Raw genomic sequence first — 57,671 nt, forward strand, 5'->3', positions numbered from 1 at the left:
GAAAAGAAATACTGCACGATGACCACGAAGGCCGACACCGGATCGCCGTGCGCGATAGAGCCGATCGACAGTCCCGCCACCATCATCAGCATGCCGATGAACCAGACCGAAGACGCGGATTGCAACGGAAACAGCGGCAGGCTGCGGTTGCACCGCAGGATCACGGCAACCGTCAAAAACATGTCGCTGGCCGTGAACAGAACCGCCGGATGGCGAAAGGCAGTGAACGTGCTGAACAGCAACGCAGTCATCAGACACGCGAATTCGATCTGCTCCAAAATCGGCTTAGGCCGGCTGATACTGTTGACTGGCACCATATTCTACAATCCAAACGGCGGTGGGTTACCTGGCCCGCAGACTGGTACCCGGAATACAAGGGTAACACCCAAGATACCTTCAAAAAACATGTTTCCGGCTCCCATCGCCCGGCTGCCGGACCGGGTCATGCCGCTCCCGGCAGCAATTGGCCCCTCAACGTCACTTCCAGACCCGTTGCAATGTCCACAACCGGCGCATAGCCGAATGCTGCCCGGGCTGCGTCCGAGGACAGATCGAAGCGGGTGAATGGCGGACTGTCTCCGGGTCGGGTTTCGATCACACCCCGGCCACCTGCGACGGACATGACCTCCTGCGCCAGATCCGCCAAGGAAACCGGACCTCCGCCGGAGATATTGAATACACCGTAAGCTTTGGCCTGGGACGATTGCAAAATCGCCCGGCTCAGGTCATGCGCATGCACGAAATCAATGCTGTTCTTCGGACCTGTTACTGTGATGTTTTGCCCCGCGGCCGCATCATTCAGCATCCGCACAAGAAACTTGTCATCAGGCAGCCCATGACCATAGAGCGCCGAAGGTCTGAGCACGGTCACTCGCGCTCCAGAAGTCTGGGCAAGCTCAGCCAGCCCCGCTTCGGCCAGACGCTTGGTTGTAGCGTAATCACCGCCAAGCGGCCCCGGGGCGGTTTCCGCACTTTCGTCGATTCCGCGGGCATGAGGATCGCGATATACCGACCCGCTGGACACAAAGATGAAGTGCACGTCACGATCTGCCGCCCAACGCGCCGCATTCAACGTGGCTCGGACATTGCTGTCAAACAGCACCTGCCAAGCCGAGCCGTCACCCGCAGGCCCGGCAAGATCAATCCGGGCCGCGCAGTGCACGAATACATCCGCACCTTGCACCAGTTGATCCAGCCTGTCATGGGCGATCGCGTCCTGCAGATCCCAGTCCGACCGGTCGATCCGCGCAACAGGAATGTCACGTCGGCTTAGCCAGGCCACAAGATGGCGACCCAGCAAGCCGGTCGCCCCTGTCAGGGCAACTTTCATGACGTCCCGCCATAGAGGCTGAACTGGGCCGGGATCTGAGGTTCCGACTGTCCGGCCTGATCCAATGTATCTGTCATTGAACGCGGAACGACCAGCTCACTCCAATACCGCAGAACCATGCTGTCCCAAGCGATTTTTGGCTCATAGGCAATGCCGCGATCGGTCTTGAGGTAACATTCGACCGGGTTGAATCCCAGTTGAGCACAGAACGGTGTAGTACCAGAGAACCGGGCATTGATTTCGAACACCTTGGGTACTCCGTCGTCGCCAAGGCGCAGCTGAAAATTGCAGGCCCCTTCGACGTCCAGCTTGCGCGCGATAGCTGTGACATAGTCTTCGATCACCGGATTCCGCTCGGGAATGGCCCGATATGTATCGCCCGACCGAAGCACTCGACGCAGTGCCAGAACCGGCGACAGACTCCCCTTCGCCCCGACGATCGTGCACGTAAACTCGCGCGAGTCATCGCCGATCAGCTCCTGTACGATGGTTGCCGCCGGATCACCGGGGTAGTTGGCCAGCTCGTCCCGAGAATTCACCCGCTCGACCCCGATGGACCGAAACCCGACCGCCGGTTTGGCAATGACCGGGTAGACCAGATCATCCATTTCCAAGGCCTCGGCCATGGGCCACGTGCGCGGATAGGGCAGCCCGATATTCGCCAAAAAAGCCGAGGTCAGTCCCTTGTCATCGGCAATACGCACCGTCTCTGGACTGTTGACCACGACCTTTGTCCCGAAATGTTCCGCGATGCGATCCCGGTTTTCGGCACACAATGCCAGTTCGATATCCGTTCCGGGGAAATAGTAGTCTACGGACTCTGCCTGAAATATCCGCGCCAGTGAGTCGAGATATCCCGGCGAGCGGCACCCTTCGACCAGAAAGGCTTTGTTGCAGGCATAAAGGCCGGCAGATAGGGCAGACATGTCGGCTCCAAGAATACGCAGCGGCAAATCAGAAATCAGCCTGAGCGACTTGATGATGCCCTGGCCCACTCCGCCACCCGCACCTGTAACCAAAACCGTGATCAATTCATTTCTCCATAAATGAAATAAGCCGTTCCTTTGTCCCCTGACTGAGGTCAGTGGCCTGAATATCCGCGCGGATCTGTTCCAGATCAAAGCTGATCGACGGGATGTCGATTCTCACCCGGTCGCCATCCAGCTCGAGGGTCAGGTAAGACAGGCCCGTGCCCCGCCCCTGCCCGACCGCTCCGGGGTTCAGCAGCAGCACTGACCCTTTCGGAATCCTTATCCATTTGCATTGATCCGCAGGTGTCGGTCTTCCGGCTTCGTCGATCATGACGGCAAAGGCCCGGTGCGAATGCCCAAAGACCCCGACCGTTTTTCCCATTTGTCGCAAGACCGCCGCGGCTGGTGCCCATTGATCCGGTTTCGAGACATAGGACCAGTCCCCATAATCGTAAGGGTTGGCATGTGAGAACAGGATCGGCCCCATGCTATGGCGGTCGGCCCAGGGGTATCGGTCGGCCAACGGTGGGTCGCCCCGGACCTCACCATGCGTCCACTCGACGGACTCCAACACAAACCCGGCAATGCTGTCGTAGAAAGACGGGGTGCCTTTATCCAGATCGAAATAGAACTGATCGTGGTTGCCGCGGATGAACACGCAGTTTTGGCGAGCCATCAGTTGGTCGGTCAGTTCCAACACCTGCCGAGGGCGCACACCATATGTCAGCAGATCGCCCAACATGATGACGACATCCGGCGCAAAAGCTTCGGCCTTTTGGATCGCGGTCGCATACGCCGTGGCGTTTCCATGTATGTCGGACAGTACCGCGATCTTCAGCGTACTCATGACCACTCTCCGCCGACCATGTCCGGCAATCCAAATCAAGCGCCGGCCCTGGTTCCAACCACTGCGAACACAGGCGCTCTGAAACACCCTTTAACAAATCAACTGCACAGCCCGGCCGAACCGTTCGACGGTGCAAACTTTCTGGGATGATACCGGCTGAGAACCGTGCCGCAACTCCCTTTGTCCAACCCAGGTCGCGCTGGAACAGTTCGGGTCCGGCCAATCAAGCCAAAGCAAACAATAGCTCAGGAAAATACTAACTGTCGCCTGATCGGACGAAATAAGAAAGGCCGGGCTCATTCGCCCGGCCTTCTGTGGTCAGCCAATGATCGCGTTCAGTGTCGCACTGGGACGCATCACAGCCGCAGTTTTGGCGCGATCGCCATGGTAATAGCCGCCCAGATCAGCAGGCTTGCCTTGAGCGGCCAGCAGTTCGGACAGGATCTGCTCTTCCTTTTCCGCCAGTTCTTTGGCGATCGGTGCAAAATGCGCCGCCAGTTCAGCATCATCCGACTGCGCGGCCAGTGCCTCAGCCCAGTAGCGGGCGAACCAATAGTGGCTGTCGCGGTTGTCCGGCTCGCCAACCTTGCGGCTGGGCGAGCGGTCGTGGTCCAGGATCCCCTGCGTCGCGGCCTCGGCCGCAGCGCCCAAAACGGCGGCCTTGGCGTTTCCGCGGCTGTCGGCCAGGAAGTTCAGCGATTCACCCAGCGCGCAGAATTCGCCCATCGAGTCCCAACGCAGGTGGTTTTCCTCGACCAGCTGCTGAACGTGCTTGGGCGCCGAGCCACCTGCACCGGTTTCGAACAGGCCGCCGCCATTCATCAGCTTGACGATCGACAGCATCTTGGCCGAGGTGCCCAGTTCGAGGATCGGGAACAGGTCGGTCAGATAGTCGCGCAGCACGTTGCCCGTGATCGCGATGCTGTCTTTGCCGGCGGTGATGGTTTCCAGCGATTTGCGGGTCGCCTCACGCGGGGCCATGATCAGGAACTTGTTGGCCACGCCCGCGGCCTCCAGCGCCGGTTTAACGTATTTGATCAACTCGGCGTCATGGGCGCGGTTCACATCCAGCCAGAAAATCGCCTCGGACCCGGTCAGGCGCTGGCGGTCCATTGCCAGCTGGATCCAGTTCTCAATCGGGGCTTTCTTGGCGGTGCAAGCGCGCCAGATGTCACCCTTTTCGACCTCATGCGAATGCAGGGTTTCGCCATTGGCCAGAACGACGCGGATTGTGCCGTCTGCGGGCGCTTCGAAGGTGGTCGGGTGGCTGCCGTATTCTTCTGCCTTCTGCGCCATCAGGCCCACATTGGCGACCGAACCGACGGTGGCCGGGTTCAGCGCACCGTTGGCTTTGAAGAACTTGATGGTCTCGTCATAGACCGGGGCATAGCAACGGTCGGGGATCACGCAGTTGGTGTCGCCCTTCTTGCCGCTCTCGTCCCAGCCCTTGCCGCCCGCGCGGATCACGGCGGGCATCGAAGCGTCGATGATCACGTCCGACGGCACATGCAGGTTGGTGATGCCCTTGTCGCTGTCGACCATGTACATCGAGGGACGCTCGGCCTTGACCGCTTCGATCGCGGCCATGATCTCGGCATCGTCCTTGACGCGGTTCAGCAGATCGCCCAAGCCGGAGTTCGGGTTGACGCCCAGCTGTGCCATGCGGTCACCGAATTTCTCGAACACCGGCGCCAGCCACGACTTGACGGCATAGCCGAAAATGATCGGGTCACTGACCTTCATCATCGTCGCCTTCATGTGCAGCGAGAACATCGTGCCGTCTTTCTTGGTGTCCTCGATCGCGGCATCCAAGAACTCCGACAGGGCCTTGACCGACATGAAAGTGGCGTCCGCAACGGTGCCCTCTTCCAGCGTCCAGCCGTCTTTCAGGACGGTAACACCACCATCCTTGCCCACGAATTCGATCCGCGCATCACCGGCCTGATCGGCAGTGATGGTGGCCGATTTCTCGTTGGCATAAAAATCATTGCCCGGCATCGACGACACCTTGGTCTTGCTGTCGGCCGACCATTCGCCCATCGAATGCGGGTGCTGTTGCGCATAGCGCTTGACTGCCTTGGCGGCGCGGCGGTCGCTGTTGCCCTCGCGCAGAACCGGGTTCACGGCCGAGCCCTTGATCGCATCATAGCGGGCGCGGATCTCTTTCTCGGCGTCAGTCTTGGGATCCTCGGGGTAGTCCGGGATGTCATAGCCCTGCCCCTGCAGTTCCTTGATGGCAGCGACCAGCTGCGGCACCGAGGCCGAGATGTTGGGCAGCTTGATCACGTTGGCCTCGGGGGTTTTCACCAGCTCGCCCAGTGCGGCCAGATCGTCGGGCTGACGCTGCTCTTCGGTCAGGTTTTCGGGGAAGGCCGCGATGATGCGGCCAGCCAGCGAAATGTCCTTGGTGCCGACGCTGACGCCCGCAGCCGAGGCGAATTTGCGGATGATGGGCAGGAACGAGGCACTGGCCAGCTCCGGCGCTTCGTCTACGATGGTATACAATATGTCGAAGTTCGATTTTTCTGCCATGTTCCCTTACCTTTTTTAAGCCTTTCAGGGGCGTGCGATCCGAGAGTTGTGCCGCGTGCGGCGCGGCGTGCGAGGAGCGTGAATGCTGTTCCGCTCCGGGGTGACTCTGATTTGACAGGGCTTCCCTTAAATCACCCGAGGCCCGGGATCAATCGCATCTGAACGCGCATTTTGACCCAGTTTGCGCAAAACTGCGCATATGCCCGTATTTTCAGCCCGCCGACGATACGCGATGCCTTTCCCTTGGCGCGGGCGCTGGCTAAGACGGTTCTCCAACCCGAGATCAAGGAGGCCCCGTTGGACCGTATCGCCCGCACCATCGCCACGGAAATCAATGCCCGCCCCGAACAAGTGGACGCGGCGGTCAAGCTGCTGGACGAAGGCGCCACCGTGCCCTTCGTGGCGCGCTATCGCAAAGAGGTGACGGGCGGGCTGGACGACAGCCAGCTGCGCACCCTGTCCGACCGGCTGGCCTATCTGCGCGAGCTTGAGGCGCGGCGCGAGACGATCCTGAACTCGATCAAGGATCAGGGGAAGCTGACCGACGATCTGGCCAAGTCCATTGCCCGCGCCGAAACCAAGGCGCAGCTGGAAGACATCTACCTGCCCTACAAACCCAAGCGTCGCACCAAGGCGATGATCGCGCGGGAAAACGGGCTGGAGCCGCTGGCCGACGCGATCCTGGCCGACCGCAGCGCCGACCCCGAGGGTCTGGCCCAGGCCTATGTGACCGAGGCCGTGCCCACCACCAAGGACGCGCTGAATGGCGCGCGCGACATCATCACCGAGCGGCTGACCGAAAACGCGACCCTTCTGGGCGAGCTGCGCAGCTTCATGCAGGCCGAGGCGCTGCTGACATCAAAGGTGATCGAGGGCAAGGAACAGGAAGGCGCCAAGTTCAGCGACTATTTCGACCATGCCGAGCCCTGGGCCAAGGTGCCCTCGCACCGGGCGCTGGCGATGCTGCGCGCGTCGAAAGAGGGGATCGTGACGCTGGACATTGCCCCCGACCCCGAAACCGGCGCCGCCCGGGCCGAGGCGATCGTTGCCGCCCATTTGCAGACGCGCGGCGACGGGCCGGGCGATGTCTGGCTGCGCAAGGTCGCAGGCTGGACCTGGCGGGTGAAACTGTCGCTGTCGATGATGGTCGAGCTGATGGCCGATCTGCGCAGCCGCGCGCAGGAAGAGGCCATTCAGGTTTTTGCGCGCAATCTCAAGGACTTGATGTTTGCCGCTCCAGCGGGCCCCCGCCCCACCCTGGGGTTGGACCCGGGCATCCGCACCGGCGTCAAGGCCGCGGTGGTGGACGCGACGGGCAAGCTGGTGGCGACCGACACGCTGTATCCGTTCCAACCCAAGAACGATCTGCGCGGCGCACAGGCCACCATCCTGAACCTGATCGCAACGCACAAGGTCGAACTGATCGCCATCGGCAACGGCACCGCCAGCCGCGAGACCGAGCGGTTGGTGGCCGACACGCTGAAACTGCAACCCAAAGGGGTGCAGGCACCCACCAAGGTCGTGGTGTCCGAAGCCGGGGCTTCGGTCTATTCCGCCTCGGAACTGGCCGCGCGCGAGTTTCCCGATCTGGATGTCTCGCTGCGTGGCGCGGTGTCGATCGCCCGCCGCCTGCAGGACCCGCTGGCCGAGCTGGTCAAGATCGAACCCAAGAGCATCGGCGTCGGCCAGTATCAACACGACGTTGATCAACACCGGCTGAGCCAGTCTCTGGAAGCGGTGATCGAAGACGTGGTGAACGCCGTCGGCGTCGATCTGAACACCGCCTCGGCGCCGCTGCTGGCCCATGTCTCGGGCCTGGGCCCCGGTCTGGCCGAAGCCATCGTGGTGCATCGCGACCTCAATGGTGCATTCCGGTCACGGCAGGATCTTCTGAAGGTCGCCCGCCTCGGCCCCCGCGCCTTCGAGCAATGCGCGGGTTTCCTGCGCATCCGCGACGGGGATGAGCCGTTGGACGCCTCGGCCGTCCACCCCGAGGCCTATGACGTGGCCCGCCGCATCGTGCAGGCCTGCGGCCGAGACATCCGTCAGATCATGGGCAATGACGGAGCACTGCGCGGCCTGCGCGCCGCACAGTTCGTGGATGACCGGTTCGGCCTGCCCACGGTGCACGACATCTTTGCCGAGTTGGAAAAACCCGGCCGCGACCCGCGTCCCAGCTTCGTGACCGCCAGTTTCAAGGAGGGCGTCGAGGAGATCACCGACCTCAAACCCGGCATGGTTCTCGAAGGCACCGTCACCAACGTCGCCGCCTTCGGAGCATTCGTCGATATCGGCGTGCATCAGGATGGTCTGGTGCATGTCAGCCAGCTGGCCGACCGGTTCGTTAAAGACCCGCATGAGGTGGTCAAGGCTGGTCAGGTCGTGCGCGTTCGTGTGGTCGAAGTGGACGTGCCTCGCAAGCGGATCGGGCTGAGCATGCGCAAGGATGGCGGTGCCTCTGCCCGGCAAGATCGCGACCATAGTGGGCAGAACGCGCGCGCTAAGAACACAGGCACCTCGAAATCGCAACGCGCAAAATCATCCGGAAATGCGCAGCACAGCGCGTTTGGGGACGCGCTTCGGAATGCACTGAAAAATCAGTAGCCACCCTGCCCCGCCTGTGCCTCAGGCGGGGGTTTCCGTCTGGAACGCATCGGGCTCCAATTCCTCCCAGAAGGCAAAAATGGCGTTGGCGTTCAAACCTGATCGCCACCCATGTTGCCGGAAGTTCTCTCGGTCTAGCTCGTCCGACAAAGTCGACATGAACAAGCGTTTGTCGGCATCCCGTTGAGTGGGGTTTCGCCGCGAAACCAGGTCTTCGACGATGGCCAGCTTGCGCGCACGCTCGGCGCGCTCCGCCGCGCGCGCGGCATAGGCTTGATCTTCGCGAGCCTTCTCTTCCTCCCGCTGCTTGGCTGCGGCCAGCGCCACGGGGCTAGGCGGTTTCACGGTCTCTGCCGCGGGGGCCTTGTAGTCATCGCGCAGGGCGGCCGAAAGATACCCCAGCGTTGATTTAACGTCCCCCTGCCCGGCTACATAGTCCAGCTTCTGCTGCACATAATCCTCACCATGCTCAGAGATCCACTGACGCGCCAGCCGATCGGACACCCCTTGTTTGCGCAAGGTCTTGTAGACCGCCAGGTTGCGCACCCCATCGCTGTCGTCGATCTCGAACATTGCCTTCTGCGGGTTCGCCTTGATCAGGAACCGAATGTCGGTGACGCTGCGGCCCTTCTTGCGGAACTCGGGCTCGATCAGAATATCCGAGCTTTTGTTCACCTCGGCCACTGCGGGTTTGATGATCTTGGCATTCAGGTGTTTGAAGCTCGTGTAATAGTCGCTGCTGTCCACACCCATCAATTTGCGGAACACCTCGAGCGCCCACCACCCGGTCGACCCGGTGCGCACGAATCGATAACAGTTTTCATACAAGGCCAGCCCGTGCCCCGAGCTGAAATTGCGCTGGATATGCACATTGATCAACGCATAGATCTTCGGATCATACAGCTTCTGCGCCAGGGCCGGGGAATAGGCGTATTCGCAGATCCCGCCCTTGAGCTTGGCGAAACTCAACAAGGACGACACGCCCCACTCTTGCCGACCTTTTTCGTCGAGCATGTCCCATTCGGCCACTGTCTCGGCAAGAGCTCTCAGGCTGGCGCGCAATGTGTCGAAGTCGTTCGAGTTGTAGCCCACCATCATCGCCAGGGTGCGGGCATCGATCGTATGGGTCTGCGCGGTGGTCAGTGAGTCGTAGGCATTGAGAAGCAACACATTGGAAAGCTTTCGCTGCAACAGCGTCAGCTTGCCGCTGATATGGATCGCGGCCACGTTCTTTTTCACCGTTTCCCGACGCAAAGCGCCTGAGAGGTGATCCATGTCCAGTTGTGTATCCGGCATGATTCTGCCCGGCTGCTCGTTTCCAAAGCTTGTGACACAAAAGGTACCCGTGGATCAACTGAATTTGGGTCCCCATATGCAGGACGGAGTGAATCCCGTAGACAGGTACCTATCCGAATCGGCGACCTAGTTATCCACAGAAGCCGCGGCCAATTGGTTCAAACTTGGAGTCGTGACCCGCGTAGGCGGCGATCAACGCAATCGGATTAGACCCTAAATAGTCCACGATAGAGCCGAACCGCGAATCGGTGCCCTACTCCCCGGATTCGGGACCCTTTGATCCTGTATACAGGTGCCTTTTATCCCGAAGCCAGGAACCCTTGGTACTGTATCCGGGTGCCAATGCGACCACAAATATATGATTTATTTATGTTTTCTGTCGTCAAAGAATCTAAAACCCTTAAAGAAAATAAACTCTTTGGTGTGTCCTTTTCTGAGAATAAATGCCGGTTTCGTCGCGAAACCGAACTCTTCGGCATTCTTCTGTGGAAAACTGCTCTTTCGAGGATAGCGCAGAAGGAAAATGTTCGGTACATTTCCTGATATACGCCGGAAAGGCGAACATTATTCGAGGCATCGACAGTGACAAAATCTAAACAACCTGCTCTACCGCCGTACTTCAACCTGGATCCGGCCAAGGCTGCATCAAAGTTACCCGATCCTATCGGGACATCACGATTCGCAAAAGCTGCAACCTTCTGTGCCAAAGGGCGCGAAGATCTAGCCCGCCGCGGGTATGCGCCCGATGGCGAAAAGCGCCTCCGCCGGTTTTCGATTTGGGAGATTACCAAATACCTGATCCCGGTGGCTCCGGCCCACCTGCGCCGCGTCCTCAAGGCAAATCCTGACCTCCCGCAAGGCGAAGGCGAAGCAGGATCGAAATGGTTCACCCTCGAAGAAGTTCTGACCTTGAGGCGCCATTTCGCGGCCGAAGGTGTAAGCACCAAGGAATACCTGCCCTACCGGCCGGAAAATCTGCCGGCAAAAGTTGTTGCCGTTGCCAATTTCAAAGGTGGCGTGGGCAAGACGTCCACCGCTGCTCATCTGGCAATGTCGGCCGCGTTGGACGGTTATAAAGTGCTGGTGATTGATCTTGATAGCCAGGGATCCATGACGTCGATCCTGGGTGGTCGCGTCGCGGATGAATGGCAGACAGTCTTCCCCTTGATCGCAAAAGACTATGCGCGCGCGGTTCAGGAAGAGAACAGGGTCCGCGCCGCTGCCGGTCAACCCGAAATCCCATTGGATGAAACTCTGCAAGAGGCACTGAGGACCCAGCCTCAGGATGTCATCCAGAAGACCCATTGGCCTAACATTGATCTCATTGGTGCTCAACTGAACCTCTATTGGGCTGAATTTCAGATCCCGGTCTGGCGGATGGGCCTTCGCAGTTGGCCGCTGTGGGACGGGCTCACCAACTTCTTGCAGGACGAGGCCGTATTGAATGATTACGACATCGTGTTCCTCGATACTCCTCCTGCACTTGGGTACCTAACGATCAATGCGCTGGCCGCAGCGGACATTTTGCTGGTGCCACTCGGAGCTTCATTCCTGGAATTTGATTCCACCGGGCGCTTCTTTGACATGCTCTACACCACATTCGCCAGTATCGAGGATGGCGAGAACGCGGCACAAAGGGCAGCTGGGTTGCCCGAACTCAAGTTCGAATGGGATGTCGTGCGCGCGATCATCACCCGGTTCGACGCCAGTCAGCAGACGGACATGGCAAACGTGATCCAGGCGTATTTCGGTGACTTCATGAACGCCTATCGGCAGGATTACACCGCTTTGGTGGGGCAGGCCGGAGAACAGGTGAACGGAATCTATGAAGCGGACTACCGTGACTTTAACCGCGACACCTATGTCCGGGGACGAGAAACCTTCGATCGAACTTACGCGGAATTCAAAGAAGTGTTGATCGGGTGTTGGTGGCGCGACGCCCAGATGGGAGGACAGGCAGATGGCTAAACGCAGAAGACTGACGGCGCCGGATGCGGCGGAACTTGAACAACTCGAGGCTGGTTTCGCCGCGAAACCCTCGATCAGCCCGTTCGAGGCCAACCCGTCAACTCCGCCAATTGCGCAGGTCGCGGCAGAGGCCGCGACGCTGAATGGCATGACAGCAGTGACCGACCGCGCAACCCTTGCAAAAGACCAAGGCGACGCTGCGCGTTGGCGGGATGCCCAGGACGCGGGCTTGGTCGCAGAGATGGTGCCCATCGATCAGATCGACGCCGATTTCTTGCGGCGCGACCGCATGGTCGATGACGAAGAGGCAATGTCCGAACTACTGGAATCTCTGCGCTCCAACGGGCTGCGGACGCCGATCGAGGTGACCAAAACCGGGGATGGCTATGGTCTGATTTCGGGCTATCGCCGGTTGGACGCCTTCCGACGCTTGGCCGGCGGGGACCCGAAATTCGCCCAAATTCCTGCGTTCGTGCGGCAGGCTGGCGCAGGGCAGGGCGCGTATGTTTCGATGGTCGAGGAGAACGAACTTCGATCAAACCTCAGCCCGTATGAACGTGGGCGCATCGCTGTCCTCGCTGTGGGGCAGGGTGTGTTCCCGTCGACCGAAGCCGCCGTGGATGTTCTGTTCGCCGCAGCCTCCAAGGCCAAAAGGTCCAAGGTCCGCAGCTTTGCCGTGGTTCACGAAGCCTTGGGCGACTTACTGCAGTACCCGGTTGCGTTGTCGGAAAAGGCAGGTCTCAGGATTGCCGCGGCTATCCGGGATGGCGCGCAGGCCAAGCTGAGGGAGGCCTTGTCCCGGGGTGAGGCCACGGACCCGAAATCGGAACTGACCGTGATAGAGGCTGCGTTGAAAGACGCGCCTGCACCGACTCAGGAAAAGCCGCGTGGGGGCCGCCCGAAACAGATTCAACGGCTGCCTATTCAGACGCTGCCCAAAGGCGGAGAATTGCGAGCAGAGGTATCGGCGGGCGAATTGCGGATACATCTTCGCGGCCGGACTCTGAGCGTAGACGAAGCCGCGCGGTTGTTGGAACGGCTAGTTGAGCATTTGGGCTGACCATTTTTAACCATTGGTTTGGCCTGTGCTTCCACCGGCCAAACCTTCTTGTAAACAGGTACCTTTCCGCCACTTCCCCTGTAGTATGCAAAAAGGCATAATTATGATCATTATGACGGACGCTCGGTTTGTTTCCAATACGCCGGCGTTTGACCATTTTGACGCCGAACCGCCACCGCTATGAGTAGCGGAGAGACAGACTGAAACTTGGGTAGTGTGAACGTCGGCTGGGCCAATTCTGGCTGGATGCGTTCTTGATTGAATCCCGCTTGGCCCGAAGGTGCATTTTGCCAGCCAGTAGACGCAAATTCCGACTTGGGATAGGTTCGTGTTGGGGCGACAATGCGGGCGTTCTGCATTGCATTGGCAATTAATACGCAACGCGCTGACTATAAGGGCCGGCATACGGTCGGACATATTTTAGCTTCGTCAGAAACCAGGTCTCTCTGACTGACGCCGATTGGACAAAAGGCAAAGCACATTGAAGTAATTTCGACCGAGGACTGAAGATGGCTGACATCAAGGCGTGGTTGGAGAAGTATTCCCTTGAGAAGTACCATGATGTGTTCGCCTCGAACGCGATCGAATTGGATGTTCTTGCCACCCTCACAGAAAATGACCTGGTCGAGCTTGGACTGAACCTCGGGGATCGCAAACGCATGATGCGGGCGATCGAGGCGCTTCGCTCGGATCAAGGTGGCGTTTCACATTCCGAGAATGCTCTCACGTCATCGCAAACTGGGCCTCACGCGCCTCAACCCACGGCATTGGAGGGTGTCCCCGAGCGCAGGTATCTGACTTTGGTCTTTGTCGATCTCGTTGGATCGACTGAATTGTCCAGTCATCTGGATCTTGAGGAGTACCGCTCCGTTCTGCACGACTATCAAGCCCTTTGTTTTGATGTCGTGACCCGGCACCAGGGGCACATTGCCCAATTCATCGGAGATGGAGTGGTTGCTTATTTCGGTTATCCGACGGTCGAAGAGAACGATGCGGAAAGGGCTGTTGCCGCCGGACTGGAAATCTGCGGCTCCATTGGTCGTATCAAACACGGCAAGGGTGAGGTCATCGGGGTTCGGGTCGGGATTTCTTCCGGGGAAGCCGTGGTTGACAATCACTCGACTTTGGGAGGTCTGGTGGTCGGTGAGGTGCCGAATTTGGCGGCCCGTATCCAGGAACTGGCGGACCCTGGGACGGTCGCCATCAGCGAGCACACCAAGCTGCTGATCGGGAGCAACTTTCGCTGCGAGTGGAAGGGGAAGCAAAGCCTCAAGGGGTTTGAGAACCCGATCGGCATCTGGAAAGTTCTGAGTGCGGAAGAGCTGATGCTGCGGTTTCAGGCGCGTCCCGGAGTTCAAGGCTCGCCCTTCGTCAACCGGGTCGATGAGGTCGCGACGATCAAGAAGCATTGGCAGGCCGCACTGAATGGAGAAGGGCAGGCGGTGATGGTTTCCGGTGAGGCCGGCATCGGAAAATCGCGTCTTGTCGAGGAAGCGACCCGCGGATTCGAAGAGCAACAATATCTGCGGCTTGGGTTCCAATGCTCGCCCAACCACGAGCGAAGTGCCCATTTCCCGGTTCTCAGCTGGATCAGCCACATGGCCGATTTCCGCAGAACCGACTCCGACCAGCGGAAGCTGCGCAAACTCAGGCAACTGTTTCAGGAATGGTCGGAGGTTCCGGAAGACTATCTTCCTTTGTTTGCCTATGCCATGTCGTTGCCGGTGGAGGCCGAGGAAGACCTGCTGAAACTGCCCTTTGACCGGCTCAAGCAGCAGTTTCAGGAGGCCTTGGTGCAGACCGTTGCTGCGCTGGCGCGGCATCGACCGGTTCTGTTGCTGTTTGAAGACCTGCATTGGATCGATCCCTCGACTGAGGAAATCATCGCTTTGTTGATCGAGCGCTTCAGGTCCATGCCCGTCATGATCATGTGCACGTTCCGCCCGTCCTACCATCCACCGTGGGAAGGCCGGGAGGGTGTCGTCCCGCTGACGATTTCCCGCCTCGACCGGGACCACGTCCACCAGATGCTGGATGCGCTTTTGCAGTCCAAGCAAGTGACACAGACCATGAAAGACCGGATCGCGAACAGGACGGATGGCGTCCCTCTGTTTGCGGAAGAGATGGCACGTATGATCCAGGACGGGTTCTTCGACCAGGCCGACGCCTCCGCAATGCAGATGCAACAGGCACTGCCATCGACGCTCAAGGAACTGTTCTGGGCAATGTTCGACCGGCTCAGAACGGCCCGCGATATCGTGCCGGTCTGCGCCGCCATTGACCGCAACATCCTGCCTGCGATGGTCAGTTCGGTCAGCGGTCAATCGTACGAGGCAACCCTGCGCATGTTGGACGAGTTGGTCGAAGCGCAAATATTGGTGCGCCGCGGGGTCAATATAGGAGGCGCCTATGCGTTCCGCCACGCGTTGATAAGGGACGCGGCCTATGACCTGATGTTGCCCAGTCGGGCGCGGGCGGTGCACAGCCGGATCGCCGAGGTCCTCGACACTTCGTTCAGTGACCTTGTGGGTCAGAACCCTGAATTGCTGGCCCAGCACTATGCCCGCGCGGACATGCCCAAACAGGCTCGGGACGCATGGCGCCGGGCGGCAGTCATCTCGGGCGAGCGATTCGCCAACGAAGAGACCATCCACCATCTCAATGAAGCCTTGACAGAGAACGACAAAATCGCCCCAAGCCCCGAACGGGATCGAGAAGAGATTTCGCTGCGTAAAATGCTGAACGTGGCCCTCAGTACCAGGGCGTTCGGGTCGAAAGAGGTTTTGGCCAATCTGGACCGGTTCCGCCACCTGCTTGACCGTTCTTCAGCCAGTGTGACGGATGCGTTTCTGGCCGTGCATGTGCAGTTCGGTGCTCAGTTGACTCTGGGCGATCCGATGGGCGCGTTGGCTTTGTGTGATTACCTGGAGGAGGTCGCACAGCGCGCGGAAAACCCGACGATGGAGGCGCTCGCGGCGCACAATATCGGCATGAGCAACTTCATGCTCGGCCGTCTGGAGGTCGCCATTTCTGCTTTCGACCGAGCGATTGCGTTACGCGGGGCAACTGATCCGGACGATCTGCTGAATTATCACGAGGCAGACATATACTTGGTTGATCAGGCGATGCGGTGCTGGGCCGTGGCGCTGCAAAGCGGAGACGGCGAAACGTTTCGCGCCGAGCTAACGGAACTGGCTGAGCGGATCAGTCGTGAACCACACGATTTCACGCGTTGCTACGGGCTGAACATCCTGGCGACCATCTATCAGATATTGGGCGACACAAGTGCATTGCTGAATATGGTCAACCGGGCTCTCGAGATCAGTGGGCAACGGGAGTTCCACTACTGGGATGCCTGGGGCCGCATCCTGCACGGCTGGGCGCGGGCATCAGAAGGTCACCCTGCCGAGGGGATCGCCGAGATCTCGGCCGGGATCGACGCCTATGTTGATACCGGTTCAACTCAGATCGTTCTCTACGCTCAGACGTTGCTCGCAGACGCGCACTTGATGGCCGGAGAGATCGCTGAAGGCTTGAAGGTGATCGAATTTGTGCGAGCGGGTGAGAAATCCTGGAGTGTCCGGTACCAGCTCCCATTCACCGACCGGGTCGAGGCGGCCTTGCGCAATGCGCAGTCCGAAGTCGCAATGAAGTGAACCACCCGGTTCGACGCAGTTTTTACGCCAGGTTTTTGGTCTGGACATAACTTCAGCCGAACTGCTGAAAGGTTCGATTATTGAAACATATAGGAAAATTTGATAGTGTTTGATGGCATTGTTTCGATTTTTAGATCAAAAAACTGGGGATAATCATGTTCAGACTTAAGGCTTTAGGCGTTTCAATTCTTGGCGCAGCGATGGCGCTTGCAATCCACGGACCAGCAAAGGCCCAGGAGATTTTGTCCGAAGACGGAACCGTAAAATTTGAAGATGGGATACCGCAGTACTCCGGCGGCACCGAGTTGTTTACCTTTCAGTATCATCAAATCGTCGATGAAAATGATCCTGAGAACCTGCTGTTTTCAGCTGACCGTCAGTTGGTTTCCTTGGATCCCGTTGAACTTTTCCGCGAATACGGAGATTCCACGCGGGTTTTGGAGGCCCCCGGAATGTCGGCGCTTATGGCGCAGTCCCTGGAGGGTGGTTTTGCGTCGTCCTTTTCGGACATGGTTCTGACGGAACTTGCGGTGCTGCAGAAAAATTGTGTCGTCAACGGTGCTCCGATCCAAAGTGCCACCATCAAGCCGGTTTACAGCGTTCTGAGGCTTCACACGAACCCGATTAGAACAAACGCCGTGCTGAACATTTTTTCGTACAAATTGCTGGAATGCAGTGAAGACGGAGTTGATATTTCCATCCCGCTCAAGCGCCGGTGGGTCATCTCGATTGGTTCCGGGTTGGAACAGGGGCCGATCGACAAGACAATCGGCGGGGTCCAGATGACCTACAAGATGTTCGCGCAGGGTAAATCGATCAAGCTGATGGCTTATTACTCCAATCTGACACTGCATGGCGAAAGATGGGGACCGAATATGCGTCTAATTTCCGGGTTTGACCAACTCGGCAATGTCGACCCCAGAAACAAGTACTACACTCCGAAGGCCGCAAGTTGCCTTGATATCGACTTCAAGAACAAGCCGCCGAATGATGTTGACGTTTGGTCTGTTGCGCCCAGCGACATGAGGTTCTGCGCCCGTGGGTGCATCCCCGGAGATGTCAGCGCCACCAAGTAAGGCTGCTTCTGTTCAGGGTTGACCAAACGCAGACCCCGCGCCTGTTTGCCAAGACAGGTCGATCGGGATGCCGCCACGTGGATACTAGTGCCTTCCAATCCGCAACCACCGCTGCGTCGGAAACCTGACCCGGCGCCGGGCAACGAAAACGGTGCAGTTCTCTTGGAAGGAGCCGTGGTTTCGGAACGATCCCAGAAACAGTTTCAGCGACTTCGACCTGACAAGCCAGCCCCCCGAATTCAATCGATCACCAGATGACCATAGTCAGCCTGTCCATTCATCGGGCAGAGCGAAGTGAATTCGGGCGCGGTGAACCTCACGCACTATTCGAAATCGACTTGTGGAATCTGAACCCTTGTTTTGCAACTCGAATACGCTGCAACCGGGATGCGCAGTGTGTAGCGGTGGGCAAGCTACTGCCAAGCCGATCTGTTTCGTGGTCTCTGAGTTTCCTGCCGAGTTTTACGCATTTCGAGGTGGCCGGCGGGTCAGCGCATGACAAAAGGATCAGGAATAGGGTCGTCGCTGGTGCGCAACCAAACGGACTTGATTTTGGTGTAGTCCAATGCAGCCTGCAGCCCGCCCTCGCGCCCATGCCCCGACAATCCATGCCCCCCAAACGGAGCGATCGGGCTGACCGCGCGATAGGTGTTGACCCAGACAATGCCGGCTCGGATTGACCGAACCATCCGATGGGCCCGCGTGAGGTTTTGCGTGAACACGCCCGAGGCCAGGCCAAACCGGGTATCGTTTGCGATCGCGATGGCCTCATTCTCGGTTTCGAAGGAAACGACCGACAGGACGGGGCCGAAGATTTCGTGCGTCATGCAATCAGCATCGCGCGCCCGACTGCAATCCAGAATGGTCGGTGGGAAGTAGAATCCCGCGCGATCAAGTGGCTGGCCGCCGGTGATCAATTGCGCGCCTTGGGCCTGCGACCGGGTGACAAGTTCGGCGGCCCATTTCTGCTGCCGCTGCGTGCACAGGGGCCCGACTTCGGTCGCCATGTCATCCGGTGCGCCGATCACGACCGCTTCGGCCTTTTGCCTCAGACGGTCCAGGACCGCGTCCTTGATCGATGCCTGAACTACAAGCCGCGACCCGGCAACGCAGCTTTGACCCGACGCTGCGAAAATTCCGGAGACCTGAGCGTTGACCGCGCTGTCCAGATCCGCATCCTCGAACACGATAAAGGGCGACTTTCCACCCAACTCCAACGAGGTAGACGACAGATTCTCTGCCGAGTGTCGTACGATATGCCGAGCCGTTTCCGGCCCGCCGGTAAAGGCGACATGGGCAATTCTTTCGTGCCGGGTCAAGGCAGCGCCGACGTCGGGCCCGCCCGTCAGGACATTCAGAACGCCTTCGGGAAATCCGGCCTCGTGAAAGATCCGCGCGAATTCCAGCATTGGGGCAGGGGCCTCTTCCGAAGCCTTCAGCACCACCGTGCAACCGGCCGCCAGGGCCGGGCCGATCTTGACCGCCGACAGGAACAATTGCGAGTTCCAGGGCACGATCGCCGCGACAACCCCCACGGGTTCTCGCCGCAGCCAAACTTCCATTTCTGGCTTGTCGATGGGCAAATGGGCGCCTTCGATCTTGTCCGCGAGGCCCGCGTAGTAACGATAATAATCCGCGACATAGGCAATCTGCGCCGAGGTTTCGCGGATGATTTTTCCAGTGTCGCGGGTTTCCAGCTCGGCCAGTCTGGGCGCGTTTTCAGCAATCAGATCTGCCAACCGGTATAGCAGCTTGCCCCGCGCAGTTGCGGTCAGTGACGCCCATTCCGGGGATCTGAAAGCCTGGTCCGCTGCCACCACGGCCTGGTCCACGTCAGCTTGGCTGGCGGCGGGCATCTGCGCCCAAGCCTCACCTGTGGATGGGTCGACACTTTCGAACCAGGTGTCGCCATCGCGGAAAGTGCCGCCGATATAGTTCTGAAACCGTTGCATCCCGAATTCCCCTATTGAAAGGCCGGCATCACATCCTTGATGAAACGCTCCAACGAGGCCTTTTTGCGTTCAAACGGCATGCTGGAGTCGATCCAGAATGAATACTCGTCATACCCCAGTTCCTCGCTTCTCCGAAGCCGGTCGATCACGGTATCGGCTGTTCCGATGACAAGGTCGCGCTCCATGTTCTGGGGCGAATAGAACGGATGCTCGGCGATATCGGCATCACTCAGCGGGGCAATCAGCCCCTGGGTAACGTCACGCTTGTTCATGAACCATGCGCCGAAATAGCAGTAGAACCGGTTCAACTCGATGGCGGCCTGTTTTACGTCGTTCTGATCTTCGGCCACGTAAGTGTGGCGCAGCAACATGATCTTGGGGCGCGGCATGTCAGGAAACTTTGCGCAGGCGGCATTGAACTTGGCCATCAGGTCGATGACCTCGTCGTCGCCGTTCCACAATGGCGTGACCTGTACGTTGCACCCTGAGCTTACGGCGAATTCGTGGCTGTTGGGGTCGCGTGCGGCCACCCAGATGGGCGGCCCACCAGGTTGCAGGGGCAGGGGCGACGAGGTGGTCTTGGGAAATTGGTGGAATTCGCCGTCATGGGCGTAATCTCCCTGCCAGAGCTGTTTCACGGCAGGGATTAGTTCGCGCATGCGCTGCCCGGCTTCCCACGCATCCATGCCAGGCATCATACGTTCGTATTCGTAACTGTAGGCACCGCGGGCAATGCCCAGATCCAGCCGACCGTCGGTTATGATGTCCGTCATCGCGGCCTCGCCTGCCAAACGGATCGGATGCCAGAAGGGCGCGATCACGGTGCCGGTGCCCAGCCGGACATTCCGGGTATGCCGAGCCACGTCAATCAGGCTGAGAAACGGGTTGGGCGCGATTGTAAAGTTCATCCCGTGGTGTTCGCCCGTCCAGACGGCATGCATCCCGCCGTCGTCGGCGATTTTGCACAGTTGGATGAACTCGTCATACAACTGCTTCTGGTCCTGCTCTGGCGAAATCCGCTCCATATGCGCAAACAGCGAGAACTTCATTTCAACTCCCCCGAACCAACGGTTTGACCCGCCCGCTGGTTTCATCTCCGTAGTATATGCCGAAATTGCCCATGCGGCTTTCCCGGGCAAAACGTTCCAGCATCGTACAGATCGCCGGGTCCGCGACATCCATCAGCGTCGACTCGACGATTTGCGTAAAAGCCCCGTTGGTTGGGGTGCCGTCCTCGGCTTGGCAAAGGAACGAGATATGCTGTCGTCGCGACTTGTCCTGATAGACCGAATAGATGAAGCCCGGTTCTGCCTTGATCCCACATCCCGCGATCAACTGTGCCAATGCAGTATCGGCGCCGTTGGCCATGTCCTCGGTCGCCGGAATGGTCAGCCCGCCGTTTCCATCGTCCAGCAGAAGGATCTGGCCGTCCCGCTCGATCAGCGCGGAAACCACGACGCCCGCACGACGGTTCAGCGCCCGGGCTTCGGCGGCAGGCGTCACGTAGGCGCCGCGGGCATAGCCCAGGCCAGGTGCGATCGAGTGGTCGAAGGCCTCGACCCGACCGATCAGGATCAGGTGGTCGCCGGCCTCGACCGTCTTGAAAACCGAGCAGTCAAACCAGGCTGAAACCCCGTCAAGGATTGGTGCGCCGTTGGGTCCTGGCTTCCAATCGACACCGGCAAACCGGTCCTGCGAAGGGCGTGCGAAGGTGTTCGAAACGCTGATCTGATCCTCCGACAGGATGTTGACGGCGAAACCGGCGGCTTCAGAGAATGTGTTGAAATTTCTGGAAGTATTGGCAAGACAGACCGAGATCAGCGGAGGGTCCAGCGAAACCGAGGAAAAAGAATTGGCGGTAAAGCCGATCGGTCGGCCGGATTCGTCATGGGTCGTGACCACCGTGACACCGGTGAGAAAGGTTCCGAACGCGCTGCGCAGGGCGCGAGGGTCGAAATCGGTCATGCGGGCGACCTTTCGTGCGTTGGGGTCTTCAGCCATTGAACAAGGGCCGCGTTGACAGTCTTTGGATCAGTGAGGTTCACCATGTGCCGATGACCCTCGACGATAACCGCCTGCCCTTTGGCGGCCGCGGCGATGGCGCGGGTCATGTCGGGTGTGGAATTCGGATCCTCAGCACCCGTCAACGCCAGCAAAGGGCAAGAGATCTGAGGGTAGCGATCAGCGTAGACCATGTCGCCCCGGGCAAAGGCATCGTAGGCCGCCGAATAGCCGTTTATGTCGACCGCGGCCAACCATGCGGCGACCCTGTCCCGAGCGGTGCGGTCGGCCGGACTGTTTGCGAACCAGCGTTGCAGCGGGGTTTCCAGATCAAACGTTCCGGCGCTGATCAAGCCGGCGCGCGCCAGCACAGAGTCCCGGGCCTGGTCATCCCGACGAAACACTCCGTTCAGCAAGGCGACGCGCCGGACCCGATCGGGATGTTCGACCGCAAACCCGCCGGCAATCAGTGCGCCCATCGAATGACCGACAAGGTTCACGTGATCCAGGTTCAAAGCGTCCAGCGCCGCCCGCAGCCACTCCACAAATGCTGGTAACTGCGCCCCCGCAGCGATCGGGCCGGACTGGCCATGCCCTGGCAGATCCAGTGCGTAGACCGCGTGCAAGTCGGACAAGGCATCGATCTGCGGCGCCCAGGCCTCCGACTGCATACCGACCCCGTGCAACAGGACCAGAGGTTCGCCATCGGGGGGGCCGGCAAAGCGCAAGCCAAGGCGTCCGAATGGTTCAGACAGCTGCCGGATTGTCGACGTCATGTCCCAAATCCTTCAGATCCTGATAACGATCCCCGATGCGGTGATGCGGGCGCCCTCCGATCGAAGCGCCCAAAGCGATCATGATCTCATCCGGGGCCGGAGCGTCGGCGACCTGCAGGTGGATGGTCAGATAGTGGCTGCGCCGCCCACCATCATTCTTGTCCATCAGGGGAATTTGCATGGCCGCATTCGCCGGTCCGCGCGTATTGGTGAAGGCAAGGTAGGATTTTGCACCAACCGCCTCGCGATAGGCATTTCCGAACCTCAGGGTATGGATCAGGGCCGACCCGTGCTCGACCTCGCCATTCACTCCGACAACGGCGGCTTTGCCATAGGCTTCAACCCGGTCACCGCCGCCGGCCGCCTCGAGAATCATCTCGGTCAGCATGTGGCCCAGCCCCGGAGCACAATCGTGTATCTCTGGACGCAGGTCTTCGACAAAGCCGCGGCCGGCCCAGGGGTTGGTGACGACGGCAACCGCCGCGATCAAGGTCAAAGGGCGCTCGGCGGCTTTGCCACCTTCGATCAGCGTGTTTTCGACATGCAGCAGTGTTTTACGAATGGTGGCGGGCATCGCAAAGGTCCTGTGATTCCGTTTTCGGCATGATGGTATACCATAAGACAGGATGTCAATCATACCTTGCTGATGCAACGCGCGACCGGTAGATTCCCGTCCATGACAACGCCAAGACTGACCAAGATCGATCATCCCCCGGCAACCCTGCGCGACATGGTGCAGGAGCGCATGCGTGAGGCCATCATCGAAGGTGTTTTCCAGCCCGGCGAACGGCTGGTAGAACGTCCGCTATGTGATCAGCTAGGTGTCAGCAGGACAGTCATCCGGGAAACGATCCGCTATCTCGAGGCCGAGGGGCTGGTCGAAATTCTGCCCGGGCGCGGGCCGATCGTGGCTTCGATCACACGGGACGAGGCACGGCAGATCTACGATATCCGCCGCATGCTGGAAACCGCGGCCGCCGAGAACTGCGCGCGCAAAATCACATCAGACAGGGCCAGCAGCCTGCATGGGGCGCTGGAGCGGCTCAAGCAGGGTTTCGTGGACAAGACACCGGGCTCGATCTTCCGCGCCACTTCCGATTTCTACTCAGAAATATTCGAGGGAGCAGGGCATCATGTGGCCTGGGATGTGGTCCAGCGCCTGAATGGTCGGATCAGCCGGTTGCGGATGATGACCTTGACGGCAACAGAACGCGACCGCCCCGGGATCGAGCATATTGAGGCCATCTGTTCTGCGATTCAGTCCGGCGACCCCTCCGCCGCGCGCCGAGCCGTCGAACGGCATCTGGACGATGCGGCGTCGGTTGCTGAAACCCTGTTCGATGCAGAAGAGGGTCTGGGCAAAGCCGCGCACAGCTAAGTCATGCACCGGTCAGAGTTGGGCGCCCAGATACGTCGTCAGGGCCTGACGCGCTCCCTGATCCCAGGTCACCCTGAGCCAGCGGTCAAACGCATCGCCAAACGCGCCGGATTGTGACAGATCCTGATAGTACTGGGTCTGCTCAAGCCAGGTGGTCGGGTTGTCGCGGGCCGCGTTTGCCGAGGTGACCAAATCGGACCAGTTGGGATCGTTGGGTTCGATAATACTTCCATCCTCGCGGGTGCCGGCGCACATGCGGGCCCACAGCGCCTCGACCAGGGCCAGCCCATTGATCGGCGCGCTGGCGGCCAACGCATCATAGACGGTAGGAAGCACAAATCCCACATGCCGGGATGATCCGTCAAAAGCAACGCGACGCGTGGTGTCGACGATGGCTGGATTGCGGAACCGCTCCTCGATCAAGGTTATGTAGTCCGCAACCGACTGATTGGGCACCGGACGCACGAAAGGCGCGATTTCTTCGATCAAAACCTTTCGGAAGAATGCTGAAACCAGTGGATCGGCCATGCAGTCTGCGATCGTATTCAGGCCCAGGATCTCGCCGACATTGGCCAGAACCTGGTGGCCCGCGTTCAGAATGCGCAGCTTCATGACCTCATAGTCATGAACGCGGTCGGTAAATGTGGCGCCGACCTTGTCCCAATCCGGCCGCCCGGCGCAGAAGGCATCCTCAATCACCCATTGGCGGAAGCTTTCATGGGTGACGGGGGCGGCGTCGTCGATCCCCAGCGCGCGCACCAGCTCCAGCTCGGTCGGGCCGGTGGCGGGTACGATGCAATCGACCATAGAATTGGGGAAGGTACAGTGGGTGTCGATCCAGTCGGCCAGGTCCGGGTCCGACAGGCGCGCCAAACCCACCACCGCCTGACGCAAAACCTGCCCGTTGCCGATCAGGTTGTCGCAGCTCAGCCCGGTCAGCGGACCGACGCCTGCATCGCGCCGCCGTCGCAGGCCCGCGACGATGGCACCGAAGGCGGTGCGCGGACGGTCGGGATTGGCGGCATCGTGGCGGATGTCGGGGTGGTCGGTGTCCAGCCCCTTGGTGACGGGGTGCACGAAATAGCCGCCCTCGGTCACGGTCAGCGACACGATGCGGATCGCAGGATCGGCCAGTTGCGCGATCAGCGGGCCGTTGTCCTCTTGCGGGGGCAGGTAGTCGATCATCGCGCCGGTCACCTCGGCACGGCGCAGGCCCTCGGTCAGCTCGACCAGGGTGGTCAGACAGTCCTGCGCCAGCAGCTTGCGCCGCATCTCGGCGTCATAGGCGCGCACGCCGGCGCCGATGATGGCCCAATCCTGCGCCGCGCCCTGTTGCATCAGCCGGTGCAGGTACCAGGCCTGATGCGCGCGATGAAAATTGCCCACCCCGATATGCACGATCCCCGGCGTCAGCGCCGCGCGATCGTATTCGGGCCGCAGAACACCTTTGGGCAACGCGCCCAGATTAGCCTGACACAACCGGACCGGTCGGGTATCCGCGGGGCGCTCCACCATCAGCTCATCCAATTTCCACCATCCACGTTGTATGTTTGGGCCACGATGTAATCGGCCTCGGACGAGGCCAAAAAGACCGCCATTCCGGTCAGGTCCTCGGCGCGGCCCATCCGGCCGAAGGGCACCGCTTCGCCCACTTCCTTCTTTTTCTGACCCGGCGCCTTGCCCTCGTATTTTGCAAAGAAGGCATCGACGCCGTCCCAGTGCTCGCCATCCACCACGCCGGGGGCGATGGCATTCACGTTGATCCCGTGTTTGATCAGGTTCAGCCCCGCCGATTGGGTCAGGCTGATCACCGCCGCCTTGCTGGCGCAATAGACCGCCACGAGCGGCTCGCCCCGGCGGCCGGCCTGGCTGGCCATGTTGATGATCTTGCCGCCGGTGCCCTGCTCGATCATGTGGCGCGCGACCGCCTGCATCGTGAACAGGGTGCCGGCGACATTGATGTCGAACACGCGCTGGTAATCCGCGCGGGTGATTTCCACGATCGGGGCGGCGGTGAAGATCGCGGCGTTGTTGATCAGGATGTCGATCCCGCCCATCCGCGCCACGGCGTCGGCCACGCCCGCCTCGATGCTGTCCTGCTGCGAGACATCCATTTCGACCGCAATCGCCTGCGGCCCGATCTCGCGCGCGGCTTTGCGCGCCTGCTGCACGTCGATGTCGGCCAGCGCCACCTGCGCGCCCTCGGCGGCATAGGTTTGGGCAAAGGCCAGCCCGATGCCCCGCGCCGCCCCGGTGATCAGGGCCCGTTTTCCGACCAGCCGGTTCATGCGATCCGCAGCCCCGCCGCGTCGAACCGGTGGATCTTGTCCTCCTCGGGCGTCAGATGGATCGTGTCGCCGTGGCGCAGGCCGACCTCGCCGCCGGCGCGCACGGTCATCGGCTCGGCGAAGCCGTCGACATGGACGTGAAAGAACGTGTCCGAGCCCAGATGTTCGGACACCCCGACCGTGCCCTTCCACAGGCCCTCGTTGGGCGAGGCGGCAATGTGCTCGGGGCGGACGCCGATCGTGTGGGCGCCGTGCTTTTCGGCCTCGGGGCCTTCGATGAAATTCATCTTGGGCGAGCCGATGAAGCCGGCCACGAACTTGTTGCGCGGCGCGCGGTACAGTTCGAGCGGCGAGCCCACCTGTTCGATCACGCCTGCCTGCAGGACCACGATCTTGTCGGCCATGGTCATGGCCTCGACCTGGTCATGCGTGACGTAGATCATCGTGGTTTCCAGCCGGTTGTGCAGCTCGGATATCTCCAGCCGCATGCCCACGCGCAGCGCGGCGTCCAGGTTGGACAGCGGCTCGTCGAACAGGAAGGCCGCCGGTTCGCGCACGATGGCGCGGCCGATGGCGACCCGCTGGCGCTGGCCGCCCGACAGCTGGCCGGGGCGGCGGTCCAGATAGTCGGTCAGGTTCAGTACCTCGGCCGCCTGTTCCACACGGCGGTCCTGCTCGGCCTTGTCCAGCCCGGCCATGCGCAGCGGAAAGGCGATGTTCTTGCGCACGGTCATGTGCGGATACAGCGCGTAGGACTGGAACACCATGGCCAGGCCCCGCTTGGCCGGTGGCACCGCGGTGGCGTCCTGATCGTCGATCAGGATGCGGCCGCCGCTGACGTCCTCAAGCCCTGCGATCAGGCGCAGCAGGGTGGATTTCCCACAGCCCGAGGGGCCCACGAACACCACGAACTCGCCGTCGTTGATTTCCAGATCCAGCGGCGGAATGACTTCCACGTCGCCAAAGCTCTTGCTGACTTTCTCAAGTACGATGCGTCCCATGTGTCTTTCCTTACTTCACGGCGCCGAAGGTCAGGCCGCGGACCAGTTGTTTCTGACTGAACCACCCAAGGATCAGGATCGGGGCGATGGCCATGGTCGATGCCGCGCTGAGCTTGGCGAAGAACAGGCCCTCGGGGCTGGAATAGCTGGCGATGAACGCGGTCAGCGGGGCCGCGTCGACGGCGGTCAGGTTCAGGGTCCAGAACGCCTCGTTCCAGGCCAGGATGAAATTCAGCAGCACGGTCGAGGCGATGCCCGGCACCGCCATCGGCGTCAGGATGTAGAGGATTTCCTCTTTCAGCGTGGCGCCGTCCATGCGCGCGGCTTCCAGGATGTCGCCGGGAATTTCACGGAAATAGGTGTACAGCATCCAGACGATGATCGGCAGGTTGATCAGCATCAGAACCACCACCAGCCCGGCGCGGCTGTCCAGCAGGCCTAGTTGGATGAACAGCAGGTAGATCGGGTACAGAACCCCCACCGCCGGCAGCATCTTGGTGGACAGCATCCACAACAGGATGTCCTTGGTGCGCGCCGAGGGCACGAAGGCCATGGCCCAGGCGGCGGGCACCGCGACGATCACGCCCAGCAGGGTGGACCCGCCCGCGATTATGATCGAGTTCCACAGATACCGCATGTAGTTCGACCGTTCCTGAACCACGGCATAGTTCTCCAGCGTCCAGTCGAAGTTCAGGAAGATCGGCGGGCTGGCGATGGCCTGGGCCTCGGTCTTGAAGCTGGTCAGGATCGTCCAGAGGATCGGGAAGAAGATCAGCAGGCCGACAGCCCAGGCAAAGGCGGTGTTGATCAGCTTGCGTGGTGTGGTGACGGTGCGGGCCATGATGTCGTTCTCCTCACGCGTCCAGGTTTTTGCCGACGATGCGCATCAGGAAGATGGCGACGATGTTGGCAAGGATGATGGCATAGACCCCGCCGGCCGAGCCCAGCCCGACATTCTGGCTTTCCAGCACACGCTGGTAAATCAGGTAGGTCAGGGTGCGGGTGCCGAAGGCGCCGCCGGTGGTCACGAAGATCTCGGCGAAGATCGACAGCAGGAAGATCGTCTGGATCAGGATGACGATCGTGATCGCACGGCTCAGATGCGGCAGGATGATGAAAAAGAAGCGTTTCAGCGGTGGCGCACCATCCATTTCGGCGGCCTCCAGCTGTTCGCTGTCCAGCGACTGGATCGCGGTCAGCAGGATCAGGGTGGCAAAGGGCAGCCATTGCCAGGACACGATCATCACGATCGACGGCATCGACGCCTCGGACAGCCACGAGATTGGCTCGGCCCCGAAGAACCGCCACAGATGGGCAAACAGGCCGTTGACCGGATCCATGAACATGTTCTTCCAGACCAGCGCCGAAACGGTGGGCATTACGAAGAACGGGGCGATCACCAGAATGCGCACCACGCCCTGGCCCCACATCGGCTGATCCAGCAGCAGCGCCAGCAGGATGCCCAGCACCACGGTGATGGCCAGCACACCGCCCACGATCACCAGCGTCGCCTGAACGGCGGGCCAGAAGGAACTCGAGGTCACGAACCGGACGTAGTTGTCGAACCCGACCCAACCCAGGTCACCGCCGCGCAGCGGCAGGTATTTCTTGAAGGAAAAATACAGAGTCATCGTCAGCGGAACCAGCATCCAGCCCAGCAGCAGGACCACGGCGGGCGCCATCATCAGGCGTGCGACGGATCGGGAGTGTTGAGTTGCCATGACGCAAGACCTCTCTGTTCAGGCGACTTGTTGCCTGCGAGACTAACACGGGTTGTGGAAGGGGGAGAGCGGGGGACAGAAACCTGCCCACCCGCCGGGAGGAGGCCTCAGTACCCTGCGGCTTCCATTTCTTCGGCCGTAAAGGCCTGTGCCTTGGCCAGAGCTTCGTCAACTGACTGCTGTCCGGCATAGACCGCCGAGAATTCCTGGCTCACCTGGGTGGCGATGCCCGCGAATTCGGGGATGGCGACGAACTGGATCCCGGTATACGGCGTCGGCTTGACGCAGCAGTTTTCCGGATCGGCTGCAAGGATCGACTTCAGCGTCATCTGCGCGAAGGGGATGTCCTTGTAGTCGGGGTTCTCGTACAGCGAGGTGCGCGCACCCGGCGGAACGTTGGCCCAGCCCTCGTTCTCGGCAACCAGTTCGATGTATTCCTTCGAAGTGGCCCATTCGATGAACTGCTTGGCGGCGTCCTCTTTCTGGGTGCCGGCCGGAATGGCCAGGGCCCAGGCCCACAGCCAGTTGGCGCGCTTGTCAACGCCTTCCGAGTTCGGCGCCAGAGCAAATCCAACCTGATCGGCGACAGTCGAGTCGTCGGGGTTGGTCACGAAAGATGCGGCAACGGTGGCGTCGATCCACATGCCGCATTTGCCCTGCTGGAACAGCGACAGGTTTTCGTTGAAGCCGTTGGTGGCATACCCGGCGGGGCCGGATTCGTTCATCATGTCTACGAAGAAGGTCAGCGCCTCTTTCCACTCGGGCTGATCGAACTGGGGTTTCCAGTCTTCGTCGAACCAGCGCGCGCCGAACGAGTTCGCAGTCACGGTGATGAAGGCGCCGCCCTCACCCCAACCGGCCTTGCCGCGCAGGCAGATGCCGTTGATGTCGTTGTCGCGGTCCGTCATCGCAGCCGCCGCTTCGCGGATGAACTGCCAGGTCGGCGCCTCGGGCATCTCCAGACCGGCCTTCTCCATAAGGTCGGTGCGGTACATGATCATCGAGCTTTCGCCATAGAACGGCGCCGCATACAGCGTGCCGTCGTGGCTGAGGCCGCCGCGCATGGCGGGTAGGATGTCGTCCACGTCATATTCCGCGGACATTCCGTCCAGCGGCACAAGCCAGCCGTTCGCGCCCCAGATCGGCGTTTCGTACATGCCGATGGTCATGATGTCGAACTGGCCGCCCTTGGTCGAGATGTCGGTGGTCACACGCTGGCGCAATACGTTCTCTTCCAGAGTGACCCATTCCACCTCGTGGCCGGTCGCTTCGGTGAACTTGTCGGTGTATTTCTGCATTCGGATCATGTCGCCGTTGTTTACGGTGGCGATCGTGATCGTCTCTGCAGTTGCGGCGCCGGCGGTCAAAGCCGCTGCGCTTGCCGCCCATAGAACGGATTTCAGGTACATTCTTTCCTCCCTGGTGTCGAATTACCTGGAGGAAAGCATCACGAATTATTTGGCGCGCGTCAACTAAAATTTTACGCGCGTAAAAAAAGGTGTCGAAAATCAGGCCGAACTCCGCAGTATCAGACGTGCGGGAAACAGGGTTTCGGTGCGGGCGCTCAGCCGCCCACCGGATTCGACCAGTTGCGTCAGCGTCTCGACGGAGCGATTCGATACTGCGGTGTAGTCATGCGCCGCGGTGGTCAGCGACGGGCAGGTGAACTTGGAAAACGGATGGTCGTCATGCGAGGCGACGCGCAGGTCGCAATCCTCGCCCAACCCGACCCGCAGGCCCTTTTCATAGCAGGCCGACAGGAACCCGATGGCCAGCCGGTCATTGCTGCACAGGATGGTGCGAGAGGGCAGGCTGGGCTGTTCCAACAGCTTGAACGCGCCCTGACGGCCGATTTCCTCGAACCCCCAGCCGCGACCGTCGACCTTGATCACCTGCGGCTCAAAGCCCAGGCTCTCCATTTTTTTGATGTAGGCGATGCGGCGTTTGTTGGCGTTGGGGTTGGCGGGGTGCCGCATCTCGAAGAACGCGGGCGGTTCGCCGCTGCGGCACAGGTAATCGACGGTCTGTTCAATGAAGCTCGCGTTGTCCGACCCGACAAAAGCCGCGCCCATGCCTTCCAGGTTGCTGTCGAACAGGATGGTGGGGATGTCCTTGCAGAATTTCTCGATGAACGACCGGTCGGAATCGCGCCCCAGCGGTGCCAGCAGCACGCCCGCCGGCTTCAGCGCGCGCAGGCTGTCGAGGATCTCGGCCTCCTGCGCGGGGTCGCCATAGGCGCTGTAGAGCGTCGGACGGAACCCGGCCTCGATGCATTGTTCTTCGATGTTGCGGGCGATCTCGGCAAAGAACGGGTCGGCCAGATAGGGCACCACGATGCCGACATTCTTGGTCAGCTTGCGGTTCTGGTTCATGGCAAAGATGTTGGGGCGATAGTCGAACCGCTCCAGCGCCTGCTCGATCCGTTCGCGGGTCGACCGGCGGACGCTGTCGGGATCGTTGAAATATTTCGATACCGTCGGGCGCGAGATCCCGCTGACCGCCGCAAACTCCTCCATGTTCCGGATTTTTCTGGGTGCCATGCCTTGCCTCTGGCGCGGGGCCAGGCCCGCGCCGCTCTGAATTTGTCGCTGTTTTACCTTTTCTTATCGCGCGACAAATTTCAACGGCAGAGTTCCAGGATGGTCATTCCAGTCAGATCAGCATCTCGAGCCGGGCCTCGGGGAAGCGTTGCAGAACCGGCGCGATCCGGTCGGCGGGCAGCAGGCACAGCGCGGTCGAAAGCCCGTCGGCCAGCGCCGCGTCCGGGGCCGAGACCGAAACCGCCCGATGCCGGACCGGCTGACCCTGCGGGCCCAGAATGTGGCCATGACGCCCGGCCAGCTGTGTCGCATCAGGGGCCGAGGTCGCCACCGCCCGGTCGCGCAGTTCGATGCGCCGGGTCACGCCCTCGGGGCCGGCCAGGCCGACGCGCCAGTCCGACCCGTCGGCGCGGGTGCCGATGGCGGCTATCTCGCCCATGTCGACCAGCACATCGGTCAGCCCCTGCGCCCGCAGCAGCGCCGCGATCCGGTCGGTCACGGCGCCCTGCGCGATGCCATTCAGCGTCAGCGCCGAACGGCCCGGATGGGGCAGGCGGATGCCGTCGGCCGAGACCGAAACCCCCTGCCAGCCGACCAGCGCCCGGGCCTGCGCCGCTTCGGCATCCGTCGCGCCGGTGGCCAGCGCCATCCACAGCGGCTGAACGGTCGGGTCGAACGCACCCCCGGTCGCGTCATGCAGGGTGGCGCTTTGGGCCAGCACCTGCAGCAGCTCCGGCGCCGGGGCGGGCAGGGTGCCGTCCCGGTTCAGGCGGCTCAGCTGCGAGTCCGGCCGGTACAGGCTGAAGATATTCTCCAGACGGTCCAGTTCGGCCTCGAGCGCGGCGATGATCGGTTCGGCCTGCGCGTCACTCAACCCGACCAGTTGCAGGCTGGCGGGTGCCCCCAGCGCGGTGCCGCGCCAGCGGGCAACCGGGGCGGCGCGCGCCACGGTCGGCAAGGCCGAACAGGCGGCCGAGATGGTCAGGAAACGGCGTCGGGACAGGAGGGTCATGCGGGTGTCTCCAGGGATTGGGTCAGATCGACGGGGCCAAGCGCCGCATCGTCGGGAATGTCGGTCAGGGGCAGGGCGGTGCCGCCATAGGTTTCGATGAACCGTGCGGCGGCGTCCGGCGTGGCAAAGGGCACGATCTCGGGCGCGCCCATGCCGCCGGCCACGCCGGCGCCCACCACGAAGGTGGCCTGATCGGCGGCGACCCAGTTCGAGATTCCGGGCTCGTGCCAGCTGGGGGCCGCGCCCATGTCGCTGACATAGACCGCGGTGATCTCGGCATCCCGCTCGGGGCTTTTGAGATAGGCCACCATGTCGCGCACCTGCGCAAAGAACAGCGGCGCGGGATAGCCCTCCAGATGTATCTGCCCCTTGGGACCGCCGTGTTCGGCCACGTTCATCTGGCAGAAATAGCTGAGCGCGGATTCGGTCAGATCGACCGGATCCGGCGGGGCGGCTGCCTGTTCTTCCTTGCAGGCTGCCAGCGCGATCAAGGCAATCAGGGCAAGGCGCGTCATGGCTCGACCCTTCGGAACGCCAACCGGGCCAGGGCAAAGGCCAGCACCGGCCAGATCAGCAGCGAGGCGGGCGCCGCCCAGGCGGGCAGGGCCTGCGCGGCGCCGGTCATGCCGGACGCCATCGCCACGCCCTCGGTGGCGGCGATGTTCCACAGACGGAAAGCGTCGGCCGGGTTGGCCACCATCACCCAGGGAAAGACGGATTGGGTGAAGACGCCGCCCTTGTCCATGACGACGGCTCCCAACAGCCCAAGATCATAGAGGACGACGAAGACCAGCCAGAGCCCGGCCGACAGACCTGCCGCCGCCGTTGCGCCCCTCGCCAGGGCGGACAGCAGGTATCCCAGCGCCAGAAACACGGCGCCCAGCAGAATCGAGGTGACGATCAGCCGGCCAAGCGCGAACAGGCTGTCCGCGCCCGCGCCGCCGAACCACGCGGCTACCGCCCCGGCGGTGCCGAAACCGACCGTCATGGCAAAGGCCAGCGCCGCCAGATGTGCGGTGAATTTGCCCAGCAGAATTTCCCCTCGCCCCGCCGGATAGGACAGCAGCAGCGACAGGCTGCCCCGGTCCACGTCACCGGCGATTGCGTCAAAGGAAATCATCAGCGCCAAGAGCGGCGCCAGATATACCGACAGCGTGGTCATCGAGGCGACCGACACCGTCAGCATGTCGACCCCCAGCGTGCCGGTGGGCGCGCTGCCGGCAAAGGTCAGGGCCAGCGCGAACAGAACCATGATCAGCGTCGCCACCAGCAGCCAGCGGTTGCGGCGCAGGATCAGCATCTCGGTGCGGGTTATGGCAAGGAAACGGGTCATTGCAGCGCCTCCTGAGCATAGTGGCGATAGAGGTCTTCCAGCTTGGGCGGGGTCATTTCCACGTCGGCCACCGCATCACCCAGACCGGCGATGCGGCGCAGCGCCTGCATCTTGTCGGCGGGCGAACACAGCAATTCGACCGAGGCGCCGTTTATCCGGTTGCCGCCCAGTTCGGCGGCCAGCGCGTCGGCATTGGCGCGGGCGCGGACCCGCAGCCGGATCGGCAACCCTGCCAGCGCCGACAGGTTGGCCAGCGTGTCATCGGCCACCATCCGCCCCTTGCGCATGATGGCGATGCGGTCGGTGCGGGCCTCGACCTCGGTCAGGGCGTGGCTGGCGATCAGCACGGCGGTGCCCTGCGCGGCCAGCTCGTCGATGATGGCGTACAGGTCTTGGCGGGAGATTGGGTCCAATCCCGATGTCGGCTCGTCCAGCAGCGCCAGTTTCGGCTGGCCCAGCAGCACCTGCGCAAGGCCCAGCCGCTGCCGCATCCCCTTGGAATAGGCGCCGATCCGGCGGTCCATCGCGTCGCCCAACCCGACTCGGTCCAGCAAGGCGGGCACGTGGGTGCGGGTGCCTGACAGCTTGGCAAACAGGGTCAGTTGTTCGCGCCCGGTCAGGGCCGGGTGGAACGAGACCGCCTCGGGCAGATAGGCCGTGTCGCGACGCGCCTGCGCGCTGCCGGGGGCGGCGGTGCCGATGCGGATCGTGCCGGCCTGGATAGGCGTCAGGCCCAGGATCGACTTGATCAGGGTGGATTTTCCGGCGCCGTTGTGGCCCAGCAGCGCCACGCGCTGTCCGGGCTCGAGCGTCAGGGAGATATCGCTCAGAACGCGGGTCTTGCCGCGATCCTTGCAGACCGTTTCGATGGTCAGGGCCTTATCCGTCATGAGGCACCTTTTTCATGGCTGGGGGTTGAGGGGCTTGCATCAAGGGGTGGCTGTCGATCACGCCGCCCGGCAGCAGCGCCGGGAAGGCCGATTGCGACCAGCGCACCAGCTGCACGGCGGGCGAGCCGAGCAGCAGCTTGGCTGCGGGTTGGGTCCACAGCACATGGTCCATGCTATCGTTGGGGCGATAGGGGGCGTCGGCGATGCCGTCGCCGTTCACGTCATAGGCGGCAAAATCGGACCAATAGTTGCCGCGGCCGTCTTCCGACCACTCGACCCATCTGGTCGAGACGTATTTCACCTGTGTCCGGTTGCCGACAAAGGCGTTGCCGACGATCCGGTTGCGTTCGCTGCCGGCGGTGAAATGGATCCCGATGCCGCAGCCTTCGAACCAGTTGTCGGTGAATTCGTTCTTGTTGGAATTGTACAGAAAGGTGCACTTCTCCTTGGCGCCTTTCACCACGTTGCCCGAGATCACGCTGTCATTGGCATAGTTCAGCATGACCCCGTGTTCGCGGTCGCCGACCGAGACGTTGTTGATCACCTGCACGTTCGAGGTGAACATCACCGCATAGCCCAGATCGTTGCCGATCGAGACATTGTCGCTGACGATGGAATCGTCGGCATACATGTAGTGCACGGCAAAGCGCAGATCGCGGAAGGTGTTGCCGGTGAAGGTGTTCTTCTTCGACGAGTTCACGAAGATTCCGTCGCGGCCAAAGCGGATGTCATTGCCTTCGACCACCGCGCCAGGCGCGTTCCAGACATAAACACCGTTGCCGCGGTCGTTCATCCGGCGGTCCTGCCGGCCCTCGATGCGGTTGCCGCGCACGATGCTGTCATCGGCACCGTGGATGTCGATGCCATAGAGATTGCCCAGTAGCACGTTGTTTTCCACCACGGCGGCGCGGGCCGTCTTGGTCAGTTGGATGCCGCTGTCGATCTCACCATGGTCCGACCCCGACCCGATCACGGTCAGGCCGCGCAGGTTGATGTCGGGTCCGGTCACGGTGATGACGCTGCCGGTGCCTTGTCCGTCGATTGTGGCCTGGCCCTGCCCGTCGATGGTGACGGGCCGGTCCAGAACCAAGCGTTCGGCATAGACGCCGGGGCTCAGGCGGAGGGTGTCGCCATCCGCCGCCTGCGCCAGTGTCTCAGTGATGGCCCCCGCCCGGTTGGGCACGTCCCAGTCCGCCGCCCAAAGCGGCGAGCCGAGCAGAAGCGGGATGAGCAAGGGCCAGCGCATGGGTCAGGCTCCCTGCGGTTCGACCAGCATCCGGCCGCGCATTTCCATGTGCAGCGCGTGGCAGAACCACTGGCAATAGAACCAGTGCACGCCCGGACGGTCGGCAGTGAAGGTGATCGAGGCGGTGGCCTGTGGCGCGACCTCGAAGGCGATGCCGTAGTTGCCCAGGCAGAAGCCGTGGGTCACATCGTCCACGTCATCCAGGTTGGTGACGTAGATCGTGACCTCGTCGCCCTGTTTGACGGTGAACTTCTCGAGGCTGAAGGTTGGCGCCTGCGAGACCATGTAGACCCGCACCTTGTTGCCGTCGCGGATCGGCTCTTCGGCGCCTTCCTCCAGATCGACGCCATCGGCCTCGGCCTGTTTGCGCGCATCTTCCCAGGTCGGGTCGTTGCGGTCCCAGACGTTGACCGGGTTGACGATGTCGCGGCGTACGATGATCGAGTCATGCGGCTCGGCGAAGGTCGGGCCGTCATGGACCACCTTCATCTCGTCGGTCGAGATGTCGATCACCTGCTCGTTCTCGGGCTTGAGCGGGCCGGTGTTCAGGAACCGGTCCTTCGAGAACTTGTTCATCGAGATCAGCCACTTGCCGTCGGCCTCTTTGGTTTCACCCATCGAGGTCGAATTGTGGCCCGGCTGGTAGTGCACATCCACCTTCGAGATGATCGGGTCGACGTCCTCGCCGTTGTAGGCGCGGATGGCCTTGTCGAGGTTCCATTTGACGATCTGGCTGTCCAGGAACAGCGTGGTGAAGGCGTTGCCCTGACCGTCATAGGCGGTGTGAAGCGGGCCAAGGCCTAGCTGCGGCTCACCCACGATGCACGACCGCGGATCGGCGTCGCTTTCGAACAGCGCATCCAGCTTGGTCACGTCCATGATCGACACGGTCGGCGACAGCTTGCCGTTGATGCAGACGTGCTTGCCGTCGGGTGCGGTGTTGATGCCGTGCGGCGAGTTCGGGATCGGGATGTAGCGGGTATACTTCTTGTTCGACCCCTTGCGCCCGTCCAGAACCTTGACGCCCTTGATCTCCTGATAGTCGCCCGCGGCGATGCCGGCCTCGATTTCCTTGAGGTTGAAGACGACGACGTGGTCCATCTCGCTCTCGGTCATCTCGGCCAGGTTCATGCCCATTTCCGAGTTGTACGAGGTCGAGTAGGCGTATTTGCCCTGATAGTCGCAATCGGTGTTGTCGAGGTTGCCCGACACCATCACCTGCCAGACGATCTCCATCGTGTCACCGTCGATGGCGGTGAAGATGTTGACGTATTGCGACGGATCGTCCAGCACGCTGCCGTCGTTGATCAGCGGGGTTTCGTCCTCGCCATTGGCAAAGACATAGCCGGTGCGCGGGAATTTCTGCGGGCGCAGACCGTGGATCGCCTTGGCGTTGGGGATCTCGATGATCTTGTCGCATTTCATCACGTCGCAGCGCACGCGGGCCACGCGGGTGTTGGCCTTGTCGTTCATGAACAGATAGCGGCCGTCATAGGTGCCGTCGGTGAACGACATGTGCGGGTGGTGCAGGTCGCCGTTGTCATAGGTTTTCATGCCGCGCTTGGCCAGGAACTCCTTGGTTTCCGGCAGCAGGCCCTCGGTCAGGATCTTCAGCGACTCGTTGGTCTGGCCCCAGCCGGTGGCCGAGCAGCGGTTGAACACCGGTACCCGCATCAGCTCGCGCATGGACGGGAAGCCCATGATGCGCAGCTCGCCGGTCTGGCCCGAGGACCAGAAGCCGTAATATTCGTCCAGCTCGCCGGGGGCCAGTTCGACCTTCGCGGCGGCGCTGGCCTGTTTGGCGGTCATCAGCGTGCCGCCGACGCCCAGCCCGGTTCCGGCCAGCACGGCCCCGGTGGCCGAGGCCCCCAGCAACCCGCGGCGGGTAATGTTCAGTTTGGTGTCATGATCCGACATGATCGTTCCTCCTTTTAGGAAACGGTTTGCGGTTTGGCGTTCGGATGGTTCGCCGGTGGTTGTCCGAGGGGGGTCTTGAGTTTGACCGACCCGGTCTTGGCCCGCCGTTTCAGCTGGCGGATCACGACGGGACATTTGCTCTCGGACTGGTAGAGCACCTGACAATGCAGGCAGGTGACGCACTCGTTCGGGTTGATCTCACCGGTGGGGTGGATGGCCTGAACGGGGCATTCGTTGGCGCAGGTCTGACAGGGGTTGCCGCAATCCTTGTAACGGCGCAGCCAGTCGAACATGCGGATACGAGCGGGGATCGCCAGCGCCGCGCCCAGCGGGCACAGATAGCGGCAATAGAACCGTTCGATGAACAGGCCGATCACCAGCAGACCCACGGCAAAGACCACGAAGGGCCAGTCGCGCATGAATTTCAGGATGATCGCGGTCTTGAACGGCTCGACCTCGGCGTATTTCTCGGCCAGCGGGATCGACACGATGCTCAGGCCGAAAAGCGCCAGGAAGATCATGTACTTGATCGGCCATAGGCGCTCGTTCAGGCCCCAGGGCAGGGTCCATTGCGGCACTTTCAGCGCGCGGGCGATCTTGTTTGTCAGCTCTTGCAATGCGCCGAAGGGGCACAGCCAGCCGCAATAGGCCCCGCGCCCCCAGAACAGCAGCGCGGCGGCCACTGCGAACCATTGGATGAACACCAGCGGGTCCAGCAAGAAGGCATCCCAGGTGAAGCCGCTGCGCAGGCTGCCGGCCAGCGCCATGATGTTCACCACGCTCAGCTGCGCATTGGCGTACCAGCCGATGAAGAACAGCGTCATTGTCAGAAACCCGATGCGGAACCAGTAGAAGACCCGTGCGTTCATCGTCGCGTGGAACTGGAAGAAGAAGGTGATCGTCAGCACCAGCAGCATGGCGCCCAGCACGGCGATCTCGACCTGGCGGTCCTTCCAGATGCGCTGCCACAGGGCCGATTTGGCGGCGGCCTCGCCGGTGGCATCGTTCACCACCTTGGGCGCGGCCGCGACCGGCAACAGGTACTGTTCGGGCAGCTTGTAGCCCAGATCGAAGGTCAGGAAGGTCTTTTCCACCGCGCCGATGGCCCGCTGCACCAGCAGTTGCAGGCGGAACGGTTCGGTCGGGTCGAACTCGGCATCGGCAGGGATCTTGAAGATGTCCAGTTCGGTAAAGCTGGGCGCGTCCTCGGCGGCCACCGTGCCCAGGCGGCGATGCTGGCGGTCGAAGAACCGCACCGAATTGTCGCCCTGGATCAGCTGGATCCGGTCGAAGATCCCGCCACGCACATAGCCCGAGCCCTTGAAGCTGTACTTGCCGCGGCCCAGCACCAGGATGGCGTGTTCGCCCTCGTCCAGCCAATTGACCAGGTTCTGGTACTCGGCCTCGCCCAGCAGCGACTTGCCGATCGAAGGCACCGAGACCAGCGCCACATGCATGTCGATGAAGGTGTCCTCGGGGTTGCCCTTCTCGGGGCGTTTGATCGCGCGCTGGTCGCCGGTGGCCTCGAAGGCGGCGTTGACCTGACCCACGTCCAGCGTCAGCCGCCGGATCGAGCCGTCGCCCGAGAGCGTGGCCCAGTCATGGGTGTCGGTCTTGGCCATGTCGACTTCGCGCTTGGGTCCGTCGGCCTGCACCTCGGACAGCCCGCCCAGACCCATGGCGCGGGCCACCTTGATCCCGGCGCGCACGACGCTGTCGTCGATGACCATCACCGTCACCGTCGCACCCGAGATGATGTCCAGATCATGCCCCTCGCCGCCGGTCTCGACCTCGCGCTTGAGGTCCAGCCCGGCATAGCCTTCGGTCAGCTCGACCATGCGCGCGTTGGGAATGCCGATCAGAACGATGGGTTCGGAATGTTTGACCAGCTTGACGCCGGTCAGCACCGCATCACCGTCAATGGCGGCGACGACATGGATGGGCTTGCCGGAATAGCCGGTGGTGCCCACGAAATCGGATGTCAGGAAGGCCCAGGCGACGGTTTCGCCGCCCTTCATCACCGGGGCAACCGGCACGTCTTCACGCACCGGACCAATGGCATCGGCACCGGGCGCCAGTTCGGCGGGTTCGATCTCGGGCAGGAAGCTGGCCAAGCTGTCGGCCCGCGCGCCAAGCGCCAGCAGGCAGGACAGGACAAAGGCCACAAGGAAATGGGCAGCGCGGGTCACGACCACGGCGCACCTCCTTCGGTTCGGGTTGACGCCATGGACGCGCGCGGCGCGCGTTCGGTTCTGATTTCGGGCGCGGCCGGGGGGCCGCGAGTTTCGGGCCACAGCCGTTCGGAGTTGTACAGATCCAACAGATCAGTGAACGCACACCGTGGGATTTGTACAAACCCGGGCTGTTGCACCTGCGGCAGGTCCGGAACCGGTGCCGCCGCCGTAATCGCGCACAGGGCGCAATCGGCGCATTTCGGGCAGGGCGCGGTCGGGTCGCCGGTTTCTTGTTCCAGGTCCACCTGGACCCAGACCGCTCCTGCCTCCGAGCAGATCTCCATCCAGGTGCCCTGGCCGGGACTCGCCAGCGCTGGCCCAAGCACCTGCAACATCAAAAGAAAGATGCCCGCCAGCCCGGCTGCCACGCGAGTCGCGCGGACCGGGAGGCTGTGGTTTTGGCGGGCGGCGGGCATGGAGACTCCGACTCGAATTTGATTTTGCCCGAGTCGTAAGGGATTGGCAGGCGGCGCGACTTGACTTCGATCAGGTGGTCAAAAAAATGGCACTTCGGCCCTGGGCAGTTCGCCCGGGATCAGCCGTCGGCCTCATCCATTAGCCGCCGTACCCAGCGCCCCGCCAGCCAGCTGGCCGGAACCCCAAGGGGCACACACCAGATCAGCGCGGCCACCGGTGTCACTGCGCCGAACCCCAGCGCATGGGTGATCAACCCGGCCAGAAACAGGTTGATGGCGACGGTCAGCGCCGTCGCCGGATACAACAGAATGGCCAGCTTCCAGACCGGCCAGCGCCCGTCAGTGGCTGGTGCCTTCCGAGAAGGTGATCTTGTTCCAGACATTGTATTTCCCCGAAGGTTTGCGCATCGGCAGGCGTTTGATTTCCTCGAGCGTCTGCGCGTCATAGACGATCACCGCGCCGTCATCCTCCCAGATCGACACCAGCGCGTAGGCGCCGTCGCGGGTGAATTCCACATGCGCCACGGTCTTGCCCGGCGCGGGCCGCAGGGTTTTGAAGATCTCGAGGCTCTGCTTGTCGATCACATGCATCGCATCCTTGTTGGGGCCAAAGAACACGTCGGCCCAGACATAGGGCGAGTTCTCGTGGCTGCGCATGAAAAAGCCCGGGCCTTCGGTCTCGATCCGCCTGATCGTTTCCCAGGTGCCCATGTCGATGACCGAGATGGTGCCTTCGGTCAGGTGCGGCGTCGCCATCACCGTGGTGCCGTTCCGTTCCCAGGTGATGCCCGAGCCCAGATGCGGCATGCCGGGCAGGTTCAGATCCGCCACTTTCTGCCCGATAACAAGGTCGATCACCTGACCGCCCTTGCCATCGCGCGACGCGCCCATGACATATTCATAGCTCTGGTCGAAAAAGAAATCGTCTAGATAGTCGGGCGTGGTGATCTTGCGGACGGGGAAGGGGTCGGGGTTCTTGAACTGCCCCTCGATCCGGAAATCATGACCCAGCCCGAATTGCGGCGGGTTGTCGCCATAGAACACTTCCCAGATCTCGGGCACGTCCTTGAGCGCCAGCACGAAGCTTTCGCGCGGCGGGGCCTGGTACACGGCCGAGACCCGGCTGGGCTTGCCCTTCTTGCCCTTGACCTCGACCACCCTGGCCACCGACAGATCCTCGGTCGACAGCAGGGTCAGGCTGTTGGGCAGATAGTTCGCAACGGCCAGCCACTTGCCGTCGCCCGACATGGCGATGTTGCGGCTGTTCAGGCCGGCGCGGATGCGGCCCACCTGTTTCAACGCCCAGATGTCGTATTTCTGCACCCAGCCATCGCGCGACATGATGAATACATAGCGCCCGTCGGGGCTGAACTTGGGGCCGCCATGCACGGCAAAGGGGGTCTCGAACCGGTCCAGAACCTCGAAGGTGTCGCCGTCCAGAACGCTGACATGGTGATCGCCGGTTTCCACCACCAGCGTGATGTTCATCGGGTCGCTGTCCCAAACCGGCGCATCGACCGGTGCGTAATCGGCATCCAGCGTACGGCTGGCCATGATCTGTTCGGCATCCCATTGGGGGTCGATCTCCAGCGGAGATTTCAGCCAGCCCGCCAGTTCCTCGATCTGCAGCGCGTCCAGTTCGTGTGCGAAGGCGGGCATCTGGGTGGCCGGGCGCCCCTCGGCGATGACGGCGGCCACGCGGGGGCCGCGCATGCGTTTGAGCGTTTCGGGGATCAGTGCCGGACCGACGCCGCCCAGCCGCGCCTCGCCATGGCAGCTGGCGCAGTGCTCGGCGTAATCTGATTGAGCATCAGCCCAAGCCGTTCCAGCCAACAACACCGAGCACAAAGTACCGAATTTGAGTGCCTTAAAAGAACTGATGCGCCGGATCATGGCTTTTCCCCCGGAAAGGCGTGACCTGCAGGCGCTCGCCGGCACCGTCCACGCCGATTTCATCATTGGTCAGGTAGCAGGCCGGGTCTTCGGCCCACGGGTCGCCGGTCAGTTGCAGGGCCCGGATGCGGGTATTGCCGCCGCAGACATCCTGCAAACGGCAGGCGCCGCACCGCCCCTTCAACGGGCGCGGCCGCGTGCGCAGCAGTGCCAGCATCGGGTCATCCCCGGTCCACAGCTCGGAAAACGGAGTGAGCTTGACGTTGCCCACCGTGTAGTCCGACCAGTAGGTGTCGGGATGGACGCGGCCAAGATTGTCGATATTGGCCACGCCCAGACCGCTGGAATTGCCGCCCCAATGGGCCAGGTGTTCGCGCACATGCGCGACGGCGTCGGCGTCGAACCGGGCGTCGGCCCAGTTCAGGAAATACCCGGCATCGGCGTCGTTGTTGCCGGTCACGATGTCCAGCGGGCGCCCGCCCGAGGCGGCCTCCCACGCGCGGTCCAACAACAGGTCGAGCCCCTGCCGGGTGCGCTGATGTTCCGCGTCTTCGCCCCGGTTCTTGTCGCCGCGCCCGGCATAGACCAGATGCGAGAGATAGAACTTGTCCACCCCCTCGTCGTCGCACAGTTTCAGCAGGTCGGGCAGGTGGTGCTGGGTGCCTTCGGTCAGGCAGAACCGCAGGCCCACCTTGATGCCGCGTTTCTTGCATTCGCGCACGCCGCGCAGGGCGTCATCAAAGGCGCCCTCGACCCCGCGAAACCAGTCATTCGTGGCCCCGATCCCGTCGAGCGAGATGCCGACATAGTTGAAGCCCACGTCGGCGATCATGTCGGCCGTTTCGTCGTGGATCCGCGTGCCGTTGGTCGACAGGGCCAGCATCGGCACCAGCTGGCGCGCGCGCCGGGCGATGTCGAAAAAATCGAACCGGTCCAATGGCTCCCCGCCCGAGAGGATCAGGGCCGGGACGCGAAACTGGCCCAGATCCTCAAGGGTGACCATGGCTTGCTCGTGGCTGAGCTCGCCCGGGAAGGCCACATCCGCAGACACGGTGTAGCAATGGCGGCATTTCAGGTTGCAGCGCCGGGTCAGGTTCCAGATCACCACCGGCTTCACCGGTCCGGGGCGGCGTTTGCGCACCGGCGTCGGGTTGACAAGCTGCTGCATGTATTCGGTCAGGCGGAACATCGGTCTCAGCCTTTCGCTTTCAGGCGCAGCCCGGTTTTCTTCAGGATGCGCGTGGAATAAAGGATGTCGCTGCCGCGGCAGGCCGATCCAAGGATCGCGGCGATCCGGCCGCGTTTCTGTTCGACCTCATCGGGCGAGCTGCCATGAACCATGGCGAACAGGTTGTAGGGCCAGTGGGGCAGGGCACGGGGCCGTTCGTAGCAATGGGTGACGAAGGGCAGCGCTCCGATATGGGCGCCGAGTTCGCCGATCAGGTCGTCCTGCACGTCCCAGACGGTCATGCCGTTCGAGGTCATGCCCAGCTTGTAGTGGTTGGTGGCCGCGGCGATCCGCCGGATCACCCCGCGCGCCTTCAACGTGGCCAGCCGATCCAGCAGGGCGGCTTCCTCGAGCCCCAGATCGTCGGCGACCTGCGCATAGGGCGCGGGCACCAGGGGCAGCCCGCCTTGGAGAGCCTCGATGATCCGTCTGTCGGTTGCGTCGATCATGCTGCCACCCGGAAGCCGATGAAAAATTCCTGCAGTTTCGGGAACCGGTGAACCGTGATCCCCGTCTCGCGTTCGATCGCGTCGGCCGTGGCGGTGATCGCCTCGGGCGTTTCGGTCGCCAGAACAAACCACATGTTCAGCCGGTGCGTACGCTCATAATTATGCGCCACCTCGGGATGCGTATTGACTTTGGTCAGGACGGTTTCAAACTCGGCCTCGGGCACCGCCATGGCGCACAGGCAGAAATCCCCGCCCATGGCGGCGGCGTCGAAGAACGGGCCGAACCGGGTGATGATCCGGTCGGCCTTCATCCGCGCCAGCCGGTCCAGCAGGTCCTGCTCGGTGATCCCCAACTCGGCCGCCACGTCGGCATAGGGGCGGGGGGTCAGCGGCAGGTCCTCCTGCAATCGGTTCAGCAGGCGGCGGTCGGTGTCGTCCAGCGGGGTCATGCGGCGGCCTCTTTCGGTTTGATCAATGCGCCGGTCTGTTTGAAGCAGCGGGTCGAGAACAGAACCTTGTGCGCGGCGTTCGACAGTTCGGGCAAGGCGGCGGCGCCAGCCAGGATACCCCGCGCCTCGGAGCGCGACCGGGCGTGGATCATGGAATAGAGCCGGTAGGGCCACACGCCCTCGACCGGTTGGCGTTCATAGCACAGGGTCACGCCGGGATGCGCGGCCAGTGCGGGGCCCGCGAGGTCGATCCGCTCGGCGGGCAGGTCCCACACGACCATGGCGTTGGACGACCACCCCAGCGCCCGATGCCGCACGATGACCCCCAGGCGCGAGATGACGCCGGCCCTGTGCAACATCCGGATACGGTCCATCACGTCTTTGGGGGTCCGGTTCAGGGATTGGGCGAGCGCCGCGTAGGGGTCGGTCGTCAGTGGCAACCCCGCGCTGAGCGCCTGCAGGATGTCGCGGTCGCCTTGCCGCAGAACGCTCCGGTCGACCGTACGCGGCCGTGGCACGCGGCGCGAATAATCGGACATCCGAAAACCCAGATCGACGTTGAACGGGCGGACCAGACGCAGAGCCAGCACGCGCAGCCCGGTGCGGTCGCTGATCCGGGCCAGTGTGGCGTCCACATGCACCCGGTCGGGGCCGGTGGCCACGAACCACAGGTTCCAGTCATCCTCGCGCTGGTAATTGTGGTTCACGCCTGGCTCGGCGTCGATCAGGGCGGCGATCTGTTCCACCTTGTCCTCGGGCGCGGCAACGGCGGCCAGGGTGCTGGCCGAGGCCACGCCGGGCGCGACCGTTGCGCCGACGCGGGTGATGCGCCCGGCAGCGCGCATGCGGGCGAGGCGGTCGATCACCTCGGCCTCATCCAGCCCCAGCGCCGCGGCCAGCACTTGGAACGGCCGGTCGGCAACGGGAAAATCGCGCTGCCAGTCATCCAGCAGCCTGCGGTCGATCGGGTCGGTGATATGGCACATCGCTTACAACCCCGTTCTGTGCGCACGCGCGGTGAAGAAGATGCCCGAGGGGCTGTCGGCTGGGATTTCCCGCAGCTTTTCAAAGCTGTGGGTGTCATAGACCATGATCTTGTTGGCATCGCGCACGCTGATCCAGACCTCGTGCCCACGCGGGGTGAACTCCATGTGCAGCACCGCCGGGCCGGGTTTGAACTCGTGCATGACCTGTTTGCTGACCGTGTCGATCACCTGGATTGTGTCGTTCAGCGGGTGGGCGAAGTTCGCCCAGACCTGCCGGCCGTCGGGCCGCGCCATGGCAAAGACGGGCTGGCCATAAGTCTGGGTGCGCCCGGTTTCCGTGAGTGTATCGGCATCGAGCCAGAGCACCTGGTGATGGCCGACGGCCGGCAATACGAATTCGGTGCCCGTGTGCGCCCAGCCTTCCAAATGGGGCATCTTGTAGACGGGCATCTCTTGTTGACCGCGCCCATAGCCGGGCAGCACCCGGATCGGTTCGGGCGTTTCGTCCCATAGGTCCAGCGCGGTCAGCCCGTCTTGCCCGAACAGACCGGTGATGTAGGTGCGGCCATTGGCGGTGATCAGCGCGTCATAGGGGTTTTTGCCCATGTCGGTGATCTTGGTGATCTGCGGGTCGGTGCCGCGCGCGAAATCGGCGATCCAGGTCTCGCCCGTGTCCCACATGGTGAACACGAAACGGCGGCCGGGTGCATCGACCAGGCCGATGGTCTTGCTGCCGGTGGGGATGTCGGCCACCAGATCCAGCGTGTCGGCGTCAAAGACGCGCACCCCGCCGGGTTCATAGTTCGACACCGCCACCAACGTGCCGTCGTCAGAGATCGCCCCGCCGATGGCGTTTCCGGCCTGCACGACGCGCTTGGCGATCTGACGGGTCACGATATCGACCTTGGTCAGCCCGCCGTCGCGCCCGAACACATAGGCGAAGCGTTCGTCGGGCGAATAGACCAGCGAGGCATGGGACAGATCGCCCAGTCCTTCGATCCGGGCCAGCGCGGCACGGTCGGACTGATCGACCAGCAGGACCGAGCCGGTGGCCCGTTCGATCACCAGCCCCAGGTCTCCGGTGGCGGTGGGTTCGGCATGGGCTGCGGTCATCAGCAGCGAGGCCGCGAGGCCAAGGACAAACTGTTTCATTGCGCCTCCGGTTTCAGCAGATAACGGGCGATCCATTCGGCCTCTTCCTCGCTGATGAGGGGCCGCCAGGGCGGCATGGCCGTGTCGGGGATGCCGTCCAGGATTACGCCGGTCAGGATTTCGGGGTCATAGTGCTGCAGGTTTCCCGCCCGCAGATCGGGGCCCAGTCCGCCTTTCAGGGTCAGGCCGTGGCAGGACCCGCAATCCTGATGCACCAGACGCTTCAGCGCGTTGGGGTCCAGCGTGTCGGCGGCAAAGGCTGAGGTGGCCACCAGCACGGCGGCGGTCAGCACCGCGCGCCCGGGCCAGTCCCGGCGGGCCGGTTCAATGGGCAGAGTCCTAGCCATGAGCGTGCTCCAGCAACTCGGCAACCGGCCGTTCGGCATAAAGCGACACGACCTTGCCGATGATGAACAGGGTAGGGGCGGCCAGACCGGCCGCGCGCACGTCGGCGGCGACACGGTCCAGACGCGAGACAAGGCGGCGCTCGTCCGGGGTGGTCGCCTTGCCGACGGCCAGGACGGGGGTCGATCCCGGCAGGTTTTCCGTCATCAGGCCCATGGCGATCTGGCCGATATTGGCGACGCCCATGTAGATGACCAGGGTGGTGTCAGGGTCCGCCAGGCGCTTCCAGTCGAGGTCCAGCACCTTGTCGGCCTGACGATGGCCGGTGACATATTGCACCGATGTGGCCAACCCGCGATGGGTCAGCGGCACACCGGTCGAACAGCTTGCGCCCTGCGCCGCGGTTATGCCGGGTGCGTATTCCACGGCAATGCCGTGGCCCATCAGAAACGCCGCCTCTTCCGAGCCGCGGCCAAAGATCATCGGATCGCCCCCTTTGAGGCGGGCAACCCTGCGGCCCGCGCGGGCCTGTTCCAGAAGGATCTGGTTGATCCGGTCCTGCGGCACGGTATGGCATTTGGGCGCCTTGCCCACGGGGATCAGCCGCGCACCGGGGGCGTGCATGGCCAGGATCTCCTCCGAAACCAGACGGTCGTAGACCACCACATCCGCCTCGCGCAGCATGCGCAAGGCGCGCAGGGTCATCAATTCGGGGTCTCCGGGTCCGGCGCCGATCAGAAAAACCTTACCGCTCATGGTGCAATCTCGCTTGGTCTGAATGTCATCGGGACCCGGGTGTTCCGGTCGGTTCCGAGCGCGGACAGAGCGGCGGATCGGGACGTTGCTGGGATGGCCGGGCGTGTCATGGCCGCAGACTGGCGCATTCGCAAAGAGGCCTCCTTGACATAAGTTAAGGAGCGCGGGATTTGCGCCCGCGCTCCTTTAGTTTGCCTGTATGTCTGCCTGCGTTCAGGGCTCGACGGTGACCATGCCGACCATGTTCTGCGTTTTCCAATGCGGGCCGCACAGATAGTTCTGCGGGCCGGGTTCAAGGAACGTCATCTCGACCGATTCCTCGGGGAAGATGCGGTCGGATTCGGGCTGGCTGCCGTCCTTCAAAAGCACCGAATGGCTGGTGCGCTTGTCCACGTTGACCCAGCGCACCGTGGTGCCGGGCTTGACCGTGATCTGGGCCGGGCAGAAGTGGTACTTGTACATCAGCACCACCTCGGCATCCAGCACGGCGTCGGAAGGATCGCCGAAGAGTTCGACATAGCTTTCCTCGGCCTCGGCGCAGATCTGGTCGGCTTCATCGGCTAGGGCTGGCAGAACCATCGCTAGGGTCAGGACTGCGGTCAGAAGGGGCTTGGTCGTCATGGTCGCGTGTCTCCTCGGCCGTGGAAAAGGGGCCGTATCGCCGGCCCCTTTTCGTTACTGTTTGACCACGTTGATGTCGGCGCTGTCGTCATCCAGCGCGAGGCTGGTGTTCAGCGTGACGTGGTGGAACCGTGCGGCCGAGTGGTCATCGTGGATGGCAAAGCCCACCGTGTAGGTCTTGCCCGGCTCCAGCGGGACGTCGCCCGGCGCGCCCGAGTTCAGCGGACGTGAGAACACCACCGTCCACATGCCGCCCGACAGGCTGGCCGAGGCCGAGATCTCGCCATCATTGACCACGCGCTGTTCCAGCAGATAGCCGTTGGTGGCGCTGCCGTCGGCATAGACGCGCATCAGGTCAAGGAAAGTGCCGTCCTGCAGGTACTGCGCGATCTGCTCTTCGGCCTGCAGCTTGTCCCAGCCGCCCAGCGGCTTGCCGCGCCGGCCTTTGACTTCGACCTCGGTGCGGCTTTCGCTGATGTACTTGGTGACGGTGTCCTTGGCCGTCAGGCGTCCAGCCACGTCCGGGTTGGCGGCGATGGTTTCGACATCGGGCGCAAAGGGCATATAGGTGTTGTCGGCGTGGCACGAGGCCCAGCACCCCACCTGTTCGCCCAGCTCGATCCCGGTACCGGTGATCATCATGGCGACCTTGATCGGGTTGTCCGGGTCCATCTTGCCGCCGTCGACGAAGGGCACGGGATTGTGACCCGCATCCGCCCATTGCAGCCGGATATACAGGTTTTCGTCGTCATGCGCGGCCTGAACCGTGGCGTCGATCACCCCGCGCTTGCCGGGGATCGGGGTCGGTTCGAGATCACCGCCGGCGACAATCTTGTTGCCGATCGCGTCCAGTTCCTTGGCGTGGCAGGTCGAGCACTGGTCGCCACCCTTGGTCAGCGGGCGTGCGCCGCCGTGGGTCTTGCCGTTCTGTACCCATTCGAACGAAGCCTGTCCCGGATAGAACAGTTTCAGATCGGTGCTGGCCACGGCGTTCCAGTCGATGTTGCCGCCCACGTCGCTACCGCCCGCGGCCGCGGCGTCGGTTGCGGTGCCATCGGCCTTGGCGCGCTCCTCGGCCACAGCCGCGTCGACCGCGGCGGCGATCTGTGCCTGCACAGCCTCCTGCTGGGCCTTGCGGGCGGCTTTCTCGGCCTCGGCTTCGGCGGCCTCCTTGGCTTCGATCCGTTCCAGGCTGGCCAGGTATTCCGGCGGGATCGGACGGGCGAAGGCCGGGTTCGGGGCTTCGAGCTCTTCCAGGAAATCTTCGGGTGCGCGGTCACGGATGTTCGAGTGTGCGATACCCTTGTGGCAGTCGATGCAGGTCTGGCCGACCTCCATCGCGTTCAGGTGCTGCTGCCGGGCGCGGGGCTTCTGGAACTCGGGCATCATCGACTCGAAATCGTGGCAGTTGCGGCACTCGCGCGAGTCGGTCTTTTTCATCCGCTGCCATTCGTTCATGGCCAGATGGATGCGCTTGGCCTCAAACTTCTCGGGCGTGCTGATCGAGCCGACCATCTTGCCGTACAGCTCTCTCGACGCTTTGATCTTGCGGATGATCTTGTGGGTCCAGTCCTTGGGCACGTGGCAGTCCGAACAGACCGCGCCCACGCCCGAGCGGTTCACGTCATGGATCGTGCCCTTGTACTCGGTATAGATGTAGTCGCGCATCTCATGGCACGAGACACAGAATTTCTCGGTGTTGGTGGCTTCCATGGCGGTGTTGAACCCGCCCCAGAAGATGATGCCGGCGACAAAGGCGGCGGCGATGCCGGCCACGGGCATTCCCCACAGGAAATACCGGCGCCAGATCGGTTTTTTCTTTTCCGGTTCGGACTGGGTCATGTCCAGGCTCCGTTTTGGCTGTCTTGTCTGGCCTTGGGTGTCAGGCCGGTGAAATTGGCTGAGGTTTCACCGGGCCAGAGCGGCCCCGCGAACGTGGAAAGGGCGGGCGAGGGGCCCGCCCTTTCCTGTGTTTGGTCCGAACCCGTCAGGTGACGTGGTTCGAGCGGTTGTAGACGTTGAACTTGCCGGTCGGCGCATAGAGCCCGTCGATGCGGCCGATCTCTTCCAGCGTCTTGGCGTCGAAGATCACGATCTGACCGTTGGGCTCCTTGGAGTCCGACAGGTTCCACTTGGAGACCCAGACCTCGGTGCCGTCGGCATTGAATTCAAAGTGAACGGCGGCACTGCCTTCGTCTTCGGTGATCTGGATGGTTTTCACGATCTCGCCGGTCTCTTTCGAGATGACCTGCACCGACTGCTGGATTTCCGGCTCGGGGTGTTTGGTCTGGTCAGCCCAGATGTAGTCCGAGTTCGGGTGGGTGCGGACAAACAGGCCGGGGCCGTCCGTCTCTACTTCGTAGCAGACCTTCCAAGCCTGATCCGGGTGGCCTTCGGGGTCGTTGCCCCAAACGGTCACGGTACCCACACCCAGGTGGGTCGTACCGGCGACGGGTCCACAGTTCGGATCGACCCAGTTTGCGCCCGGTCCGGGGTGCGGCAAGGCAGCGGTGTCGATCATCGCTTCCAGCTTGTGGGTTTCGGTATCGACGACCACCATTTTGTTCGACGCGTTCGCGGCGATCTGGAAATAGCGGCCTGTCGGGTCAAAGAACCCGTCATGCAGGAACTTGGCGCTGTCGATCTTATCGATGCGCAGGTTGTCGAGGTCTGTGTAGTCGACCTGCCACAACTGGCCCAGTTCTTTCACGGCGACGATCCAAGTGGGTTCGTTCGGTGTCGTGTAGATCGCGGCCACGCGGCTCTCTTCGACATAGTCGCCGTCCACGTTCACGCCGCGGGTCGAAACGACCTTGAGCGGTTCCATGGTTTTGGCGTCAACGATCGCGAAGTGCGGCGGCCAGTAACCACCACCGATGACGTATTTGCCATCGCCGGAAACTGCGACGTCGCGGGCGTCATAGGCGATCTTGACCTCAGAGACCAACATCTTGTCCGGCGTCTGCCAGAGGTCGATTTTGGTCATCTTGCCGTCGCGACCCATGGTGTACCAGAAGCGGCCGGGATGTTCCGGTTCGGTCAGGCTATGGTGTTCGGACGCTTTCAGAACGTGCACGGCATAGCCGGTGGGGATGTGGGTCAGCACCTCTTTGGTGTCGCCGTCGATTACGGCCACCTTGCCCACGTCACGTTCGATGACGACGAAGAAGTTCTCCCAGTTGCGACCGTGCAGCGGCTCGGTCGGATAGTCTGCCTCTTCGACATAGACCTTGCGGGTCGCCTTCATCTGTTCCAGCGACATTTCCGGCGGCTTGGGCGGGTCCATCATGATGTAGGTCGCCATGTCGCGGATCTGCTCCTCGGTCATGATGTCCGAGAAGTTGTTCATACCGCCTTCGGTGCCCCACGCGATGATCTTTTCAAGGCGCTCCTGGCCCAGTTGCAAGGTGCCGCCTTCGGTCACGGTGCCGTCGGCTGCGGTTTTCTTCCAGTGTGGCTCGAGGTTCTTGCCGGTGGCGCCCTTGCGCAGCACGCCGTGGCAGCCGGCACATTGTTCGAAGTAGAGCTGTTTCGAAGCCTCGAAGGCTTCGTCGCTCAGGGTTGGCTCTTCGGCGAATGTCGGAGCAGCGACGCTGCCCAACAACATGGCCAGACCGACCCTGAAGGCGCGGCCGGTGGTGTAATGGCTGATTCCAAGTGACATGATCACTCTCCGTTTGCTGGTGAGGCAGGCCGGACACTGCGCCGGGACGGGCGTCTTCTCCTTGACGAAAGTCAACGGAGGGGGTGTTCAGACGGAAATGACGCGGAAAAAAGCCATGAAAATAAGTGCTTTTTGGGGTCATGTTTTCGCCGACGCTTGATTTTGGTTAAGGGGCGCGGGTCCGCCGGTTGCTAGTGCTTGGCCATCGAACAGCTTGGCCAAGGAGAGCAGGCATGCCATCGGCAATCACGCGCGTTATGGGTGAGGGGTTCCGGGTCTTTTTTCTGTTTGCAGGTCTTTACGGCGTGTTTGCCGGTCTGGCCTGGGGAGGGTGGCTGGCAACGCTGGCCGGGGTCGAAATGTGGACCGAGGCGCCCTATGCCATGAGCCCGCCGATGTGGCACGCCCACGAGATGATTTTCGGCTATGCCAGTGCCGCACTGGGCGGGTTCTTTCTGACCGCCGTTCCCAACTGGACCGGTGCCCCTGAGGCGCGGCGTTTGTTTATTGCCGCTGCAGCGGCGCTGTGGTTGGCCGGGCGCGTGGCACTGTGGTTTTCGGGTGTGATCGACCCGGTGATTGTCGCGGTGCTCGATCTCGCCTTCGTGCCGGTTCTTGCGGCCAAGATCGCCACCCAGCTGATCCGGCGACCAAAACCGCAGAACATGATCTTTCTTCTGTTGCTGGCCTACATCTGGGTGTCCAACCTGTTGACCCATCTGGACTGGATCGGTGTGACGGTCGGAACCCTCGATGTCGGTCTGCGTACAGGACTGCTGGCCTTGTGTTCCATGATCTCCATTCTGGGTGGTCGGATCACTCCGGCCTTTACGCGCAACGCAATGAAGCGCGCAGGCGTGCCCGAAGCTGAGTGGCCTGTCAGTCGCGATTGGATGGAAAAAAGCAACATGGTGCTGGCCCTGCTGCTGCCCGCTGTGATGCTGATCTTCGGGGCCGGGCACGCGGTCGCGATTTTGGCGCTGGTCCTCGGAGCGATACAGGGCTTGCGCCTGTCAGGTTGGCGGGGGGCTTGGGCTGTCCGGCAGCCGATTCTGTTTGCGCTGCATCTGGCCTTGGGGATGCTGGGCCTTGGACTGGTTCTGTGGGGAATGGGCTTGTTGGGCCTCGGCAGTGAACTTGGTGCGCTGCATGTGTTGGGCATCGGCTGCGTCGGTGGCATGACGCTGGCGGTCATGAGCCGCGCGGCGCTTGGCCATAGCGGACGGGCGCTGGTCGCCCCCGCGCCGGTGGTCGTCGCCTACGGAGCTATGGCTCTGGCTGCGATTCTGCGCTGGATTGGGTCCGGGTTGGACGCGCAATTCTTGACTGCCATGCTGGTTGCCGACGGGCTGTGGATCAGCGCGATGGCGCTGTATGTGGTGGCGATGTGGCCGGCCTTGGTGGGTCCGCGTGCGGTACCGTCCTGAGCGGCTCAGGCCCGGTCGATCAAAGGTCGCGCGTTTTTGACATGCCGATGGATCATGTGCCGCGCACGCTTGCCGGTTTCGGGAATGGGCCGAGCGGCGATCGGGACATGATCCGGGTCGTCAAGCTCGGGGAAAATCTCGAAGATCTCGTCTCGGGCATCGCGGCCAATGCTTTTGAGTGCTTCGGGCCCGGTGTACAGGCTTTCCGACGGAGCCCCTTCGGCGGTCACGATTTCATGGCGGTCGAACAGAATGTGGTAGTACGTCACGCTGCTGACGGTTTCATCGGCATGAACGCCGGGAACGCCGACCAGCTTGTGGGCTGGGATCAGCACCTCTTGGGCGTCGAACATGCGCACGGCAATCGCCGAGCGAACCAGCATCCGGTGCTGCGGAGAGACCCGCAGGTCACGCCGCGGCAGGCCGGCCCCCAGCGCTCCGGCTGACACGCAGATCGGACGCAGGCGTGGGTTGGCCTGCAAATCGATCGACGTCAGGATGCGCGAGCCGATCCAGCGAATCGGTTGCGGGCCGTGATCGAGCGTCAGAACCAGGTCGCCTTCGGCCAGATCTTCTATCGCCTTGGCGCCGGTGGGTGTTTCGATCAGCGTACCGGCGGTAAAACAGGGCACGTCGACAATGGCTGTGGGATCGGTGGTGTCCGGAGCGTTTGAAGGGGTCACATTCGAACGAATGAAGGAATAGGCGGTACCGGGTACCAAAGGTTCGGACGTGATGTATCCGACAAGATTTCCTTCAACCTCGACCCGGAAAACATCGATCGTACCGCCGCCCGGTTTGGTCAGAGCATAGGATTCTTCCAGATAGATAGCGCCGGAATCAAAGGTGGTTGATCCGTCAAGGCTGGTGACGACGCCTGTCTGTGTCAGGTCATCGCCGACTTCGTTGTTGAAACGGTCGCCGTTGAAATCAGTTCCGTTGTCCGGATCTCCGTTCACGAGCGTTCCACCGGCCGCGTCGGTTACGTCAAATACCCGGCGATCGGTGTTCGGATCATAGCCTGAACTCAGAGTGATGGTACCGGAGTTAAACCCGGTAAAACTAAGTGAAATCACCCCTGGCGCGTAGCCGATATAGGAATAGTTCGCCATCTCTTACTCGTTCACTCGCTCAATCAAAGACACCGGAACAGCACATCACGGACCCGGAAACTCCATCTGACTTCGCACCCTGATAACAGCGGTTCAAGGCGATTTCGGGGCATTTCACGCTTATTTTAAGGGAATGTAGCCTATTGGCCGAGTGCCAGGACAGAGTCTTGACTTTCGTTAAGGCGGCAAACCGCCCATCCCGCCATTGTCCCCCCACCAGCAAAGCGGCGCAAAGGAGAGCGCAATGCGAGAAGTCATGACCAAGAGCATGGCCCGCAACATATTCTATGGCGGGTCACTGTTCTTCATTTTAATCTTTCTGGCCCTGTCGGCCCACTCACACCTGTACATCGTCAATTCGCCGAACTCGGCGAAGCTGGATGAGAGCGTGATCCGGGGCAAACACGTCTGGGAAAAACACGCCTGCATCAACTGTCACTCGATCATGGGTGAGGGTGCCTACTTCGCCCCCGAGGTCGCCAACGTGATGACCCGCTGGGGCGTTCTGGACGACCCGGAATCGGCCTTTGAATCTCTCAAGGGCTGGATGGAGGCGCAACCCACCGGCATTCCCGGTCGCCGGCAGATGCCAAGGTTCAACCTCAGCGACGAAGAGATCCGTGATCTGGCCAACTTCCTGATCTGGACGGACAATATCGACGCTCAGGACTGGCCCCCGAATGACGCGGGCTGAGAAGGGAACGGAGCAATGAAATACGAATCCCAAAAAGTGGCCTATGCCTATTTCGCATTCGCAATGGGCCTGTTCGCGATCCAGGTGATCGGCGGTCTGCTGGCTGGCTGGATCTATGTATCCCCCAATTTTCTGAGCGAGCTTCTGCCGTTCAACATCGTGCGGATGCTGCACACCAACGCGCTGATCGTGTGGCTGATCACCGGCTTTTTCGGCGCGGCCTATTTCCTGATCCCCGAAGAGACCGAACGCGAGATCCACTCGACCAAGCTGGCCTATATCCAGCTGGCGATCCTGATTCTGGGCACGCTGGGCGTTGTGGTGACCTATGTCTTCAACCTGTTCGAAGGCAACTGGCTGCTGGGCAAAGAGGGGCGCGAGTTCCTTGAGCAACCCAAATGGGTCAAAGCCGGCATCGTGGTGGCGGCGCTGATCTTCCTCTACAACGTGTCGTTGACCGTTCTGAAGGGCAAGAAGACCGCCATCACCAACATCCTGCTGCTGGGCCTCTGGGGTCTGGCGCTGCTGTTCCTGTTCGCTTTCTACAACCCGGGCAACCTGAGCCTCGACAAGCAGTACTGGTGGTACGTCGTTCACCTGTGGGTCGAAGGCGTGTGGGAGCTGATCATGGCCTCGATCCTGGCCTACCTGATGCTCAAGCTGACCGGAGTTGACCGCGAGGTGGTCGAGAAATGGCTGTATGTCATCGTCGCCGCCGCGTTGTTCTCGGGCATTTTGGGCACCGGCCACCACTACTACTGGATCGGTACGCCGGGTTACTGGCAGTGGATCGGGTCGATCTTCTCAAGCCTCGAGGTGATCCCGTTCTTTGCGATGATGGCCTTTGCGTTCGTCATGGTCTGGAAGGGCCGTCGGGACCACCCCAACAAGGCCGCGCTGCTGTGGTCGCTGGGCTGTGCCACGCTGGCCTTCTTCGGCGCCGGCGTCTGGGGCTTCCTGCACACGCTGCACGGGGTGAACTACTATACCCACGGTACGCAGATCACGGCGGCGCACGGGCACCTGGCCTTCTACGGCGCCTATGTCTGCCTCAACCTGGCGATCTTCACCTATGCGATGCCGATCCTGAAGAACCGTGATCCGTACAATCAGGTGCTGAACATGGCCTCGTTCTGGCTGATGACCGGCGGCATGGTCTTCATGACCTTCGTGCTGACCTTTGCCGGCACCGTCCAGACGCACATGCAGCGCGTGGTGGGTGACTACTACATGGATGTGCAGGATCAGGTCGCGATCTTCTACTGGATGCGCTTCGGCTCCGGTCTGGTCGTGGTCATCGGTGCGCTGCTGTTCATCTACTCGATCTGGGTTCCGCGCAAAGAGGTCATCGAACCCGGCGTCGCGGAAACCCCGGCGGAGTGATGAATATGGACGGCTCCATGAAACTGGGAACGGGGGCGGCAGACGCCCCCTTCTACCTGCCCCAGGGCGACGAATGCGACGTGTTCGCCGCCGCCTATACCAACAAGCTACCGGTCCTGCTGAAAGGCCCGACAGGTTGCGGCAAGACCCGCTTCGTGTCCCATATGGCCGCCAGTCTGGGTCGGCCGCTCTATACCGTGGCCTGCCACGACGACCTGGCCGCGGCCGACCTGATCGGGCGCTACCTGCTGAAAGGCGGCGAGACCGTTTGGGTCGACGGCCCCCTGACCCGCGCGGTGCGCGAGGGCGCGATCTGCTACCTGGACGAGGTGGTCGAGGCGCGCAAGGACGTGACCGTGGTGCTGCACCCGCTGACCGACGACCGGCGCATCCTGCCGATCGATCGCACCGGGGAAGAGCTTGAGGCCGCGACCGGCTTCATGCTGGTGGCCTCCTACAACCCCGGCTATCAGAACATCCTGAAAACCCTCAAACCCTCGACCCGGCAACGGTTCATCTCGCTGGAATTCGACTTCCCCTCGCCTCAGATGGAGGCCGAGGTGGTCGCGCAGGAAAGCGGTCTGCCGCTGGAGCGCTGCAAGCCGCTGGTGCGGCTGGCGGGCAAGCTGCGCGGGCTCAAGGGTCAGGACCTCGAGGAAGGCGTATCCACCCGCCTGGTCGTCTATGCCGCGACGCTGATCGCGCAGGGCATGTCCACCGACCGCGCCATCCTTGCCGCCATGATCGAACCTCTGACTGATGACGAGGATATCAAACGCGGGCTCCTCGATCTTGTCACCGCCGTCTTTGGGTGAGGCCGGCGATGGTCAGGATCGACTTTGAGCCATGGGAACCCGAAGAAACCATCGGGAAACTGTGGCACAGCCTTGCCAGCCGCCTTGATGCACCAGAGGTGCACGAAGGAGCCGCGGTCGACCTGTCGCAGGTCGCGGGGCGGCTGGCCGTTCTTTTCCGGGGGCTTGGGGGCAGTCCGGGCGTCGAACTGCGCCCGGTTTCGCCCGAGCTCTCGCGCCACCGGCTGGGCTGGCGGCGCAAGCTGGCCACCGAGGCCGAGCTGATCCCGCGCGCCAGTTTCGACGGCGAGGTCCTGCGCCTGCCCGACCGGCTGGCGGTTTTTCCCGCGCGCGAAGCCAATGGCGCGCTTTATGTCTGGCTGGCGGCGGTGGCCGCCCATGCCGGAACCCGCATCGACGAGGACGATCCCCTGCGCGCCGATCTGCGCGCCCTGCAGGCGGCCCGCGCGATGGTCGCCGCAACGCTCGAGGACGCGCCGGGCCTGTGCCCGCTTTACACCGAACTATGCAAGGGCGTGCTGTATCAGCGCAATCTGCCCGGCCTGCCCCCGGCCGAGGCCGCCGTCGAAGACCTGATCCGCCGGATGCTGGGTGATCCGGCGCCCCTGTCCGCCCGCGCCCAGGCCTATGACGCCCTGGGCGACGACGTGGC

50 protein-coding genes and 1 pseudogene (2 of these 51 only partly in view) are annotated in these 57,671 nt (G+C 62.1%); 11 read left to right on the forward strand and 40 right to left on the reverse strand.

Annotated features, from left to right (window positions below):
* The 5 genes from ACR0NB_RS16415 to ACR0NB_RS16435 form a co-directional block, all read right to left on the reverse strand.
* Window positions 1–317: the start of an O-antigen ligase family protein gene (locus tag ACR0NB_RS16415; RefSeq protein WP_480776264.1), read on the reverse strand. Its footprint begins 919 nt before the window's first position; the window shows 317 of its 1,236 coding nt (coding positions 1–317); its start codon is at window positions 315–317; the stop codon falls past the left edge of the window.
* 125 nt (window positions 318–442) lie between these two features.
* Window positions 443–1,330 (reverse strand): NAD-dependent epimerase/dehydratase family protein, encoded by an 888-nt coding sequence (locus ACR0NB_RS16420; RefSeq protein WP_480776265.1) that lies wholly within the window; start codon window positions 1,328–1,330, stop codon window positions 443–445.
* A complete protein-coding gene (locus ACR0NB_RS16425; RefSeq protein ID WP_480776266.1) occupies window positions 1,327–2,361 on the reverse strand; it encodes an ATP-grasp domain-containing protein in 1,035 nt (344 codons plus the stop codon). Before ACR0NB_RS16425 ends, ACR0NB_RS16420 begins: the two co-directional genes overlap by 4 nt.
* A gap of 1 nt (window position 2,362) precedes the next feature.
* Window positions 2,363–3,148 (reverse strand): metallophosphoesterase family protein, encoded by a 786-nt coding sequence (locus ACR0NB_RS16430; RefSeq protein ID WP_480776267.1) that lies wholly within the window; start codon window positions 3,146–3,148, stop codon window positions 2,363–2,365.
* 318 nt (window positions 3,149–3,466) lie between these two features.
* Window positions 3,467–5,680 (reverse strand): NADP-dependent isocitrate dehydrogenase, encoded by a 2,214-nt coding sequence (locus tag ACR0NB_RS16435; protein WP_480776268.1) that lies wholly within the window; start codon window positions 5,678–5,680, stop codon window positions 3,467–3,469.
* 297 nt (window positions 5,681–5,977) lie between these two features.
* On the opposite strand from ACR0NB_RS16435, the gene ACR0NB_RS16440 reads away from it, so the two are divergent.
* A complete protein-coding gene (locus tag ACR0NB_RS16440; RefSeq protein WP_480776269.1) occupies window positions 5,978–8,284 on the forward strand; it encodes a Tex family protein in 2,307 nt (768 codons plus the stop codon).
* A gap of 21 nt (window positions 8,285–8,305) precedes the next feature.
* On the opposite strand, the gene ACR0NB_RS16445 is transcribed toward ACR0NB_RS16440, so the two are convergent.
* On the reverse strand, window positions 8,306–9,580 hold the full coding sequence (locus ACR0NB_RS16445) for a replication initiation protein (protein WP_480776270.1): 1,275 nt from the start codon (window positions 9,578–9,580) through the stop codon (window positions 8,306–8,308).
* 582 nt (window positions 9,581–10,162) lie between these two features.
* Here ACR0NB_RS16445 and ACR0NB_RS16450 point away from each other — a divergent pair.
* From ACR0NB_RS16450 to ACR0NB_RS16465, 4 genes are all read left to right on the forward strand, one after another.
* A complete protein-coding gene (locus tag ACR0NB_RS16450; protein ID WP_170341760.1) occupies window positions 10,163–11,548 on the forward strand; it encodes an AAA family ATPase in 1,386 nt (461 codons plus the stop codon).
* Window positions 11,541–12,608 carry a ParB/RepB/Spo0J family partition protein gene (locus ACR0NB_RS16455; protein ID WP_480776271.1) on the forward strand — a complete coding sequence of 356 codons (1,068 nt, stop codon included), beginning with the start codon at window positions 11,541–11,543 and terminating at the stop codon, window positions 12,606–12,608. Before ACR0NB_RS16450 ends, ACR0NB_RS16455 begins: the two co-directional genes overlap by 8 nt.
* 509 nt (window positions 12,609–13,117) lie before the next feature.
* Window positions 13,118–16,264: an adenylate/guanylate cyclase domain-containing protein gene (locus ACR0NB_RS16460; RefSeq protein ID WP_480776272.1), complete on the forward strand. Its 3,147-nt coding sequence runs from the start codon at window positions 13,118–13,120 to the stop codon at window positions 16,262–16,264.
* 155 nt (window positions 16,265–16,419) lie between these two features.
* Window positions 16,420–17,340 (forward strand): hypothetical protein, encoded by a 921-nt coding sequence (locus ACR0NB_RS16465; RefSeq protein WP_170341725.1) that lies wholly within the window; start codon window positions 16,420–16,422, stop codon window positions 17,338–17,340.
* A gap of 87 nt (window positions 17,341–17,427) precedes the next feature.
* Here the strand turns inward: ACR0NB_RS16465 and ACR0NB_RS16470 are convergent.
* The 6 genes and pseudogenes from ACR0NB_RS16470 to ACR0NB_RS16495 all read right to left on the reverse strand — a co-directional run.
* A pseudogene (locus tag ACR0NB_RS16470) lies at window positions 17,428–17,735 on the reverse strand (tunnelling fold family protein); the annotation flags it as partial.
* A gap of 93 nt (window positions 17,736–17,828) precedes the next feature.
* Entirely contained in the window at window positions 17,829–19,292 is a 1,464-nt protein-coding gene (locus tag ACR0NB_RS16475) for an aldehyde dehydrogenase (protein ID WP_480776273.1), read from the reverse strand.
* Between the two features lie 11 nt (window positions 19,293–19,303).
* A complete protein-coding gene (locus ACR0NB_RS16480) occupies window positions 19,304–20,341 on the reverse strand; it encodes an LLM class flavin-dependent oxidoreductase (protein ID WP_170439431.1) in 1,038 nt (345 codons plus the stop codon).
* Between the two features lies 1 nt (window position 20,342).
* The gene (locus tag ACR0NB_RS16485; RefSeq protein WP_480776274.1) at window positions 20,343–21,257 is read right to left on the reverse strand and encodes a flavin reductase family protein; all 915 of its coding nucleotides are present in this window, start codon (window positions 21,255–21,257) and stop codon (window positions 20,343–20,345) included.
* Window positions 21,254–22,069, reverse strand: coding sequence for an alpha/beta fold hydrolase (locus tag ACR0NB_RS16490; protein WP_222458458.1), 816 nt, complete (start codon window positions 22,067–22,069; stop codon window positions 21,254–21,256). The genes ACR0NB_RS16485 and ACR0NB_RS16490 overlap by 4 nt, the downstream gene beginning before the upstream one ends.
* A complete protein-coding gene (locus tag ACR0NB_RS16495) occupies window positions 22,041–22,643 on the reverse strand; it encodes an amino acid synthesis family protein (protein ID WP_170341773.1) in 603 nt (200 codons plus the stop codon). The genes ACR0NB_RS16490 and ACR0NB_RS16495 overlap by 29 nt, the downstream gene beginning before the upstream one ends.
* Window positions 22,644–22,745: 102 nt before the next feature.
* Between ACR0NB_RS16495 and ACR0NB_RS16500 the strand changes: the two genes are divergently transcribed.
* The gene (locus ACR0NB_RS16500; RefSeq protein ID WP_480776275.1) at window positions 22,746–23,447 is read left to right on the forward strand and encodes a GntR family transcriptional regulator; all 702 of its coding nucleotides are present in this window, start codon (window positions 22,746–22,748) and stop codon (window positions 23,445–23,447) included.
* A gap of 12 nt (window positions 23,448–23,459) precedes the next feature.
* Here ACR0NB_RS16500 and ACR0NB_RS16505 read toward each other — a convergent pair whose 3' ends face one another.
* The 27 genes from ACR0NB_RS16505 to ACR0NB_RS16635 all read right to left on the reverse strand — a co-directional run bounded on the left by ACR0NB_RS16505 (window position 23,460) and on the right by ACR0NB_RS16635 (window position 51,588).
* Entirely contained in the window at window positions 23,460–24,962 is a 1,503-nt protein-coding gene (locus ACR0NB_RS16505; RefSeq protein WP_480776276.1) for a mannitol dehydrogenase family protein, read from the reverse strand.
* Window positions 24,962–25,735: an L-iditol 2-dehydrogenase gene (locus tag ACR0NB_RS16510; RefSeq protein ID WP_480776277.1), complete on the reverse strand. Its 774-nt coding sequence runs from the start codon at window positions 25,733–25,735 to the stop codon at window positions 24,962–24,964. Before ACR0NB_RS16510 ends, ACR0NB_RS16505 begins: the two co-directional genes overlap by 1 nt.
* Window positions 25,732–26,736, reverse strand: a complete 1,005-nt coding sequence (locus ACR0NB_RS16515) for an ABC transporter ATP-binding protein (protein WP_170589078.1) — start codon at window positions 26,734–26,736, stop codon at window positions 25,732–25,734. The genes ACR0NB_RS16510 and ACR0NB_RS16515 overlap by 4 nt, the downstream gene beginning before the upstream one ends.
* Before the next feature lie 10 nt (window positions 26,737–26,746).
* Entirely contained in the window at window positions 26,747–27,577 is an 831-nt protein-coding gene (locus tag ACR0NB_RS16520) for a carbohydrate ABC transporter permease (RefSeq protein WP_170341115.1), read from the reverse strand.
* A 13-nt stretch (window positions 27,578–27,590) separates the two neighbouring features.
* Window positions 27,591–28,457 (reverse strand): carbohydrate ABC transporter permease, encoded by an 867-nt coding sequence (locus ACR0NB_RS16525; RefSeq protein WP_149775359.1) that lies wholly within the window; start codon window positions 28,455–28,457, stop codon window positions 27,591–27,593.
* A 107-nt stretch (window positions 28,458–28,564) separates the two neighbouring features.
* Window positions 28,565–29,866, reverse strand: a complete 1,302-nt coding sequence (locus ACR0NB_RS16530) for an ABC transporter substrate-binding protein (RefSeq protein ID WP_170341744.1) — start codon at window positions 29,864–29,866, stop codon at window positions 28,565–28,567.
* A gap of 99 nt (window positions 29,867–29,965) precedes the next feature.
* Complete coding sequence (locus ACR0NB_RS16535; RefSeq protein WP_170421621.1) at window positions 29,966–30,997, reverse strand: LacI family DNA-binding transcriptional regulator; 1,032 nt, start codon at window positions 30,995–30,997, stop codon at window positions 29,966–29,968.
* A 112-nt stretch (window positions 30,998–31,109) separates the two neighbouring features.
* Window positions 31,110–32,009: an FAD:protein FMN transferase gene (locus ACR0NB_RS16540; protein WP_480776278.1), complete on the reverse strand. Its 900-nt coding sequence runs from the start codon at window positions 32,007–32,009 to the stop codon at window positions 31,110–31,112.
* Window positions 32,006–32,524, reverse strand: a complete 519-nt coding sequence (locus ACR0NB_RS16545) for a nitrous oxide reductase accessory protein NosL (RefSeq protein WP_480776279.1) — start codon at window positions 32,522–32,524, stop codon at window positions 32,006–32,008. The genes ACR0NB_RS16540 and ACR0NB_RS16545 overlap by 4 nt, the downstream gene beginning before the upstream one ends.
* Entirely contained in the window at window positions 32,521–33,342 is an 822-nt protein-coding gene (locus ACR0NB_RS16550) for an ABC transporter permease (RefSeq protein WP_480776280.1), read from the reverse strand. The genes ACR0NB_RS16545 and ACR0NB_RS16550 overlap by 4 nt, the downstream gene beginning before the upstream one ends.
* The gene (locus ACR0NB_RS16555) at window positions 33,339–34,232 is read right to left on the reverse strand and encodes an ABC transporter ATP-binding protein (RefSeq protein ID WP_480776281.1); all 894 of its coding nucleotides are present in this window, start codon (window positions 34,230–34,232) and stop codon (window positions 33,339–33,341) included. Before ACR0NB_RS16555 ends, ACR0NB_RS16550 begins: the two co-directional genes overlap by 4 nt.
* Window positions 34,222–35,478: a nitrous oxide reductase family maturation protein NosD gene (locus tag ACR0NB_RS16560; protein WP_260066629.1), complete on the reverse strand. Its 1,257-nt coding sequence runs from the start codon at window positions 35,476–35,478 to the stop codon at window positions 34,222–34,224. The genes ACR0NB_RS16555 and ACR0NB_RS16560 overlap by 11 nt, the downstream gene beginning before the upstream one ends.
* Before the next feature lie 3 nt (window positions 35,479–35,481).
* Window positions 35,482–37,395 carry a TAT-dependent nitrous-oxide reductase gene (gene nosZ / locus ACR0NB_RS16565; RefSeq protein ID WP_480776282.1) on the reverse strand — a complete coding sequence of 638 codons (1,914 nt, stop codon included), beginning with the start codon at window positions 37,393–37,395 and terminating at the stop codon, window positions 35,482–35,484.
* Between the two features lie 14 nt (window positions 37,396–37,409).
* A complete protein-coding gene (locus ACR0NB_RS16570; RefSeq protein WP_480776376.1) occupies window positions 37,410–39,584 on the reverse strand; it encodes a 4Fe-4S binding protein in 2,175 nt (724 codons plus the stop codon).
* Window positions 39,581–40,045 carry a DUF2946 family protein gene (locus tag ACR0NB_RS16575; protein ID WP_254429006.1) on the reverse strand — a complete coding sequence of 155 codons (465 nt, stop codon included), beginning with the start codon at window positions 40,043–40,045 and terminating at the stop codon, window positions 39,581–39,583. Before ACR0NB_RS16575 ends, ACR0NB_RS16570 begins: the two co-directional genes overlap by 4 nt.
* Before the next feature lie 119 nt (window positions 40,046–40,164).
* Window positions 40,165–40,428, reverse strand: coding sequence for a hypothetical protein (locus tag ACR0NB_RS16580; RefSeq protein ID WP_170407306.1), 264 nt, complete (start codon window positions 40,426–40,428; stop codon window positions 40,165–40,167).
* Window positions 40,385–41,938: a cytochrome D1 domain-containing protein gene (locus ACR0NB_RS16585; RefSeq protein ID WP_480776283.1), complete on the reverse strand. Its 1,554-nt coding sequence runs from the start codon at window positions 41,936–41,938 to the stop codon at window positions 40,385–40,387. Before ACR0NB_RS16585 ends, ACR0NB_RS16580 begins: the two co-directional genes overlap by 44 nt.
* Window positions 41,913–43,127 carry a heme d1 biosynthesis radical SAM protein NirJ gene (nirJ, locus tag ACR0NB_RS16590; RefSeq protein WP_480776284.1) on the reverse strand — a complete coding sequence of 405 codons (1,215 nt, stop codon included), beginning with the start codon at window positions 43,125–43,127 and terminating at the stop codon, window positions 41,913–41,915. The genes ACR0NB_RS16585 and nirJ overlap by 26 nt, the downstream gene beginning before the upstream one ends.
* Window positions 43,128–43,132: 5 nt before the next feature.
* A complete protein-coding gene (gene ahbB, locus ACR0NB_RS16595) occupies window positions 43,133–43,615 on the reverse strand; it encodes a siroheme decarboxylase subunit beta (protein WP_480776285.1) in 483 nt (160 codons plus the stop codon).
* Entirely contained in the window at window positions 43,612–44,064 is a 453-nt protein-coding gene (locus ACR0NB_RS16600) for an Lrp/AsnC family transcriptional regulator (RefSeq protein ID WP_480776286.1), read from the reverse strand. The genes ahbB (ACR0NB_RS16595) and ACR0NB_RS16600 overlap by 4 nt, the downstream gene beginning before the upstream one ends.
* The gene (ahbB, locus tag ACR0NB_RS16605; RefSeq protein WP_480776287.1) at window positions 44,061–45,050 is read right to left on the reverse strand and encodes a siroheme decarboxylase subunit beta; all 990 of its coding nucleotides are present in this window, start codon (window positions 45,048–45,050) and stop codon (window positions 44,061–44,063) included. Before ahbB (ACR0NB_RS16605) ends, ACR0NB_RS16600 begins: the two co-directional genes overlap by 4 nt.
* Window positions 45,051–45,053: 3 nt before the next feature.
* On the reverse strand, window positions 45,054–46,202 hold the full coding sequence (locus ACR0NB_RS16610; RefSeq protein WP_480776288.1) for a cytochrome D1 domain-containing protein: 1,149 nt from the start codon (window positions 46,200–46,202) through the stop codon (window positions 45,054–45,056).
* Window positions 46,199–46,549 carry a c-type cytochrome gene (locus ACR0NB_RS16615; protein WP_170391604.1) on the reverse strand — a complete coding sequence of 117 codons (351 nt, stop codon included), beginning with the start codon at window positions 46,547–46,549 and terminating at the stop codon, window positions 46,199–46,201. Before ACR0NB_RS16615 ends, ACR0NB_RS16610 begins: the two co-directional genes overlap by 4 nt.
* Window positions 46,542–47,303: a uroporphyrinogen-III C-methyltransferase gene (cobA, locus tag ACR0NB_RS16620; protein ID WP_480776289.1), complete on the reverse strand. Its 762-nt coding sequence runs from the start codon at window positions 47,301–47,303 to the stop codon at window positions 46,542–46,544. Before cobA ends, ACR0NB_RS16615 begins: the two co-directional genes overlap by 8 nt.
* A 213-nt stretch (window positions 47,304–47,516) precedes the next feature.
* Window positions 47,517–47,924, reverse strand: coding sequence for a cupredoxin domain-containing protein (locus ACR0NB_RS16625; RefSeq protein ID WP_480776290.1), 408 nt, complete (start codon window positions 47,922–47,924; stop codon window positions 47,517–47,519).
* A gap of 54 nt (window positions 47,925–47,978) precedes the next feature.
* A complete protein-coding gene (locus tag ACR0NB_RS16630) occupies window positions 47,979–49,766 on the reverse strand; it encodes a NapC/NirT family cytochrome c (protein ID WP_480776291.1) in 1,788 nt (595 codons plus the stop codon).
* 145 nt (window positions 49,767–49,911) lie between these two features.
* Entirely contained in the window at window positions 49,912–51,588 is a 1,677-nt protein-coding gene (locus tag ACR0NB_RS16635; protein ID WP_170359698.1) for a cytochrome D1 domain-containing protein, read from the reverse strand.
* Window positions 51,589–51,821: 233 nt separating this feature from the next.
* Between ACR0NB_RS16635 and ACR0NB_RS16640 the strand changes: the two genes are divergently transcribed.
* Window positions 51,822–53,015 carry an NnrS family protein gene (locus ACR0NB_RS16640; RefSeq protein WP_170452722.1) on the forward strand — a complete coding sequence of 398 codons (1,194 nt, stop codon included), beginning with the start codon at window positions 51,822–51,824 and terminating at the stop codon, window positions 53,013–53,015.
* Between the two features lie 5 nt (window positions 53,016–53,020).
* Here the strand turns inward: ACR0NB_RS16640 and ACR0NB_RS16645 are convergent, their stop codons facing one another.
* Window positions 53,021–54,127 (reverse strand): Hint domain-containing protein, encoded by a 1,107-nt coding sequence (locus ACR0NB_RS16645; protein ID WP_480776292.1) that lies wholly within the window; start codon window positions 54,125–54,127, stop codon window positions 53,021–53,023.
* 244 nt (window positions 54,128–54,371) lie between these two features.
* Here ACR0NB_RS16645 and ACR0NB_RS16650 point away from each other — a divergent pair, with 244 nt between their 5' ends.
* The 4 genes in view from ACR0NB_RS16650 to ACR0NB_RS16665 are tightly spaced (at most 15 nt apart) and all read left to right on the forward strand, a layout consistent with a single transcriptional unit that may run on beyond the window.
* Entirely contained in the window at window positions 54,372–54,821 is a 450-nt protein-coding gene (locus ACR0NB_RS16650; RefSeq protein ID WP_005977183.1) for a c-type cytochrome, read from the forward strand.
* 15 nt (window positions 54,822–54,836) lie between these two features.
* Window positions 54,837–56,204, forward strand: coding sequence for a cbb3-type cytochrome c oxidase subunit I (locus ACR0NB_RS16655; protein WP_480776293.1), 1,368 nt, complete (start codon window positions 54,837–54,839; stop codon window positions 56,202–56,204).
* Window positions 56,204–57,019 carry a CbbQ/NirQ/NorQ/GpvN family protein gene (locus ACR0NB_RS16660; protein WP_409233628.1) on the forward strand — a complete coding sequence of 272 codons (816 nt, stop codon included), beginning with the start codon at window positions 56,204–56,206 and terminating at the stop codon, window positions 57,017–57,019. The genes ACR0NB_RS16655 and ACR0NB_RS16660 overlap by 1 nt, the downstream gene beginning before the upstream one ends.
* 8 nt (window positions 57,020–57,027) lie before the next feature.
* Window positions 57,028–57,671: the beginning of a nitric oxide reductase activation protein NorD gene (locus ACR0NB_RS16665; protein WP_480776294.1), read on the forward strand. The gene runs 1,279 nt beyond the window's last position; the window shows 644 of its 1,923 coding nt (coding positions 1–644); it begins with the start codon at window positions 57,028–57,030; the stop codon falls past the right edge of the window.

The sequence above is a fragment of the Ruegeria sp. CG3 genome (assembly GCF_056537205.1).

Coding starts and splice junctions, on each gene's coding strand:
- ACR0NB_RS16420 (WP_480776265.1), bottom strand. CDS start 1,330: ATGAAAGTTGCCCTGACAGGGGCGACCGGCTTGCTGGGTCGCCATCTT.
- ACR0NB_RS16430 (WP_480776267.1), bottom strand. CDS start 3,148: ATGAGTACGCTGAAGATCGCGGTACTGTCCGACATACATGGAAACGCC.
- ACR0NB_RS16435 (WP_480776268.1), bottom strand. CDS start 5,680: ATGGCAGAAAAATCGAACTTCGACATATTGTATACCATCGTAGACGAA.
- ACR0NB_RS16445 (WP_480776270.1), bottom strand. CDS start 9,580: ATGCCGGATACACAACTGGACATGGATCACCTCTCAGGCGCTTTGCGT.
- ACR0NB_RS16455 (WP_480776271.1), top strand. CDS start 11,541: ATGGCTAAACGCAGAAGACTGACGGCGCCGGATGCGGCGGAACTTGAA.
- ACR0NB_RS16460 (WP_480776272.1), top strand. CDS start 13,118: ATGGCTGACATCAAGGCGTGGTTGGAGAAGTATTCCCTTGAGAAGTAC.
- ACR0NB_RS16465 (WP_170341725.1), top strand. CDS start 16,420: ATGTTCAGACTTAAGGCTTTAGGCGTTTCAATTCTTGGCGCAGCGATG.
- ACR0NB_RS16475 (WP_480776273.1), bottom strand. CDS start 19,292: ATGCAACGGTTTCAGAACTATATCGGCGGCACTTTCCGCGATGGCGAC.
- ACR0NB_RS16480 (WP_170439431.1), bottom strand. CDS start 20,341: ATGAAGTTCTCGCTGTTTGCGCATATGGAGCGGATTTCGCCAGAGCAG.
- ACR0NB_RS16485 (WP_480776274.1), bottom strand. CDS start 21,257: ATGACCGATTTCGACCCTCGCGCCCTGCGCAGCGCGTTCGGAACCTTT.
- ACR0NB_RS16490 (WP_222458458.1), bottom strand. CDS start 22,069: ATGACGTCGACAATCCGGCAGCTGTCTGAACCATTCGGACGCCTTGGC.
- ACR0NB_RS16495 (WP_170341773.1), bottom strand. CDS start 22,643: ATGCCCGCCACCATTCGTAAAACACTGCTGCATGTCGAAAACACGCTG.
- ACR0NB_RS16500 (WP_480776275.1), top strand. CDS start 22,746: ATGACAACGCCAAGACTGACCAAGATCGATCATCCCCCGGCAACCCTG.
- ACR0NB_RS16505 (WP_480776276.1), bottom strand. CDS start 24,962: ATGGTGGAGCGCCCCGCGGATACCCGACCGGTCCGGTTGTGTCAGGCT.
- ACR0NB_RS16510 (WP_480776277.1), bottom strand. CDS start 25,735: ATGAACCGGCTGGTCGGAAAACGGGCCCTGATCACCGGGGCGGCGCGG.
- ACR0NB_RS16515 (WP_170589078.1), bottom strand. CDS start 26,736: ATGGGACGCATCGTACTTGAGAAAGTCAGCAAGAGCTTTGGCGACGTG.
- ACR0NB_RS16520 (WP_170341115.1), bottom strand. CDS start 27,577: ATGGCCCGCACCGTCACCACACCACGCAAGCTGATCAACACCGCCTTT.
- ACR0NB_RS16525 (WP_149775359.1), bottom strand. CDS start 28,457: ATGGCAACTCAACACTCCCGATCCGTCGCACGCCTGATGATGGCGCCC.
- ACR0NB_RS16530 (WP_170341744.1), bottom strand. CDS start 29,866: ATGTACCTGAAATCCGTTCTATGGGCGGCAAGCGCAGCGGCTTTGACC.
- ACR0NB_RS16535 (WP_170421621.1), bottom strand. CDS start 30,997: ATGGCACCCAGAAAAATCCGGAACATGGAGGAGTTTGCGGCGGTCAGC.
- ACR0NB_RS16540 (WP_480776278.1), bottom strand. CDS start 32,009: ATGACCCTCCTGTCCCGACGCCGTTTCCTGACCATCTCGGCCGCCTGT.
- ACR0NB_RS16545 (WP_480776279.1), bottom strand. CDS start 32,524: ATGACGCGCCTTGCCCTGATTGCCTTGATCGCGCTGGCAGCCTGCAAG.
- ACR0NB_RS16550 (WP_480776280.1), bottom strand. CDS start 33,342: ATGACCCGTTTCCTTGCCATAACCCGCACCGAGATGCTGATCCTGCGC.
- ACR0NB_RS16555 (WP_480776281.1), bottom strand. CDS start 34,232: ATGACGGATAAGGCCCTGACCATCGAAACGGTCTGCAAGGATCGCGGC.
- ACR0NB_RS16560 (WP_260066629.1), bottom strand. CDS start 35,478: ATGCGCTGGCCCTTGCTCATCCCGCTTCTGCTCGGCTCGCCGCTTTGG.
- nosZ (WP_480776282.1), bottom strand. CDS start 37,395: ATGTCGGATCATGACACCAAACTGAACATTACCCGCCGCGGGTTGCTG.
- ACR0NB_RS16575 (WP_254429006.1), bottom strand. CDS start 40,045: ATGCCCGCCGCCCGCCAAAACCACAGCCTCCCGGTCCGCGCGACTCGC.
- ACR0NB_RS16580 (WP_170407306.1), bottom strand. CDS start 40,428: ATGTCTGGAACAAGATCACCTTCTCGGAAGGCACCAGCCACTGACGGG.
- ACR0NB_RS16585 (WP_480776283.1), bottom strand. CDS start 41,938: ATGATCCGGCGCATCAGTTCTTTTAAGGCACTCAAATTCGGTACTTTG.
- nirJ (WP_480776284.1), bottom strand. CDS start 43,127: ATGTTCCGCCTGACCGAATACATGCAGCAGCTTGTCAACCCGACGCCG.
- ahbB (WP_480776285.1), bottom strand. CDS start 43,615: ATGATCGACGCAACCGACAGACGGATCATCGAGGCTCTCCAAGGCGGG.
- ACR0NB_RS16600 (WP_480776286.1), bottom strand. CDS start 44,064: ATGACCCCGCTGGACGACACCGACCGCCGCCTGCTGAACCGATTGCAG.
- ahbB (WP_480776287.1), bottom strand. CDS start 45,050: ATGTGCCATATCACCGACCCGATCGACCGCAGGCTGCTGGATGACTGG.
- ACR0NB_RS16610 (WP_480776288.1), bottom strand. CDS start 46,202: ATGAAACAGTTTGTCCTTGGCCTCGCGGCCTCGCTGCTGATGACCGCA.
- ACR0NB_RS16615 (WP_170391604.1), bottom strand. CDS start 46,549: ATGGCTAGGACTCTGCCCATTGAACCGGCCCGCCGGGACTGGCCCGGG.
- cobA (WP_480776289.1), bottom strand. CDS start 47,303: ATGAGCGGTAAGGTTTTTCTGATCGGCGCCGGACCCGGAGACCCCGAA.
- ACR0NB_RS16625 (WP_480776290.1), bottom strand. CDS start 47,924: ATGACGACCAAGCCCCTTCTGACCGCAGTCCTGACCCTAGCGATGGTT.
- ACR0NB_RS16630 (WP_480776291.1), bottom strand. CDS start 49,766: ATGACCCAGTCCGAACCGGAAAAGAAAAAACCGATCTGGCGCCGGTAT.
- ACR0NB_RS16635 (WP_170359698.1), bottom strand. CDS start 51,588: ATGTCACTTGGAATCAGCCATTACACCACCGGCCGCGCCTTCAGGGTC.
- ACR0NB_RS16640 (WP_170452722.1), top strand. CDS start 51,822: ATGCCATCGGCAATCACGCGCGTTATGGGTGAGGGGTTCCGGGTCTTT.
- ACR0NB_RS16645 (WP_480776292.1), bottom strand. CDS start 54,127: ATGGCGAACTATTCCTATATCGGCTACGCGCCAGGGGTGATTTCACTT.
- ACR0NB_RS16650 (WP_005977183.1), top strand. CDS start 54,372: ATGCGAGAAGTCATGACCAAGAGCATGGCCCGCAACATATTCTATGGC.
- ACR0NB_RS16655 (WP_480776293.1), top strand. CDS start 54,837: ATGAAATACGAATCCCAAAAAGTGGCCTATGCCTATTTCGCATTCGCA.
- ACR0NB_RS16660 (WP_409233628.1), top strand. CDS start 56,204: ATGAATATGGACGGCTCCATGAAACTGGGAACGGGGGCGGCAGACGCC.